Annotated in this window: 58 protein-coding genes and 1 tRNA gene (1 of these 59 only partly in view); 46 read left to right on the top strand and 13 right to left on the bottom strand. The window is 41.5% G+C overall.

Annotation, left to right across the window (positions count from 1 at the left end; all coding sequences use genetic code 11):
* Nucleotides 1–166: the end of an amino acid permease gene (locus AB1K80_RS07005; protein WP_412855897.1), read on the top strand. 1,187 nt of this gene lie to the left of the window's left edge; the window shows 166 of its 1,353 coding nt (coding positions 1,188–1,353); its start codon lies beyond the left edge, outside the window; its stop codon occupies nucleotides 164–166.
* A 67-nt stretch (nucleotides 167–233) separates the two neighbouring features.
* Here AB1K80_RS07005 and AB1K80_RS07000 read toward each other — a convergent pair whose 3' ends face one another.
* From AB1K80_RS07000 to AB1K80_RS06990, 3 genes are read right to left on the bottom strand one after another with little or no spacing between them, the layout of a single operon-like run.
* Complete coding sequence (locus tag AB1K80_RS07000) at nucleotides 234–1,649, bottom strand: ATP-binding protein (protein ID WP_412855896.1); 1,416 nt, start codon at nucleotides 1,647–1,649, stop codon at nucleotides 234–236.
* On the bottom strand, nucleotides 1,646–2,332 hold the full coding sequence (locus AB1K80_RS06995; protein ID WP_412855895.1) for a response regulator transcription factor: 687 nt from the start codon (nucleotides 2,330–2,332) through the stop codon (nucleotides 1,646–1,648). The genes AB1K80_RS07000 and AB1K80_RS06995 overlap by 4 nt, the downstream gene beginning before the upstream one ends.
* Complete coding sequence (locus AB1K80_RS06990) at nucleotides 2,329–3,312, bottom strand: YncE family protein (RefSeq protein ID WP_412855894.1); 984 nt, start codon at nucleotides 3,310–3,312, stop codon at nucleotides 2,329–2,331. Before AB1K80_RS06990 ends, AB1K80_RS06995 begins: the two co-directional genes overlap by 4 nt.
* A 273-nt stretch (nucleotides 3,313–3,585) precedes the next feature.
* On the opposite strand from AB1K80_RS06990, the gene AB1K80_RS06985 reads away from it, so the two are divergent.
* From AB1K80_RS06985 to uvrA, 3 genes are all read left to right on the top strand, one after another.
* On the top strand, nucleotides 3,586–3,831 hold the full coding sequence (locus tag AB1K80_RS06985) for a CsbA family protein (protein WP_412855893.1): 246 nt from the start codon (nucleotides 3,586–3,588) through the stop codon (nucleotides 3,829–3,831).
* Nucleotides 3,832–4,112: 281 nt separating this feature from the next.
* Entirely contained in the window at nucleotides 4,113–6,098 is a 1,986-nt protein-coding gene (gene uvrB, locus AB1K80_RS06980) for an excinuclease ABC subunit UvrB (protein WP_412855892.1), read from the top strand.
* Between the two features lie 7 nt (nucleotides 6,099–6,105).
* On the top strand, nucleotides 6,106–8,982 hold the full coding sequence (gene uvrA / locus AB1K80_RS06975) for an excinuclease ABC subunit UvrA (protein ID WP_412855891.1): 2,877 nt from the start codon (nucleotides 6,106–6,108) through the stop codon (nucleotides 8,980–8,982).
* Nucleotides 8,983–9,015: 33 nt separating this feature from the next.
* Here uvrA and AB1K80_RS06970 read toward each other — a convergent pair whose 3' ends face one another.
* The gene (locus AB1K80_RS06970) at nucleotides 9,016–9,246 is read right to left on the bottom strand and encodes a hypothetical protein (RefSeq protein ID WP_412855890.1); all 231 of its coding nucleotides are present in this window, start codon (nucleotides 9,244–9,246) and stop codon (nucleotides 9,016–9,018) included.
* A 198-nt stretch (nucleotides 9,247–9,444) separates the two neighbouring features.
* Here AB1K80_RS06970 and AB1K80_RS06965 point away from each other — a divergent pair, with 198 nt between their 5' ends.
* The 5 genes from AB1K80_RS06965 to AB1K80_RS06945 all read left to right on the top strand — a co-directional run bounded on the left by AB1K80_RS06965 (nucleotide 9,445) and on the right by AB1K80_RS06945 (nucleotide 15,406).
* Nucleotides 9,445–9,771, top strand: coding sequence for a hypothetical protein (locus AB1K80_RS06965; protein WP_412855889.1), 327 nt, complete (start codon nucleotides 9,445–9,447; stop codon nucleotides 9,769–9,771).
* Nucleotides 9,772–9,783: 12 nt separating this feature from the next.
* A complete protein-coding gene (locus AB1K80_RS06960; protein WP_412855888.1) occupies nucleotides 9,784–10,875 on the top strand; it encodes a DUF4097 family beta strand repeat-containing protein in 1,092 nt (363 codons plus the stop codon).
* A 6-nt stretch (nucleotides 10,876–10,881) separates the two neighbouring features.
* The gene (locus AB1K80_RS06955) at nucleotides 10,882–11,076 is read left to right on the top strand and encodes a PspC domain-containing protein (RefSeq protein ID WP_412855887.1); all 195 of its coding nucleotides are present in this window, start codon (nucleotides 10,882–10,884) and stop codon (nucleotides 11,074–11,076) included.
* A complete protein-coding gene (locus AB1K80_RS06950) occupies nucleotides 11,077–11,463 on the top strand; it encodes a phage holin family protein (protein ID WP_412855886.1) in 387 nt (128 codons plus the stop codon). It begins immediately after the preceding gene.
* An 88-nt stretch (nucleotides 11,464–11,551) separates the two neighbouring features.
* Nucleotides 11,552–15,406 (top strand): metallophosphoesterase, encoded by a 3,855-nt coding sequence (locus tag AB1K80_RS06945; protein WP_412855885.1) that lies wholly within the window; start codon nucleotides 11,552–11,554, stop codon nucleotides 15,404–15,406.
* 34 nt (nucleotides 15,407–15,440) lie between these two features.
* Here the strand turns inward: AB1K80_RS06945 and AB1K80_RS06940 are convergent, their stop codons facing one another.
* The 3 genes from AB1K80_RS06940 to nagA are packed head-to-tail and all read right to left on the bottom strand — an operon-like array spanning nucleotide 15,441 to nucleotide 18,096.
* Entirely contained in the window at nucleotides 15,441–16,166 is a 726-nt protein-coding gene (locus AB1K80_RS06940) for a GntR family transcriptional regulator (protein ID WP_412855884.1), read from the bottom strand.
* Between the two features lie 18 nt (nucleotides 16,167–16,184).
* Nucleotides 16,185–16,910, bottom strand: coding sequence for a glucosamine-6-phosphate deaminase (gene nagB / locus AB1K80_RS06935; RefSeq protein WP_412855883.1), 726 nt, complete (start codon nucleotides 16,908–16,910; stop codon nucleotides 16,185–16,187).
* Entirely contained in the window at nucleotides 16,897–18,096 is a 1,200-nt protein-coding gene (gene nagA / locus AB1K80_RS06930) for an N-acetylglucosamine-6-phosphate deacetylase (RefSeq protein ID WP_412855882.1), read from the bottom strand. The genes nagB and nagA overlap by 14 nt, the downstream gene beginning before the upstream one ends.
* A 176-nt stretch (nucleotides 18,097–18,272) precedes the next feature.
* On the opposite strand from nagA, the gene hprK reads away from it, so the two are divergent.
* The 7 genes from hprK to AB1K80_RS06895 all read left to right on the top strand — a co-directional run bounded on the left by hprK (nucleotide 18,273) and on the right by AB1K80_RS06895 (nucleotide 23,389).
* Nucleotides 18,273–19,205 carry an HPr(Ser) kinase/phosphatase gene (gene hprK / locus AB1K80_RS06925; RefSeq protein WP_412855881.1) on the top strand — a complete coding sequence of 311 codons (933 nt, stop codon included), beginning with the start codon at nucleotides 18,273–18,275 and terminating at the stop codon, nucleotides 19,203–19,205.
* An 11-nt stretch (nucleotides 19,206–19,216) separates the two neighbouring features.
* Nucleotides 19,217–20,041 carry a prolipoprotein diacylglyceryl transferase gene (gene lgt / locus AB1K80_RS06920; protein WP_412855880.1) on the top strand — a complete coding sequence of 275 codons (825 nt, stop codon included), beginning with the start codon at nucleotides 19,217–19,219 and terminating at the stop codon, nucleotides 20,039–20,041.
* 16 nt (nucleotides 20,042–20,057) lie between these two features.
* On the top strand, nucleotides 20,058–21,002 hold the full coding sequence (locus AB1K80_RS06915) for a nucleoside recognition domain-containing protein (protein WP_412855879.1): 945 nt from the start codon (nucleotides 20,058–20,060) through the stop codon (nucleotides 21,000–21,002).
* Nucleotides 20,999–21,649 (top strand): pyrophosphatase PpaX, encoded by a 651-nt coding sequence (gene ppaX / locus AB1K80_RS06910; RefSeq protein ID WP_412855878.1) that lies wholly within the window; start codon nucleotides 20,999–21,001, stop codon nucleotides 21,647–21,649. The genes AB1K80_RS06915 and ppaX overlap by 4 nt, the downstream gene beginning before the upstream one ends.
* Before the next feature lies 1 nt (nucleotide 21,650).
* Entirely contained in the window at nucleotides 21,651–22,169 is a 519-nt protein-coding gene (locus AB1K80_RS06905) for an acyltransferase (protein WP_412855877.1), read from the top strand.
* A gap of 72 nt (nucleotides 22,170–22,241) precedes the next feature.
* The gene (locus AB1K80_RS06900; protein ID WP_412855876.1) at nucleotides 22,242–22,670 is read left to right on the top strand and encodes an Rrf2 family transcriptional regulator; all 429 of its coding nucleotides are present in this window, start codon (nucleotides 22,242–22,244) and stop codon (nucleotides 22,668–22,670) included.
* A 77-nt stretch (nucleotides 22,671–22,747) separates the two neighbouring features.
* Nucleotides 22,748–23,389 (top strand): NAD(P)-dependent oxidoreductase, encoded by a 642-nt coding sequence (locus tag AB1K80_RS06895; RefSeq protein WP_412855875.1) that lies wholly within the window; start codon nucleotides 22,748–22,750, stop codon nucleotides 23,387–23,389.
* Between the two features lie 33 nt (nucleotides 23,390–23,422).
* On the opposite strand, the gene AB1K80_RS06890 is transcribed toward AB1K80_RS06895, so the two are convergent.
* Complete coding sequence (locus AB1K80_RS06890; protein WP_412855874.1) at nucleotides 23,423–24,211, bottom strand: C39 family peptidase; 789 nt, start codon at nucleotides 24,209–24,211, stop codon at nucleotides 23,423–23,425.
* Between the two features lie 233 nt (nucleotides 24,212–24,444).
* Here AB1K80_RS06890 and AB1K80_RS06885 point away from each other — a divergent pair, with 233 nt between their 5' ends.
* From AB1K80_RS06885 to AB1K80_RS06805, 17 genes are all read left to right on the top strand, one after another.
* Nucleotides 24,445–25,620, top strand: a complete 1,176-nt coding sequence (locus AB1K80_RS06885; protein WP_412855873.1) for an ATP phosphoribosyltransferase regulatory subunit — start codon at nucleotides 24,445–24,447, stop codon at nucleotides 25,618–25,620.
* Nucleotides 25,613–26,260, top strand: coding sequence for an ATP phosphoribosyltransferase (gene hisG / locus AB1K80_RS06880; protein WP_412855872.1), 648 nt, complete (start codon nucleotides 25,613–25,615; stop codon nucleotides 26,258–26,260). The genes AB1K80_RS06885 and hisG overlap by 8 nt, the downstream gene beginning before the upstream one ends.
* On the top strand, nucleotides 26,257–27,549 hold the full coding sequence (gene hisD, locus AB1K80_RS06875; RefSeq protein WP_412855871.1) for a histidinol dehydrogenase: 1,293 nt from the start codon (nucleotides 26,257–26,259) through the stop codon (nucleotides 27,547–27,549). The genes hisG and hisD overlap by 4 nt, the downstream gene beginning before the upstream one ends.
* The gene (gene hisB, locus AB1K80_RS06870) at nucleotides 27,546–28,130 is read left to right on the top strand and encodes an imidazoleglycerol-phosphate dehydratase HisB (RefSeq protein WP_412855870.1); all 585 of its coding nucleotides are present in this window, start codon (nucleotides 27,546–27,548) and stop codon (nucleotides 28,128–28,130) included. Before hisD ends, hisB begins: the two co-directional genes overlap by 4 nt.
* Nucleotides 28,130–28,768: an imidazole glycerol phosphate synthase subunit HisH gene (hisH, locus tag AB1K80_RS06865; RefSeq protein ID WP_412855869.1), complete on the top strand. Its 639-nt coding sequence runs from the start codon at nucleotides 28,130–28,132 to the stop codon at nucleotides 28,766–28,768. Before hisB ends, hisH begins: the two co-directional genes overlap by 1 nt.
* Nucleotides 28,765–29,502 carry a 1-(5-phosphoribosyl)-5-[(5-phosphoribosylamino)methylideneamino]imidazole-4-carboxamide isomerase gene (gene hisA / locus AB1K80_RS06860; protein WP_412855868.1) on the top strand — a complete coding sequence of 246 codons (738 nt, stop codon included), beginning with the start codon at nucleotides 28,765–28,767 and terminating at the stop codon, nucleotides 29,500–29,502. The genes hisH and hisA overlap by 4 nt, the downstream gene beginning before the upstream one ends.
* Entirely contained in the window at nucleotides 29,499–30,257 is a 759-nt protein-coding gene (gene hisF / locus AB1K80_RS06855) for an imidazole glycerol phosphate synthase subunit HisF (protein WP_412855867.1), read from the top strand. The genes hisA and hisF overlap by 4 nt, the downstream gene beginning before the upstream one ends.
* Nucleotides 30,254–30,883: a bifunctional phosphoribosyl-AMP cyclohydrolase/phosphoribosyl-ATP diphosphatase HisIE gene (hisIE, locus tag AB1K80_RS06850; protein WP_412855866.1), complete on the top strand. Its 630-nt coding sequence runs from the start codon at nucleotides 30,254–30,256 to the stop codon at nucleotides 30,881–30,883. The genes hisF and hisIE overlap by 4 nt, the downstream gene beginning before the upstream one ends.
* 130 nt (nucleotides 30,884–31,013) lie before the next feature.
* Complete coding sequence (locus AB1K80_RS06845) at nucleotides 31,014–32,486, top strand: tetratricopeptide repeat protein (RefSeq protein ID WP_412855865.1); 1,473 nt, start codon at nucleotides 31,014–31,016, stop codon at nucleotides 32,484–32,486.
* A 356-nt stretch (nucleotides 32,487–32,842) separates the two neighbouring features.
* Nucleotides 32,843–34,216: an NlpC/P60 family protein gene (locus AB1K80_RS06840; RefSeq protein WP_412855864.1), complete on the top strand. Its 1,374-nt coding sequence runs from the start codon at nucleotides 32,843–32,845 to the stop codon at nucleotides 34,214–34,216.
* A 232-nt stretch (nucleotides 34,217–34,448) separates the two neighbouring features.
* Nucleotides 34,449–35,399, top strand: a complete 951-nt coding sequence (trxB, locus tag AB1K80_RS06835; protein WP_412855863.1) for a thioredoxin-disulfide reductase — start codon at nucleotides 34,449–34,451, stop codon at nucleotides 35,397–35,399.
* Between the two features lie 356 nt (nucleotides 35,400–35,755).
* Nucleotides 35,756–36,220: an 8-oxo-dGTP diphosphatase gene (locus tag AB1K80_RS06830; RefSeq protein ID WP_412855862.1), complete on the top strand. Its 465-nt coding sequence runs from the start codon at nucleotides 35,756–35,758 to the stop codon at nucleotides 36,218–36,220.
* Between the two features lie 39 nt (nucleotides 36,221–36,259).
* Complete coding sequence (gene rapZ, locus AB1K80_RS06825; protein ID WP_412855909.1) at nucleotides 36,260–37,147, top strand: RNase adapter RapZ; 888 nt, start codon at nucleotides 36,260–36,262, stop codon at nucleotides 37,145–37,147.
* Nucleotides 37,148–38,107, top strand: coding sequence for a gluconeogenesis factor YvcK family protein (locus AB1K80_RS06820; RefSeq protein WP_412855861.1), 960 nt, complete (start codon nucleotides 37,148–37,150; stop codon nucleotides 38,105–38,107).
* Nucleotides 38,108–38,124: 17 nt separating this feature from the next.
* Nucleotides 38,125–39,075, top strand: coding sequence for a DNA-binding protein WhiA (gene whiA / locus AB1K80_RS06815; protein WP_412855860.1), 951 nt, complete (start codon nucleotides 38,125–38,127; stop codon nucleotides 39,073–39,075).
* A gap of 18 nt (nucleotides 39,076–39,093) precedes the next feature.
* Nucleotides 39,094–39,351, top strand: coding sequence for an HPr family phosphocarrier protein (locus tag AB1K80_RS06810; RefSeq protein ID WP_412855859.1), 258 nt, complete (start codon nucleotides 39,094–39,096; stop codon nucleotides 39,349–39,351).
* Between the two features lie 43 nt (nucleotides 39,352–39,394).
* Complete coding sequence (locus tag AB1K80_RS06805) at nucleotides 39,395–40,144, top strand: arylamine N-acetyltransferase family protein (protein WP_412855858.1); 750 nt, start codon at nucleotides 39,395–39,397, stop codon at nucleotides 40,142–40,144.
* Between the two features lie 38 nt (nucleotides 40,145–40,182).
* Here AB1K80_RS06805 and AB1K80_RS06800 read toward each other — a convergent pair whose 3' ends face one another.
* The 3 genes from AB1K80_RS06800 to AB1K80_RS06790 all read right to left on the bottom strand — a co-directional run bounded on the left by AB1K80_RS06800 (nucleotide 40,183) and on the right by AB1K80_RS06790 (nucleotide 42,337).
* On the bottom strand, nucleotides 40,183–40,668 hold the full coding sequence (locus AB1K80_RS06800) for a ribonuclease (protein WP_412855857.1): 486 nt from the start codon (nucleotides 40,666–40,668) through the stop codon (nucleotides 40,183–40,185).
* 176 nt (nucleotides 40,669–40,844) lie between these two features.
* Nucleotides 40,845–41,822: a 2-hydroxyacid dehydrogenase gene (locus AB1K80_RS06795; protein ID WP_412855856.1), complete on the bottom strand. Its 978-nt coding sequence runs from the start codon at nucleotides 41,820–41,822 to the stop codon at nucleotides 40,845–40,847.
* Between the two features lie 185 nt (nucleotides 41,823–42,007).
* Nucleotides 42,008–42,337, bottom strand: coding sequence for a MazG nucleotide pyrophosphohydrolase domain-containing protein (locus AB1K80_RS06790; RefSeq protein ID WP_144521840.1), 330 nt, complete (start codon nucleotides 42,335–42,337; stop codon nucleotides 42,008–42,010).
* A 136-nt stretch (nucleotides 42,338–42,473) separates the two neighbouring features.
* Between AB1K80_RS06790 and AB1K80_RS06785 the strand changes: the two genes are divergently transcribed.
* Entirely contained in the window at nucleotides 42,474–43,052 is a 579-nt protein-coding gene (locus AB1K80_RS06785; protein ID WP_412855855.1) for a TIGR00730 family Rossman fold protein, read from the top strand.
* Nucleotides 43,053–43,109: 57 nt separating this feature from the next.
* Here the strand turns inward: AB1K80_RS06785 and clpP are convergent, their stop codons facing one another.
* Complete coding sequence (gene clpP, locus AB1K80_RS06780) at nucleotides 43,110–43,706, bottom strand: ATP-dependent Clp endopeptidase proteolytic subunit ClpP (RefSeq protein ID WP_412855854.1); 597 nt, start codon at nucleotides 43,704–43,706, stop codon at nucleotides 43,110–43,112.
* Nucleotides 43,707–43,959: 253 nt separating this feature from the next.
* Here clpP and AB1K80_RS06775 point away from each other — a divergent pair.
* From AB1K80_RS06775 to abc-f, 9 genes are all read left to right on the top strand, one after another.
* Nucleotides 43,960–44,035 (top strand) — tRNA-Arg (locus tag AB1K80_RS06775).
* Nucleotides 44,036–44,217: 182 nt separating this feature from the next.
* Nucleotides 44,218–44,637: a hypothetical protein gene (locus AB1K80_RS06770; protein ID WP_412855853.1), complete on the top strand. Its 420-nt coding sequence runs from the start codon at nucleotides 44,218–44,220 to the stop codon at nucleotides 44,635–44,637.
* Between the two features lie 149 nt (nucleotides 44,638–44,786).
* Nucleotides 44,787–45,953, top strand: a complete 1,167-nt coding sequence (locus tag AB1K80_RS06765; protein ID WP_412855852.1) for a macrolide family glycosyltransferase — start codon at nucleotides 44,787–44,789, stop codon at nucleotides 45,951–45,953.
* Between the two features lie 125 nt (nucleotides 45,954–46,078).
* On the top strand, nucleotides 46,079–47,725 hold the full coding sequence (gene nikA, locus AB1K80_RS06760) for a nickel ABC transporter substrate-binding protein (RefSeq protein ID WP_412855851.1): 1,647 nt from the start codon (nucleotides 46,079–46,081) through the stop codon (nucleotides 47,723–47,725).
* A gap of 17 nt (nucleotides 47,726–47,742) precedes the next feature.
* Complete coding sequence (opp1B, locus tag AB1K80_RS06755; RefSeq protein WP_412855850.1) at nucleotides 47,743–48,675, top strand: nickel/cobalt ABC transporter permease; 933 nt, start codon at nucleotides 47,743–47,745, stop codon at nucleotides 48,673–48,675.
* A gap of 2 nt (nucleotides 48,676–48,677) precedes the next feature.
* Nucleotides 48,678–49,562 (top strand): nickel/cobalt ABC transporter permease, encoded by an 885-nt coding sequence (gene opp1C / locus AB1K80_RS06750; RefSeq protein ID WP_412855908.1) that lies wholly within the window; start codon nucleotides 48,678–48,680, stop codon nucleotides 49,560–49,562.
* Nucleotides 49,525–50,316 carry an ABC transporter ATP-binding protein gene (locus AB1K80_RS06745; protein ID WP_412855849.1) on the top strand — a complete coding sequence of 264 codons (792 nt, stop codon included), beginning with the start codon at nucleotides 49,525–49,527 and terminating at the stop codon, nucleotides 50,314–50,316. Before opp1C ends, AB1K80_RS06745 begins: the two co-directional genes overlap by 38 nt.
* 15 nt (nucleotides 50,317–50,331) lie before the next feature.
* Nucleotides 50,332–51,099, top strand: a complete 768-nt coding sequence (locus AB1K80_RS06740; protein ID WP_412855848.1) for an ABC transporter ATP-binding protein — start codon at nucleotides 50,332–50,334, stop codon at nucleotides 51,097–51,099.
* Nucleotides 51,100–51,423: 324 nt separating this feature from the next.
* Nucleotides 51,424–52,980, top strand: coding sequence for a ribosomal protection-like ABC-F family protein (gene abc-f / locus AB1K80_RS06735; RefSeq protein WP_412855847.1), 1,557 nt, complete (start codon nucleotides 51,424–51,426; stop codon nucleotides 52,978–52,980).
* A gap of 18 nt (nucleotides 52,981–52,998) precedes the next feature.
* On the opposite strand, the gene AB1K80_RS06730 is transcribed toward abc-f, so the two are convergent.
* Nucleotides 52,999–54,408, bottom strand: a complete 1,410-nt coding sequence (locus AB1K80_RS06730) for a polysaccharide deacetylase family protein (protein ID WP_412855846.1) — start codon at nucleotides 54,406–54,408, stop codon at nucleotides 52,999–53,001.
* A gap of 316 nt (nucleotides 54,409–54,724) precedes the next feature.
* On the opposite strand from AB1K80_RS06730, the gene AB1K80_RS06725 reads away from it, so the two are divergent.
* Genes AB1K80_RS06725 through AB1K80_RS06715 form a run of 3 tightly spaced genes read left to right on the top strand, consistent with a single transcriptional unit; the run spans nucleotide 54,725 to nucleotide 57,668 of the window.
* The gene (locus AB1K80_RS06725; RefSeq protein WP_412855845.1) at nucleotides 54,725–55,753 is read left to right on the top strand and encodes a FecCD family ABC transporter permease; all 1,029 of its coding nucleotides are present in this window, start codon (nucleotides 54,725–54,727) and stop codon (nucleotides 55,751–55,753) included.
* The gene (locus tag AB1K80_RS06720) at nucleotides 55,750–56,751 is read left to right on the top strand and encodes a FecCD family ABC transporter permease (RefSeq protein ID WP_412855844.1); all 1,002 of its coding nucleotides are present in this window, start codon (nucleotides 55,750–55,752) and stop codon (nucleotides 56,749–56,751) included. The genes AB1K80_RS06725 and AB1K80_RS06720 overlap by 4 nt, the downstream gene beginning before the upstream one ends.
* A gap of 20 nt (nucleotides 56,752–56,771) precedes the next feature.
* The gene (locus AB1K80_RS06715) at nucleotides 56,772–57,668 is read left to right on the top strand and encodes an iron-hydroxamate ABC transporter substrate-binding protein (protein WP_412855843.1); all 897 of its coding nucleotides are present in this window, start codon (nucleotides 56,772–56,774) and stop codon (nucleotides 57,666–57,668) included.
* The last annotated feature ends 3 nt before the right edge of the window (nucleotides 57,669–57,671 follow it).

The following is a 57,671-nucleotide window of genomic DNA, read 5'->3' as shown; positions in this document are numbered from 1 at the left end:
GTATCCTTTTACGACATGGTTCTCTGTCATAGCGATCATAGCTATTTTTATCGGCGTTGTATCATCAACACCGATCGTTCAAACCATGGTCACGATGGGAATTTACTTGTTGATTACTATTTCATTTTTCATCAACCGAAAGCGATTTGAAACAGGAATGGAATAGAGAAAAAGCGTGCTGACCTTCTCCGTGGTCTCGCACGCTTTTTTTATATGAAATGAACAAGTGGTGATCATTGAGCTGGAACATGTCCATTCTGGATGGCACTTGGTAATTGAATGATAGCTGTCGTCCCTTTCCCTGGCGCTGATTGAATGTCAAACGTGCCGTTGTGCTTTTGGATGATACGATAGACAATGGCTAATCCAAGTCCAGAACCGCCGTCTTTTCTTGTACGTGCTTTATTCACGCGATAAAATCGTTCCGATACATGCGGAAGATCTTCTACTGGGATGCCGTTCCCTTCGTCATCTACTTTTAATTCAGCAGTATGATGGTTGACGTGTAGTTCAATGAAGATTGATTTCCCAGGTGGTGTATAATAGATGGCATTGTCCAGCAGATTGCGAACGACTTGTTCAAGTCGATCACTATCACCATAGATAATACAATCCTCTTCAAGTGTTCGTTTGAGCGTAATGCCCTTTTGACTAGCAATAAATTCTACTTGGTCAAGCACATCGTGGATCAGCTGGGCAAAAGCAATAGGCTCCATCGTCAGTGGATAAGAATCTCCTTCTAGCTGTGCGAGATCTAAAAGATCGTGTACAAGTCGACTTAAACGGGTAGCCTCATCCTGAATGATTTGCATTCCTTTCTTTTGCTCAATGACCCCTTCCTCAATGCCTTCTGCATATCCTTTCATATAACTTAAAGGCGTTCTGAGTTCGTGAGAGACGTTGGCAAGAAACTCCCTCCGGTTCTGCTCCACCTTTTCAAGGGTAGAAGATAACTTATTAAAAGAACGACTTAATTGATTTAATTCATCTCCTTTTTTGGTGACAGCCATTCGTTTGGAAAAATCCCCTGATTCCATTTCCATGGCGATTTCTTTCATTTTATTCAAGGTGTGTACGACTTTATTGGTACTCTTATAGCCGATAAAAAAAATAAGGAGCATGATCAATAGGATAGACAACCCAAGTGTTAGCCTAATTTCGACAAAGGGTTCATAAACATCCGATAATGGCATAGACAGAAAAATCGATCCAGATAAATCATCTTTGTCTGAGAAAACAGGAATCGCAATCCCCAAGATATCCTGATGAAACTGGGGGTGTTCTCTAATCAACACAACCGTTTCCCCTTGAAGGAGCTGTTGGCGTTCTTTGAATGTGATCAGATTATCGTTTGTATTCGTATCAAAAGGAAGGCCACTAGAAAGCTGCATCGGATCATCTGTGAATATAATGTTCGCTTGACTCGTGTCTTTTGCCCAATTCATTCTTTCCATAAAATAAGGATCTTTCCCGTGTTTGTGGTACACCTCTGCAAGTTTTTCTCCTTGTAAACTTAAAGAATCAATTTGTTTATCAATATATAACTGCTGGTACAAGTAATAAGTCAGTCCAATAGCAGAGGCCGCGACAATGCCCATGACGGCAAGGATGAAGATGAGTACTTTCTTCTTAATGGATAATGGCTTCATTCGTCCTCCTCAAACTTATACCCAACGCCCCAAACAGTCTGAATATATCGTTCAGCTTCCTTTAGCTTCAATCGTAATGTTTTGATATGGGTATCGACCGTTCTAAAAGAGCTATTGGACGGGTGAGTCCCCCACACTTTTTGATACAGTTGTTCACGGGAGAAGACCTGTCCTTGATTCAATAGAAGAAAGTGGAGTAAATCAAATTCTCTTCTTGTTACATTAATGGGTTCTTGAGACAGGTATACTTGTCTTCCGTCTTGATCGATCTCTATTTCTCCGATTTGAATGCGGCTGCGTTTGAGGGAGAGTCCTCTAATTCTTCTTAACATGGTTTCTATTCTAGCTGCAAGCTCACGTAGGCTAAATGGTTTCATCATATAATCATCAGCTCCCATTTCCAGCCCGCGAATGCGATCCTCCTCATAGCTCCTAGCAGTTAAGAATAGAATGGGGATTTGCGATGTTTGGCGAATGTGGTGACAGACTTCAAAACCATCCATATCTGGCATCATAATATCTAATACAACTAGATCGATAGGCTCTTTTTCGAGCAGGCGTAAGGCTTCAACTCCACTCTGTGCCGTTAGGGTGTGAAAACCTTGCTTCTGCAAAAAGGAGCCAATTAATTCAAGCATGTCCGATTCATCATCTACTAGTAAAATACGCATCTGTTCCTTCATTTCGTTTCCTCCAAGATGATCGCATAAGGTCCTGATGGGACATTCAGACGATTTTTCATCATGAATGTCTGTTTGTCGATGACAGATACCGTATTGTCATCTAAATTACTCACATATATGGATGAGGTGCTGGCGGTGATATAATTCGGGTTTTGCCCAGTCTCCACAGATGCCAGCTGCTGTTTTGTTTCCATATTTATTTTGTAAAGCGTATGATCTCCGTGGCATAGGACATATAAAATAGGAGAGTCCTTCTCCGAATAGAAGGCAACAGGCATGACACCGAGTTTCATCTCATGTTGTTGTTTACCTGTCTTTGGGTCATAAGCGAAAATACTTTTATTTAACGTACCAGGCTTTCCGTGTCCCCCGACCCAAATGGACTGTCCATCAAAATGAATACCAGAAGGTCGTTCCAGCACTGGAATGGTGCGTATATTTTTTTTCTTTGCAATATCGATCACTGACACCGTATGGCTCTCTGCATTTAAGACAAACAAAGTTCCTGAAGATGAGAGTGTCATTGATGTGGGCAATTGACCGGTCTTGACAGTTGCTTTCACTTTTTTACGCTCTGTATCAATGAAATAAATGACGTTCTTCTCTGAATCTGCTACAAACAACGTGTGAGAAGAAGCATCATATGCCATGGAAGTGAGTCCTTTGTTCACATCCATGTAATCTGTGACGATTCCTTTTTTTAAGTTGATTTCAATTAGAGATGAACCATCCTTACTTGTTGCAATGATCGAATCGTTATTGATTTGAATGAGGTCAGTAAATGGGTGTTTGACATCAACAGAAGAAACCATTTGATTCTTTTGTAAATCAACAATTGAAAAGGATGCCTTTTTCAATTGTGAAATGACTGCGATCGATTGTGAGCTGCTCGGTGGTGTAAATTGCCGGTTTTGGCCGCAGCCTGTTAAGAAAATCAGCAGAGCTGACAAACAGATCCCAAAATATATCACACGATTCATTCTTCTGCTCCTTTATATCGTCTATTTTCAAAAAGCATACCACAAAAATTGTGAAAAAAAATTGAAGTTATTCGGCGTCGAGGAGTCTTACGAGTAGCGAGAAGACGAAACCATCGCTCGAAAGTGGATATCCTGTCATGCCTCTGTAAAAGTAATTGCTCAATCAAGAGGTGACGAGGAGGAAAAAAAGAAAAAATTGAAGACTGTGAATTGTCCATTTTCCTAAACTTTACTATAATCAAGACAGTAGACCATAGTAGAGGGAGGGTTTTTGTGATATCAAAAGCCATATTTGCACTTGTTTTTCCTTTTCTGCTCGTGATGTTATTTTCAAAGGTTACCTATAATCATTACGTAGGCATTGCTTTAACAGCTGCTCTATTATTTGCCTCGTATATGAAAGGTTATACAGAGACCTACTTTATCGTGGGGTTAGATATCATATCTTTAGTGGCTGGGGCGCTCTACATGGCTAAAAAAGAGATTGAGAAGAGGGAGAAAGCTGAGAAACCATATTAATTTGTTTGAGTCCTACAAGCCTTTGCAAACATGAGCTGTGCTTACGATCTGAGTGAGTGCGGCTTTTCTTTATGGGGAACTTATGACAAATCGAATATCTTCCTCCAAAATGTCCCATACTGAAAGGAAGATTTTGATAGAGGTTAAGGAGCAAGGAATAGAGGGTAAGGCTATATTGGAAATAAAAATCAAGTGAAACACGAACTTTAGTTCGTATTTTTTGGTTCTTTTATGATAATATATTCATTAGATAGATTTCGTTACGAAACGGAGGCTTTGATGTGAGTGACCGCTTTGAATTAGTTTCTAACTATCAACCCCAGGGTGATCAGCCAAAAGCGATTGAACAGCTTGTGGAGGGTATCCATCAGGGGAAACAGCATCAAACGCTGTTAGGTGCTACAGGTACGGGGAAGACGTTTACTGTATCGAACTTGATCAAAGAAGTAAACAAACCAACTCTAGTGATAGCACATAACAAGACACTCGCCGGTCAATTATACAGTGAGTTTAAGGAGTTCTTTCCGAATAATGCTGTAGAATACTTTGTTAGTTACTATGATTATTACCAGCCTGAGGCTTATGTTCCTCAAACGGATACATTTATTGAGAAGGACGCAAGTATTAATGATGAGATTGATAAACTGAGACACTCTGCGACATCTTCGTTATTTGAGCGGAACGATGTCATCATTATTGCCAGTGTGTCCTGTATTTACGGTTTAGGTTCGCCAGAAGAATATCGAGAGCTTGTGCTATCTTTACGCACTGAAATGGAAATTGAACGCAATCAGCTTCTTCGTAAGCTGGTGGACATTCAGTATTCTCGTAATGATATAGATTTTCAACGCGGAACCTTCCGAGTACGGGGTGACGTCGTTGAAATTTTTCCTGCTTCAAGAGATGAACATTGTATTAGAGTAGAATTTTTCGGTGATGAAATTGAACGGATTCGTGAAGTCGATGCACTAACTGGAGAAATACTTGGTGAACGAGACCATGTAGCCATTTTCCCAGCATCTCACTTCGTCACAAGAGAAGAAAAAATGGAGAAAGCCATTATTAACATTGAAAAAGAACTAGAGGAGCAGCTCGAAAAGCTTCGGGAAAATGGTAAATTACTTGAAGCACAGCGCCTTGAACAACGAACAAGATATGATCTTGAAATGATGAGAGAGATGGGTTTTTGTTCAGGAATCGAAAACTATTCAAGGCATTTAACCTTGCGCCCTTCTGGTTCAACACCTTACACATTGCTCGATTACTTCCCAGATGATTTTATGATTGTTGTCGATGAGTCACATGTGACCATCCCGCAAATTCGCGCCATGTACAATGGGGACCAAGCAAGAAAACAAGTGTTGGTTGACCACGGCTTCCGCCTGCCATCAGCACTTGATAATAGACCGCTCACCTTTGATGAGTTTGAAAAGCATATCAACCATATTGTGCATGTTTCTGCAACGCCAGGGCCGTACGAGCTTGAGAAGACGCCAGAGGTTGTGGAGCAAATCATTCGTCCAACAGGATTGCTTGATCCGATCATAGAAGTTCGTCCAATTGAAGGTCAGATTGATGACTTAATTGGCGAAATACATGCCAGAGTTGAGAAGAATGAGCGTGTGCTCGTGACCACATTGACGAAGAAAATGTCTGAAGATCTCACAGACTATCTGAAAGAAATCGGCATCAAGGTCAATTATTTACATTCAGAAATTAAGACCCTTGAGCGGATTGAGATTATCCGTGATTTACGTCTCGGTAAATATGATGTGCTCGTTGGGATCAACCTCCTTCGTGAAGGACTGGATATTCCAGAGGTGTCGCTCGTCACGATTTTAGATGCAGATAAAGAAGGCTTTTTACGCTCTGAAAGATCCCTCATTCAGACCATTGGACGTGCAGCGAGAAATGCAGAAGGCCGCGTCATTATGTATGCAGATAAGATGACCAAATCAATGGACATTGCGATTCAAGAAACGAAGCGAAGACGTGAGCAGCAAGAAGCGTATAACGAGAAATATGGAATTACCCCACAAACGATTCATAAGAAAATCCGAGATGTCATTAAGGCAACAAAGATCCATGAGGAATCGGAAGAATACGAAACAAATGCAGCACCAAAGCTGTCGAAAATGAGCAAAAAAGAACGAGAAAAAGTCATCGAAAAAGTCGAGATGGAAATGAAAGATGCAGCAAAAGCGCTTGATTTTGAAAAAGCAGCAGAATTAAGAGATCTATTGCTAGAGCTAAAAGCGGAAGGATGATTGCCTCATGGCTATGGAACGAATAGAGGTGAAAGGTGCTAGAGCCCACAACCTTAAAAATATTGATGTCAATATCCCGCGTGATGAGCTAGTGGTTATTACAGGTTTATCTGGTTCAGGAAAATCGTCGCTCGCCTTTGATACGATTTATGCCGAAGGCCAAAGACGATATGTTGAATCTCTTTCAGCATATGCACGCCAGTTTCTAGGGCAAATGGACAAACCAGATGTGGATGCCATTGAAGGGCTATCTCCGGCGATTAGTATCGACCAAAAAACGACGAGCCGTAACCCGAGATCCACTGTCGGAACCGTCACTGAAATCTATGATTACTTACGTTTATTGTATGCGAGAGTCGGGAAGCCGGTCTGTCCGATTCATGGGAATGAGATCACCTCACAAACGATTCAGCAAATGACGGATCGCATTTTAGAATATCCAGAAAGAACGAAACTGCAAGTGCTTGCGCCAGTCGTTTCTGGTCGTAAAGGATCACATGTGAAAGTGCTTGAGCAAATTCGAAAGCAGGGGTATGTTCGAGTAAGAGTCGATGGAGAGATGGAAGATCTGTCAGAAGACATCGAGCTTGAAAAGAATAAGAAGCATTCAATTGAAGTCGTGATTGACCGTATTGTGGTGAAGGAAGGCGTTGCTGCTCGATTGTCTGACTCCCTTGAAACAGCGCTTCGACTAGGTGAAGGTCGGGTGATGATTGATGTCATTGGACAAGAAGAGCTGTTATTCAGTGAACATCATGCTTGTCCGCACTGTGGTTTTTCTATCGGCGAGCTTGAGCCGAGAATGTTTTCATTTAACAGTCCCTTCGGTGCCTGTGCAAGCTGTGACGGGTTAGGTTCTAAGCTGGAAGTAGACCCTGAGCTGGTCATTCCTAATAAAGAGTTAACCTTACGACAGCACGCCATCGCACCATGGGAGCCGCAGAGCTCACAATATTATCCGCAGCTTCTAGAGGCGGTCTGTACACATTATGGGATTGACATGGACATTCCGGTAAAGGATATTCCGTCGCATTTATTTGATAAAATTTTATATGGTAGCGGATCTGAGCGGATTTATTTTAAATATGAAAATGATTTTGGACAGGTACGTGAGAATGAAATCGAGTTTGAAGGTGTTCTTCGAAATATTGAAAGACGCTACAAGGAGACAAGCTCTGATTATATCCGTGAGCAAATGGAGAAATATATGGCGAATCAGCCATGTCCAACATGTAAAGGGTATCGCCTGAAAAAAGAGACATTAGCGGTTCTTATCAATGGGAAGCACATTGGCGAGATCACAGATATGTCTGTTTCTGACGCATATGATTTCTATGAAAAAATTGAACTGTCCGAGAAAGATTTGCAGATTGCACAGCTCATATTACGCGAGATTAAAGAACGCTTATCATTCTTAAATAATGTGGGATTAGACTATCTGACATTGAGCCGATCTGCTGGAACGTTATCAGGCGGGGAAGCGCAACGGATTCGTCTCGCAACTCAAATCGGTTCAAGGCTGACAGGAGTTCTTTATATATTAGATGAACCGTCCATTGGTTTACACCAACGAGACAATGACCGGTTAATTGAGACATTGAAAAACATGCGTGACATCGGCAATACATTGATCGTCGTGGAGCATGATGAAGATACGATGCTTGCGGCTGATTACTTGATTGATATTGGACCTGGCGCGGGTGTTCATGGCGGTGAAGTGATTGCAGCAGGATCACCAGAAGAAGTCATGAAGGATCCAAACTCTTTGACAGGCCAATACTTGTCTGGAAAGAAATTCATCCCTCTGCCAATTGAAAGAAGAACACCTGATGGGCGTTTTATCGAGATAAAAGGCGCAAAAGAAAACAACCTGAAAAATGTGAATGCGAAGTTTCCTCTAGGCGTCTTTACAGCAGTGACCGGCGTATCTGGTTCAGGAAAAAGTACGCTTGTGAATGAAATATTATTGAAGTCACTCGCACAAAAACTGCATAGAGCGAAGGCGAAGCCGGGGCAACATAAAGAAATCAAAGGGATGGATCACCTAGATAAGGTCATTGATATTGATCAATCACCAATAGGTCGTACACCTCGATCCAACCCAGCAACGTATACTGGTGTATTTGATGATGTGCGGGATGTGTTTGCCCAAACAAACGAAGCAAAGGTACGTGGCTATAAAAAAGGTAGATTCAGCTTTAACGTCAAAGGCGGACGCTGTGAAGCCTGCCGAGGAGACGGCATTATTAAAATTGAAATGCACTTTTTACCTGATGTGTATGTCCCATGTGAAGTTTGTCATGGAAAACGGTATAACCGTGAGACGCTAGAAGTGACGTATAAAGGGAAAAACATTGCAGATGTTCTTGAAATGACAGTCGAGGATGCCCTGCAATTCTTCGAGAATATCCCGAAAATCAAGCGCAAACTTCAAACGATCTATGATGTCGGTCTTGGGTATATTACGCTTGGTCAGCCTGCGACCACACTTTCTGGTGGTGAGGCACAGCGTGTGAAATTGGCATCTGAGCTACATCGCCGGTCAAACGGAAGGTCACTTTACATTTTAGACGAGCCGACCACAGGTCTTCATGTAGATGACATTGCTCGTTTATTAAAAGTGCTACAACGCTTGGTCGAAAACGGAGATACCGTTCTTGTCATTGAACACAATCTTGATATTATTAAAGCGGCTGATTACTTGGTCGATTTAGGACCAGAAGGCGGCGCAGGTGGCGGAACGATTATTGCGTCTGGCACACCTGAGCATATTGCACAGCAAGAAGCCTCTTATACAGGTCAATACTTGAAGCCTATTTTAGAGCGTGACCGAAAACGAATGAAAGATTTACTCAAAGAAACGGAACACGTGACATCATCATAAGTAAAAAACCCCTCATTGTGAGGGGTTTTCCTTTTATCGTGCATCTTCCTTCGGAAATAAATTACTTAAATGAGTTAAATCCTTTAAGATATGGTTACTGCTGCTGTCGAGCAGTACTTTTAAGTAACGAATATCACCATATTTCGGGTGTGAAGGGTGAATCGCCTCAAGCTCCTTGATCATATCTCTGTTCATGTTTTTCTGTTTTTGGATGAGGTCTAAAAGCGTTTGTGCCGTGTGATTGGATGTATGATGATCTGTCAAAATAATTACCCCCTATTATTGATAATCACCATCTTTTCAACATATTTTAAAGGGTAATCTATGAAGAATCTAGACTTTGGAGGCAAAAGAATGAATTTGCGTCTAAGGTCATGTGTAAATTGATTGATGGTGAAACTTATTTTCCACCTCATACGTATCATGTAGAAAGGGATTTTCATCATGAAGGAGCGAATATATATGAATAGAGATCAGTCAATCATTGCGTCTATTTGTTATTTTAGTGTGTTTTTTATGCCCTTTATCGTACCCATTGTGTCGTATTTTGTTGTAGATCAACAGGAAACGAAACGTCACGCAAAGCGAGCATTTTGGTCACATTTACTGCCGGTAGCCGCATTCTTCATTCTCATTTTTGGTGCTGTTCCACTTTTGATTATTACGCAATCGCTCATTCCAGTGATGATCGTATTCATTTTGTCATTTTTAGTGGCGATTGGTTTTTTGATCTCTGTCATTTGGAACATCGTTCAAGGCATTAAAGTACTTCAATCGATGAAATCATAGGAGGGTTTTTGTATGAACGAAAAAGAACGCATTCTGAAATTAGTAGAAGATGGGACATTATCAGCAAAAGAGGCGATTACGCTTTTAGAAAAGTTAGAAGAGAATCCATCCGTTTCGTTAGAAAAGTCGACAGCGGAGCAAACCTTTCATGAAGAAAAGACGCAAGGAGATAGCAAAGGAAATAGTGCAGAAAATCTCGGAGCAAAGTTGTTTGGTTGGTTAGATTCTGCGGTGAAAAAAGTGAAAGATGTTGACCTTGATTTGAACTTTGGACAGTCAGTCGATGTTGAACATATTTTTCAATTCAAGGATGCTACAGCATCACACTTAGATATTCAACTAGCGAACGGTAGTCTCAATGTCATGCCTTGGGAAGATGAGGATATTCGAGCAGAATGCCATGCGAAAATCTACCGCACAGAGGACGTGGAGCAAGCGAGACAACAATTTCTCAACCAATTAGACTGCGGACTCGAAGGGGATAAATTTTTTATTCGAACAGAAAAGAAGACAATGAAGGTCAATGTCACCTTATACGTGCCACGAACTCAATACGAAAAGATCAAAGTCAAGCTGTTTAACGGACCAATTCGTGGGGAAAAGCTAAAGACAAGAGAACTTGCGGCAAGAACATCAAACGGTGTGGTCTCTTTTTCTTCCTTACAAGCCGAAAAAGTTGGGATTGAAACAGCTAACGGACAAATAAAGCTGGCTGATCACGACTGTGGTATGATTGAAGTAGAGACCATTAATGGTCTGATCGATCTGCGGGGACAAAGTGAAACGATCGATGCCCAAAGCTTTAACGGGAACATTTCTGTTCAGTTATCGGATGAGAAATGCCGTTCTATCTATGCCAAAACCACAACAGGCAGTGTCGACGTCCATATCCCAAGTGCATGTGCAGTAACTGCTGAGCTGAAAAGCAACTTAGGTTCGATCTCTCACGACTTGCTTGAGGCAGAGATGATCAAAGAGAAAAGTGAAACGTTACAAAAAGAAAAAATGATCAAGGCTAATCAACATGCCATGCACAATATCTCAATTTTTGCAGAAACAAAAACGGGTTCTATCCAAGTAAAGCACCAATCAGACAAGGAGTGATTCTACATGAAGAAGCTTTACCGTTCAGCAACGGATAAAAAAATTGCCGGTGTAGTGGGTGGACTTGCCGAATACTTAAGAGTTGATCCATCCCTACTACGAATTTTAACCGTCATCCTCGGTTTTATGACAGCATTTATGCCTATTTTCTTGGTCTACTTCATCTGGTATTTTGTTGTTCCGGAAGAGGGCACGAATTAAATGTTCAGATGGATGATCAGTATTTTAGTAAATGCTTTACTTTTAATTGCGATTGCTGGCTATTTTGATTCAGGTATTCTTCCTGGACTAGGGAAAGTATATGTTGAAGGAATAGGTGCAGCAATTGTAGCTAGTATCATTTTGTCTTTACTTAATATTTTGGTTAAGCCGTTTTTAATTATATTGACGCTGCCAGTGACAGTACTCTCACTGGGCTTGTTTCTATTTGTGATTAATGCCATTACACTGACAATGACATCTAGTTTAATGGGCGAAAGTTTTAACATTGATGGATTTGGAACGGCCATATGGGTGGCTGTCATTTTATCTATTTTCCATTTGCTGATCCAAAAAGGGATTATTGAGCCGTTAGCCAAAAAAAGCTAACGGCTTTTTTATGTTATGCTGTTTCACCTAACTGTGCTCATAAAAACGCCTATTCGGAGACACAATATCCGAAGGGAGGCGGTGCACGATGGTGTACGTGATCAGAATGATATGGATCTTATGTTTTTTGACCATTCTTTTTTGTTTGAATCAACCTGTTTCCGCAGGGTCCTTTTTATACACAAAAGTCAATATACCCGATCAGTCTTTTTCTCCTTTTCACTTTGACCCATTTCAAGTCGATGTTCGCCCTATCCAAGGGAAAGACCGGGATCTCCAGTTTCAAGCAAGTGTGAATCAGTCCCAGCATATTTTGTCAGCCAATTTGTACTATAAACAAAGTGATGAATTGGGATACCGAATGATTCCGATGGACCGTTTACCAGGAATGAAGCCAAAATTTACTGCGAAGATTTCAGCAGATCAATTATGGAATCCACATGTACATTATTATACGGAGTTACTGACACAAAAATCTGTGATCAAAACAGCTGAACAATCCGTTCATTTGAACGGGTACGATGAGGACCTTTCGCAAATTCCAGACTTATTCATCACCGAGATGGTGGTCAATTCAAAAAATCGAAAAGGCAAAGATGCGTTTGAATTTATTGAAGTATACAATACGACGCATGCCCCTATTTCACTTCAACATTATCAGTTACGCTATCGCAACCCTGCACAAGGTGTAGAGATGGATGAGGTCTATTCATTTCACGAACAACCCGTCACAATCGCATCTGGTAAACCATATGTTTTCTGGCTGAGACGAAAAGGACAGGAGCACTTAACTGTGGCCGACTTTAATGCGATGTACAAAAGCCATTTAAAAGAAGGGAAAGATGTATCGGTCATTCAGAGCAAAGGGCTGTCAAACTCTAAATCTCGACAAGTTTCCATCACGACAAATACAGGTGAGGAAATTTCATCTGCATCTTTTCGCTTAAAGCACTCTTTGTTTAGTGAGCATAAGTCTTTATTATTCAAGTATCCGATGGATGGCACGTCCCATATGAAACTCATCTCTAAAATAGAAGAAGAACCTACACCTGGGGATGTGTTAAAAGCACAAATTCCGAGTGAGAAAAAAGAATTATCACACGATATCCATCAACCTGTCATAGAAGATATGACCAATCGGAAACCAATTAAGCCAACGGAAGGCATTGAAATAAAAGCAGATGTACAGGATGACCAATTAGTGAAAACCGTTAAATTACGTTACCGGACAAGTCGGAAGAACAATTTTAAGGAAGTATTTCTTCAACGAGATCATAATGATCGATTGTTTCATCACATTGTTTATTCACCCGAGTTGATTGGGAAGGAACAAATCGAATATCAACTTGAAGCATCAGATGGTGAAAATCAAACCAAGACCATGAAAAAATTGATTGATGTGGAGCAAATGAGCAAATCTCACGGTCTCCGGTTCAATGTCGAACAAGGAGATACGATATCTGGAGTCTTCGCATTAAAGGCGACAACTGATCAAAACAAGCCAATTCAATTGACGATCAATGGAAAACGTCAAGAACACACATTTTCTGCTCTTGAAGCAGATCCATATATCGCTTTTGATGTCAAAGGGACAAATGTATATTTTAAAAACGGTGTCTCGGTTGGTAAGCACTTACTTTCTGTTTTTGATGATTCGACAAAAGTGTACCGTACTTATACAATGCCAATACCAGAAACAATGCTGAAAAAGTCGGGTGTACAAACGATTTCGTTTCATGCTGGAACGAAAACATCAACGCTTGATCGTCTGTCAGGTGAGAATCATGATGACTTTGATCTAAAGAATGTGAGGATGATTTTATCAAATGGAACACATATCTTCCCTCTTCATTCAGAACCACAAAAAGAATGGAAAATGGGTGATGGGACTTCTGCTAAAAAAGTGAGATTCTTTCAATTCCAAATTCCAAAGCAAGCGTATGTCTCAACGCAAATGGAGTGGGATACAAGAAAGCTAAAAGAGGGTTCACATCTCATCCAGGCGAAATCAGGCGACGAATCACTTTCTGTACGTGTTAAAGTCGATCATTCCGGCCCGAAAATCAAGACGAACATTCAGGAGAAGGAACATTACAAAGGAGCTTTTACGTTAAAGGCTCACATCACTGACCGATGGAGTGAGATAGAGGATATTCGCACATTTTTAGATGGAAAACCGATTGCCTTGCCATATCGGACGTCTTCAAGTGAATTGACGCCTGGGCGGCACACCTTGATCGTTAAAGCTAAGGATGCGGCAGGGAATAAGGCCACATTAAAAAAGGAATTTCACACAGTGCATGAACACCCGGAGACGCCAGAACGCTTAGTTGACAAGACAAAAGGAAAATCATCTAAACAAACGGTTTCAACAAAAGACCCAACAAATGATCAATTAGATTATTCGTTTTATCGTGCATATCGGTATACTTCTCTCCATCCATCAATGAACATCTTTCAATACGCAGCAGAAACTGAACCGCCGAAAGGACTCAGTCAGAAAGGAGAAGTGCCTTTTTCAGATCACGACAAACATCGTATTGCTTTCACAGATGGTAAGTCCGTTGAAACGAAGGATGTACAACGTTTTCCTTATCATCGTTTTCAAATAAAAGTGAACCATCATGTACGAGAGAAGGATGTCGTAGAAGCGGTTTGGAAAGGAAGTTCATTGCCTGGGAGAAAGGTAACCATGTACGCATGGAATCATCAGCATGAAAAGTGGGATAAAATCACTGCACACTTTGCCAAGGATCAAAAGGAATTTTATCTGAAGGGGATGCTGTCAGTCAGACAGTATATGAACAATCAAACATTTGATTTGCTCGTGCAAGATGAAATTAGTAAAACATCTATGCCTTACAAGATGGTCTGGATGTCTGACACGCAATATTATGCGAAAAGCTACCCTCATATTTTTAAACAAATGGTTGAATGGATTAGAGACCAAAGAGATAAGCTAAATATTCAATATGTGTTTCATACAGGTGATATTGTTGATGATTCAAAGGACAAGCAATGGCATCGGGCAGATGCATTTATGCGTGTATTAGATGAACACAATATTCCTTATGGTGTATTAGCGGGGAATCATGATGTGAGACACAGAGACGGTTCTTATACGGAATTTGGCAGATACTTCGGTGCAAAACGATTTGCAGAAAAACCGTACTACGGAGAATCTTATCAAAACAATCGGGGACACTACGACCTGATTTCCGCGGGTGGTAATGATTATATGATCGTGTATATGGGATGGGGAATTACGCAAAATGAAATTGATTGGTTAAATCGAGTGATTTCAGAGCATCCAGATCGTATCGTCATTTTAAATTTCCACGAGTATTTACTAGTGAGTGGAAACAGAAGTTCGATTGGCGATCTCATTTTTCACCAAGTAGTGAAGCGACATCCGAATATCGTCGCAGTTTTTAGCGGTCATTACCACGGGGCAAGCCGAAAAGTAGATGAATTAGATGATGATCATGATGGAAAAATTGACCGGAAAGTGTACCAAATCCTTGCCGATTATCAGGCAGGACCTGAAGGAGGCCAAGGGTTTATGAGATTGATTACGGCAGATCAAGAAAAAAATCAACTTCATTTTACAACATATTCACCGTACTTAAATCAGGAACATTTCTTTGATCCGAAAACATATGGAGATCAAGACGAATTTTCAATAGATGTGGATTTGACGCCAAAAATGAAGTCAGTCAAAACCAATTACTTTGAACTGAATGTGTATACAAACATCCTACTGGGGGAAGTAAAAGGTGTGAAAAGTGGTAAGAAAGCAAGTTTTGAGTGGAAGGGATTAAAGCCGAATCAAGATTATTATTGGTATACTGTCGCAAAAGATCGCTTTGAAGGAAAAGCCATTTCACCGATATGGAAAATTCATACAAAGGAAGACACCAAAACAAAGTATCTGTTTAAATAAAAACAACTGAGCTCCATATGAGGAGCTCAGTTGTTTATCTATCCATGGTATGAATGAGTTTGTAACGATCGCCCCTATAAACTGAAAGTACGTGTTCAAATGGAAGGTCGCTTTGAAGATAAGTTGTCCTTGCAATGGAAAGAACAGGCGCACCAGTAGATATTGTTAGTAGGTTTGCTTCTGTTTTAGTTGCTACATTGGCAACGATCTCCTGCTTTGCATGTGATATGACAAGACCTGTGATGCTTTCAATATATTCATATAAGGAACCGGACAAATGGTCTTTCGTTAGACCGCCTGCAACTGCTACCGGTATATAGCTAGTTTCAATTGCCATTGGTTCAGCATTTGCAAGACGTATCCGTTTGATTTCATAGACCACTTCGTTGTCCGATAGCTGTAGGATGGGTAACAAGTGTACAGGGCATATGATGCTTTTGAAATGCAACAGTTGGCTTGAAGCTTTCAAACCACGTTGGCTCATATCTTCTGTAAAACTTGTTAATCCTTGAAGCGGTTGTTCAATTTTTTTTCGGCTAACAAATGTACCTTTTCCTTTTTGGCGGTACAAATATCCCTCATTCACAAGGTTTGATAAGGCTTGTCTGACAGTCATTCGACTAATACCAAAATGTTCGGCATATTCTCTTTCAGAGGGAATGAGTGTATCTGGTGTTAATGTTCCATCCTCAATTTGTTTTTTCAGGTTCTCCATAATCTGATGGTACATCGGAATGGGTGATTGCTTATCTATAAACATGTGAAAATCCTCTCGTGTTTAGCGTAACGAACCAGCTTCCTTATCAATGAAAATCGTCACATCTGAATGAAGTTTCAGAGCCGACGCAGGAAAGTCTGGGTGAATTTCCGCTTGTTCTAAATATTTGATCACTTCAGCTTTAGATGTTCCTGATGCGAGAAGAAGTATTTTTTTGCTTGAAAGAATGCTTTGAATCCCCATTGTAATCGCTTCTTTTGGTACCTCATCAATAGAAGAAAAATATCTAGCATTCGCTTGACGAGTGTTTTCATCTAACTGGACAACGTGTGTTTTCGAGTCGAAAGGTGTACCCGGTTCATTAAAACCGATATGTCCATTCTGTCCAATTCCTAGAAGCTGAAGATCAATGCCTCCAAGTTCTTGAATGAGTTTCTCATAAGATAAACACTCTTCAGTTAAGTTTGACGCATTGCCGTTTGGGAGATGATACTGACCCTCAGGAATATCAATATGATCAAACAGTTGACGCTTCATATAAGTCATATAACTATTTTCATCCTCTGGCTCCAGACCAGCATACTCGTCTAAATTAACGGTTCTGACTTGTTTAAAAGAGAGCTGATTCGATTGATGAAGCTGAATTAATTCTTTGTAAGTATCCATTGGTGTACCGCCAGTAGCTAAACCGAGTACTGCATCGGGTTTTTCTTCAATTGTGCGCGCAATAAAAGCAGCGGCTTCTTTACCTAACTCATATTTGTCTTTAAATTCAATGATTTTCATTTGTATTTTCTCCTTTTGTCCAGGCGATTTGTCCTCGGCAGATCGTCATCATCAGTTCGCCAGAGTCATCCCAAATAACCAAATCTGCTAGCTTACCAACTTCGATGGAACCGAGTTGGTGATCCATCCCTAGCTGTATTGCTGCATTGGTTGAAGTCATCTTGGCAATCTCTGTCCAGTCACAATGTGTGAGCTGTCGCATCCGCCTTACGCCGTCTTTCATTTTTAATATAGATCCTGCAAGTGTTCCATCTGGCAATAATGCTTTCTCGCCGCTCACATGAACGGTTTGCCCACCTAATTCGTATGTTCCATCCCCTAAACCTTTTGCTCGCATTGAATCTGTGATCATCAAGAGACGATTACTACGTTTTGCCAGATAGGCGAGTTTAATGGATAGAGGATGTGAATGAATGCCGTCTGTAATCAGCTCAGCATGAAGACTCTCGTTGGTGAGAGCGGCACCTACTGCATGTGGTTCACGATGCTCGAATGAACTCATCGCATTATAAAGATGAGTGATGTGTCTTGCACCGTGGTTTGCTGCTAATTCAATTAGGTCATGTTGTGCATTTGTATGTCCGATCGAAGGAATGATGCCTTTTGTTTGAAGAAGAGATAGAAATGTAAAGTCAGGATCTTCTTCAGGTGCAAATGTGACAATTTTAATTAGCTGGTTAGCTGCATCTACCCATTTTTCAAATAGAGAGAGATCAGGTTGTATAATCCACTGAGCAGGTTGTGCACCAGCCTTTTGTTTAGAGATGAACGGACCTTCAAGATGTATCCCTAAACATTGTGCCTGACTTCCGGATTTCCCTTCATTCTGTTTTTTCCAATGGGCAATATTTTTAAGGGCAAGTTCGATTTCGTGATGGTTTTGAGTGATGGTTGTGGCTAAAAAACTTGTAGTCCCTTCTGAAGGTAAATGCACAGAAAGGATATCCATGGCTTCTGGTGTCGCATCCATCACATCTGCACCATAACCTCCGTGAATGTGAATGTCAATCATTCCAGGAAGCAAAAAAAAGTTTTCCCGGGAAATATATTCTTTTTCATAATTTCCTGTCGGAGGTGTTGTTGAAATATAGTCTATCTTGCCATCGCGTAACCCGACAAAGCCGTGTTCGATGACTGTTGAATTTGTCACAATATGGATGTTTGAGAGCAATAAAGATCGACTCATCATCCGCCCCCCTTGATCGTGTATGTTAGCTATAGTGTACTCTTTTTAAGTATAGATATCTATACCAGTAATGAGATGAGACAGGAACAGGAGAAAATACTGTTTTGGGTTCATCATTGAAAGTGATAAAATAGAGCTGTATTTCTGAAACGCCTGTGATAAAAGGAGGAAGAAACGTGCCGAAAGTTCGTACGAAGGACATAATGGAACAATTTCATCTTGAACTGGTCAGTGGGGAGGAAGGAATTAATCGTCCCATTACAATCAGTGATCTTTCCAGACCTGGTATTGAGATGGCTGGATATTTTACATATTACCCGAAAGAAAGAGTTCAGCTTTTAGGGAAAACAGAGCTTTCCTTTTTTGAACAGCTTCCCGAACGCGAAAGAAAGCAGCGGATGATGTCACTTTGTACAGATATTACGCCTGCCATTATTTTGTCGAGAGATCGTGAAGTGCCGAAAGAATTAATTGAAGCATCCAATGAGAATGGGGTACCGGTATTAAGATCTCATTTGAAAACAACAAGACTTTCAAGTCGCTTAACGAACTTTTTAGAAAGTAAGCTTGCACCAACGACGGCGATCCATGGCGTCCTCGTGGATGTATATGGTGTGGGAGTCTTATTAATTGGTAAAAGCGGTGTAGGGAAAAGTGAAACTGCACTAGAGCTTGTCAAAAGAGGACACAGATTGGTCGCTGACGATTGTGTGGAAATTCGCCAAGAGGATCAAGACACTCTAGTTGGGAGTGCACCGGAGCTTATTGAGCACCTTCTTGAAATCCGTGGGTTAGGCATTATTAATGTGATGACCTTATTTGGAGCAGGAGCTGTCAGAAGCTATAAAAGAATTACGATCGTTATGAATCTTGAACTTTGGGAACAAGGCAAGCAATATGATCGTTTAGGGCTTGAAGAGGAAAAAATGCGTATCATTGATACAGATGTACCGAAGCTGACCATCCCTGTTAGACCTGGACGTAACTTGGCAGTCATCATTGAAGTAGCGGCGATGAATTTCAGGTTAAAGCGAATGGGACATAATGCGGCGGAACAATTTACAAGTAAACTTGCCGATGTCATTGAAGATAACGGACATGACGAATAGGAGTTGTCAATATGAATGAAGCAATTAAACCAATTGACCCGATTGCTTTTCAGCTAGGGCCGATATCGGTTCATTGGTATGGTGTGATTATAGGTGTTGGCGCCTTGCTTGGTTTATGGCTTGCACTACGAGAGTGTGAAAAAAGAGGAATCAATAAAGATACATTCATTGACTTGATCTTATTTGCGATTCCAATTGCTATTATTTGTGCTCGAATTTATTATGTTGCATTCGAGTGGGACTATTATCAGCAGCATCCTAACGAGATCATCAAAATTTGGAATGGTGGAATTGCGATACATGGAGGGCTGATCGGTGCAGTCCTTACGGCGATTGTGTTTACACGATTGAAAAAGGTGTCCTTTTGGAAAATCGCGGATGTGGCTGCACCTAGTATTTTACTAGGGCAAGCGATTGGTCGCTGGGGGAACTTTATTAATCAGGAAGCACATGGTGAAGCTGTTTCAAGAACCTTTTTAGAGAATTTGCATCTACCTGAGTTTATCATCAATCAAATGTATATCGATGGAACATATTATCACCCAACATTCCTGTATGAATCCTTATGGAACTTTGCAGGTGTTGTGATTTTACTTTTATTACGCAGAACGTCACTTCGCAGAGGCGAAATCTTTTTGTCTTATTTAATCTGGTATTCCATTGGTCGTTTCTTCATAGAAGGAATGAGAACGGACAGTTTGATGCTGACAGAGAATCTTCGAATGGCACAAATGATCTCAATTACGATATTTGTCGTGTCCATTTTGCTCATTGTCATTAGAAGATTGAAAGGCTACGCAACGATTCCGTATAAGGAGAATAACTCGGCAAATTAATGTAGGAGGGACTAAGATGGGGGAAACATGGAAAAACGGCTTGAAAGCAGGATTAACGACAACTTGGACACTTGGGAAAGTCATTTTTCCAGTCACCATTCTCGTCAGCATTTTGCAACATACGCCTGTGATGGATTGGATTATACAATTCATTCGACCGTTTATGGGGTTGTTTGGACTATCTGGTGAAGCGGCGATTCCGCTTGTACTTGGGAATATGTTGAACTTGTACGCAGGCATCGCTGCGATTTTAACATTAGAATTGCCTGTGAAAGAGGTCTTTATTTTAGCGGTCATGCTATCGTTTTGTCATAATTTAATTATCGAATCGACAGTAGCGGCAAAGGTCGGGCTGAAGGTGCCAATTATATTATTAGTTCGCATCGGGCTTGCTGTTGTTTCAGCTGTCGTCATCAATCTCGTATGGCAAGGGGGTCAAGAAACCGCGCAGTATGGATTGCTTGCTGCAACTCAATCGGCTGATGTACCATCAAGCTGGCTCATGATTGTTTTTCTCGCTGTACAGAAAGCGGTTCTTGGTGTTCTTCAGCTAGCTTGTATTGTGATCCCACTAATGATCATCATTCAATTTATGAGGGATTTAGGTTGGCTTCATACCTTATCAAGATGGTTATCGCCCTTTACGAGAATGCTTGGGATGAAAGAAAATACGTCTATGACGATGGTGGCTGGATTAACAATTGGTTTAGCCTACGGGGCAGGTGTGATGATTAAAGCAGTAGAAGAGGACGGGGTGAGCAAAAAGGATTTAACTCTTGCCTTCATTTTCCTTGTCGCTTGTCACGCAGTTGTAGAAGATACGCTGATTTTTATCCCACTTGGCATACCGGTATGGCCGCTTCTTGTCATCCGCCTCGTGTCAGCTATTTTATTAACAGTTGCCGTTAGTTATATTTGGCGGAAGCGGGAACATGCAGCTGTTAGAAAGGAAGCAATATGAACGAATCAACGATCAACACCGTGCTATTTGATTTAGATGGCACGTTAATCAACACAAATGAATTAATCATTGCCTCATTTCAGCATACGCTGGATCATTATTATCCTGGGAAGTATCGTCGTGAGGATATCCTTCATTTTATTGGTCCATCGCTTTTTGATACTTTTTCAGCGATGGATCCAGACCTTACAAATGATATGATTCAGATGTATCGTGCGTTTAATCATAAACAGCATGATTTACTTGTCACAGAGTACGAGACTGTTTTGGATACATTAAAAGTGCTACAGGATCAAGGGTTTAAGCTTGGGATTGTGACGACAAAGATCAGAGATACAGTCCAAATGGGCTTGAAGCTGACAGGCTTAGAGCCATTCTTTGAAGTCATTGTCACACTTGATGATGTACAAAATGAAAAGCCGCATCCGGAGCCAGTCCAGCTTGCGTTATCCAAGCTAGGGAGTGACCCGCAGGAAGCGGTGATGGTCGGCGACAATTATCACGATATTTTGTCGGGGCAAGCGGCCGGAACAAAAACGGCAGGTGTCGCTTGGTCCATTAAGGGAGAAGAGGCCCTTTTAAAGCATCGCCCTGATTACATGCTGAAGAAAATGAGTGATCTGTTGGCGATTGTTGGAGCTGATTAATGTGAGGAAAACAGATCGTTACCCTGTAAAAGGGGTCAATTCGCTTAGACAAGTCTATCGGACGGTCTCATTTTTCAAGGTTGTGAAAAATTTTATCTTTATTCAATTAGCTCGGTATACACCGTTTATGGGGATGAAAAACTGGATGTATCGAACCTTCCTTCGGATGAAGGTAGGAGAGGATACGGCATTTGCCCTAATGGTCATGGTGGATCTGATGTTTCCTGAAAAAATCACTGTTGGTCGAAATAGTGTGATTGGCTATAACACGACCATATTGTCCCATGAGTATTTGATTAAAGAGTACAGGCTTGGGGAAGTATATATTGGAGATGAAGTGTTAATTGGTGCCAATTCAACTATTTTGCCAGGAGTGACGATTGGTGATGGTGCGATCGTGTCTGCTGGTACACTTGTTCATAAAGATGTACCCGCTGGCTCTTTTGTTGGCGGAAATCCCATGCGAATGATTTATACAAAAGAAGAAATGGATGCACGTCAATCGAAGTCTGCTGATTAGCTCGGCAGACTTTCTTATTGACAATTGACCGAGGTGTAACTATAATGATTACAACAACAGAGGTGAGAAAACATGAAAATCAGTAGCAGATTTACTGTCGCTGTCCATATTCTGGCCTTGCTATCACTTGAAAAAGGATCATTACAGACATCGGAGGATATTGCAGGAAGTGTCAATACGAATCCAGTGGTCATCCGCCGTATTATGAGTAAATTAAAAAAAGCAGGCCTAATCTCAACAAGTCTCGGTAAAGGTGGTTCACAGCTGAACCGCAGTGAAGATGACGTGACACTGCTTGATGTATATAAAGCGGTCGAAGTGGTAGAAGAGGGGGAATTGTTTCAAATCCATGAAAGCCCGAACCCAAACTGCCCGATCGGTGCAAATATTCAAGCTGTACTAGAATTAATTTTGTGTCGCGCTCAAAGTGCAATGGAGCAGGTACTTGCTGAGATTAAATTAAGTGAACTGACGCAGGTGTTAAGCGAAAAAATTGGATGACATATTCAATTTTTTTTACCTCTGTTGTAACTGATTTGGTTACATCTATTTTAACAAGCATATGAGGAGGAATAAAAATGAACATTGGGATTATTGGAGCAACTGGAAAAGCAGGACAACTCATTTTAAAAGAGGCACAATCAAGAGGTCATGAAGTGACTGCTATTGTCCGTAACGCACAAAAGGTGACAGATGCATCGGTAACAGTGATAGAAAAGGATATTTTTCAATTGCTTACGGAAGATATCAAAGGATTTGATGTCGTTGTGAATGCATTTGGTGCCCCTATTGGACAAGAGCACCTTCACGTGGAAGCGGGCAAAAAGCTGATCGACATCATGAAAGGCGCACCAGATACACGTTTAATTGTTGTGGGTGGCGCAGGTAGTCTTTTTGTAGATGAAGCCAAAACAATTAGACTTGTTGATACCCCAGAGTTTCCAAAGGAATACTTCCCTACTGCTTCAAAGCAAGGAGAAAACCTACATGATCTTCAAAAGACAGAAGGATTAAAGTGGACATTCTTAAGTCCGGCTGCATTCTTTGATCCAGAGGGGAAACGCACAGGTACTTATGTCAAAGGGAAAGATCACGTTATTGTGAACTCAAAAGGTGACAGCTATGTGAGCTATACCGATTTTGCCATTGCGCTTGTTGATGAAATTGAAAAAGGCGAGCATATCAGAGAACGATTTACAGTTGTATCTGAAGCTGAATAAAGATCAAAAAAACCCCGCTCCTACAGCGGGGTTTTATGCTTCAATGATGATGGCTTGGCTGCCCATCTGTTTCCATGAATCTTCAAAATGATCACGGTTTACTCGTCGGTTTTTTTGTCCATACGGATCATTTAAGTACACATATTCATCATCGTAACCGGTGACGACCACACTATGCACATTAAAGCTCACATCAATTTTTCCATTCGGTGTGTTCCATGTTTCGATATTGTTTGTCTTTTGAAAGGTAGAGGTTGTAATGACCCAAACAGGATAACCTTCTTCAAGTGGTTGATAGATTGCCTTTTTGACTGATTTTCCGGTTAAGTCAACCACATCGTCACCTGCATATGATTTCGCCAGTTCATAAATCGGTTCGTGGTAAACACTCAGACCCGGCCCGTTCTCCATATCGCCGACAAACCCATCACGAGGGTCTCCTTTTAATCCATTTCCGTAATCAAGTGGAACACGCTTGACCTCATTTGCCAATGTGTTTTTTGTCACATCCTGATAACCACTGTAATGTAGGAGCATCGCCAAGCTCGTGACTTCGCACCCGTTATAAAGCTTTGGGGCATCCATTTGATTGTAGAGGATGACATCCATGGCTTTTTTACTTCCTTTTAAACTTGTGGGCGTAGCATCCGCTTTTTTCGCTGAGCGTGATTCTTCTCCCGTTTGTTCGGTGTTTTTTTCTTTTGCTACTTCATGTGAAGGAGCTGCTTTTTTCACTTGATCGATTTGTGAAAAATAAATAAAGCCTAAATAAATCAGGCAGATGCACAACAAAGTTAAGGTAAATGTCTGGATGAACTTCACTTTAATCTCCCGTGTGATTCAATATTTTAAAGTATTATAGCATGTCAGTTCATTCAATACGTGTGAAAGGCTTTGATGTCACTTTAATGTAATATTTGAACAAAATTTTAATGAAATTTAGGAAGAAATAAAAAGGATTGATTTAATCACTTTATTTTGTTAGCATATTATCATATTAGCGAACTAAAGGATTCGGAATTTTTCGTTTTAATGTGTTGGAGGTGCGTCAGGATATGTTCATGTTTGAAAAGCCATATGGTATGAGGGATTCCCTACCAGGATTGTATGAAATCAAGAGAAAAGTACGGCGTTCATTAACAGAGGTGATCAATGGGTGGGGTTATCGTTTGATGGAGACACCCACACTAGAATTTTACGATACGGTCGGTGTTCAATCGGCAATTACGGATACACAGCTGTTTAAGCTACTTGATCAAAATGGTCAAACTCTTGTGCTACGACCTGATATGACAGGACCGATTGCGAGGGTGGCTGCTTCAAAACTTCACGAGCAAGCGTATCCGCTTCGTGTTGGGTATGCCGCCAATGTGTTCCGTGCACAGGAAAGAGAAGGTGGTAGACCATCTGAATTCGAGCAGGTTGGTATTGAATTGATTGGAGATGGCTCAATTAGTGCAGATGCCGAAGTCATAGCGCTTGTTGTGTTTGCTTTGAAAAATGCCGGACTCCATTCTTTTAAAATCGCCATCGGGCATGTTGCGTTATCGGAAACGTTATTTGTAGATGTTTTAGGAAACGAAGAACGAGCAAATGTGCTACGACGGTTTTTATATGAAAAGAATTATGTCGGATACAGGCAACATGTGAACCAATTACCGCTATCATCTATTGATCAAATGAGGTTATTGAAGCTATTGGATTTACGCGGAGGCAAGGAAGTCATACAACAGGCAGAGGACATTGTCGTCTCTGAAAAAGGGAAAGACGTACTCGGTGAATTACAAGCGCTATGGGAGACGCTTGAAGATTATGGATGTACGGAATATATTCGTTTGGATCTAAGTATGGTGAGTCATATGAGTTACTATACTGGCATTTTATTTGAAGTGTTCGCAGATCATGTTGGGTCGGTGATAGGCAGTGGAGGAAGATATGATCAATTGCTTGGACATTTTCATGCACCCGCACCAGCTACTGGATTTGGTCTCCGGTTAGACCGTCTATTAGAAGCATTAGATGCGAAAGAGATCGTTGAATCTCAAGAGGCTGTTATTTTTAGTAAAGAGCAAAGACTTGAAGCGTTTGCTTTTGCAGAAGAAGAACGGGCAAAAGGTAAAAAAATTGTCCTGCAAGATTTAGCAGGAATTGAAGATATTGATGCGATGACCAAATCATTTGATCAAGTCACTTATTTTATTGGGGCTAGAAAGGAAGAGCAAAATGGGTAATGTGTTGACGATGGCGATGCCAAAGGGACGGATATTCGAAGAAGCAGTCGGGCTGTTAAGACAGGCGGGGTATCAACTGCCAGAGGAATTTGAGGACTCAAGAAAGTTAATCATTGATGTGCCAGAAGAAAACCTTCGCTTTATTTTAGCCAAACCGATGGATGTGACGACATATGTCGAACACGGTGTTGCGGATGTTGGCATTGCAGGGAAGGATGTCATGCTTGAAGAAGCACGTGATGTGTATGAGGTACTCGATTTAAACATTAGCAAATGTCATTTAGCTGTTGCTGGCTTACCTGGTGCCGTCTGGGGCAGTGTGGCGCCTCGTGTGGCAACGAAGTACCCGAATGTAGCTTCCTCTTATTTTAGAGAGCAAGGTGAACAGGTCGAGATCATCAAGCTTAATGGCTCCATTGAATTAGCACCACTCATTGGTCTCGCTGACCGTATTGTAGACATTGTGTCCACTGGTCAAACTTTAAAAGAGAATGGACTTGTAGAAACAGAGCATATTTGTGACATTACGTCTCGTTTTATTGTCAATCCTGTTAGTTATCGAATGAAGGATGCTGTCATTGATGAAATGGCACAGCGCCTTGCTAGAATCATTGAAGGAGAAGGGGAGAAATTATCATGAACATGACCTATATTCAGGAACATGAGACAGACACTCTCTCACTCAAACGGTCTTTAGATACTGGGACTGACAAGCAGCGCCAAGCGGTTCAACACATAATTGACGAAGTCAGAAAAAACGGTGATGAAGCGGTTGGATCTTTTACACAGCAATTCGATGGCGTATTGATTGACCAACCGCTAGTCACGGAAGAAGAGATAGCCAAAGCTTATGAACGATTGGATCCGGTGATGATTGAGGTCATTCAAACAGCTATCCAGAATATACGGACATATCATGAGCGTCAGTTGACGACCTCTTGGTTTTATCATCAGCCAGATGGATCCATGCTTGGTCAAAAGGTGACGCCGCTAGATGCGGTCGGTGTTTACGTCCCAGGCGGAACTGCTGCCTATCCATCTTCTGTGCTCATGAATGTCATTCCTGCACTTGTAGCTGGCGTCGAGCGGATTGTTCTCGTGACACCTCCTGGAAAAGACGGATGTCTGAATGACGCTGTGCTCGTGGCTTCTCGTGAGTTGGGGATTTCAGAAATGTATAAAATGGGTGGTGCACAGGCGATTGCGGCACTCGCCTATGGAACGGAGAGCATTGAGCCTGTCGATAAAATCACAGGACCGGGAAATATTTATGTGGCTCTTGCAAAGCGGGAAGTATTTGGGCAAGTGGATATCGATATGATCGCTGGTCCAAGTGAAATTGCAATCCTTGCTGATGAAACGGCGCTTGCCCATGAGGTGGCAGCCGATTTACTCTCACAAGCAGAGCATGACACCCTCGCCTCCAGTGTGTTGGTGACACCATCAAGGGCACTTGCTGAAGAAGTACAGGCTGAAGTGCAAGCACAACTAGACACGTTGCCTAGAAAGTCGATCGCGGCAACATCTATTCAAGATCATGGTCGTATATATGTAACGGAATCAATGGATTTGGCAGTAAAGATCGTCAACCAATTAGCACCAGAGCATTTAGAAGTCCTTACAGCGTATCCGGAATCATTTCTTGGGCGAATTAAACATGCAGGAGCGATTTTCTTAGGGCGCTACAGTCCTGAACCAGTTGGCGATTATTTCGCTGGACCGAATCATGTGCTGCCAACCAATGGGACAGCTAGATTTTCAAGTCCACTTGGTGTCACAGATTTCCAAAAGAAAACGAGTATCATTTCATATAGCAAAGAAGCCTTTGACACGCACAGGGAAAGTATCGCTGCTTTTGCGAGACTAGAAGGTCTAGAGGCACATGCAAGATCCATTGAATCGAGAAAGCGGGAGGAATCATCAAAATGAGACAAGCACAAACGGCGAGACAAACAAATGAAACGAATATCTCATTAGCGATAGAGATTGATGGAGAAGGAAAAGCGGATATACAAACAGACGTCCCTTTTATGACACACATGCTTGATTTGTTTACAAAGCATGGTCAGTTTAATTTAACGGTCGATGCCAAAGGAGATACAGATATTGATGATCACCACACGACAGAAGACATCGGTATTGTACTTGGTCAAATGTTTAAAGAAGCACTTGGTGATAAAAAGGGAATCAAGCGCTATGGATCGAGCTTTGTTCCAATGGATGAAACCCTCGCGCAGGTTGTAGTCGATTTAAGCAATCGCCCTCATCTGGAAATGAGAGCGACGTTTCCAAGTCAAAAGGTCGGTACCTTTGATACAGAACTGGTTCATGAATTCCTTTGGAAATTTGCACTTGAAGCGCGTATCAATCTCCATGTGATCGTACACTATGGCACGAACACACACCATATGATTGAAGCTATTTTCAAAGCGATGGCACGTGCCCTTGATGAAGCAACGACCATTGATCCACGTGTGAAAGGGATACCTTCAACAAAGGGGATGCTCTAATGATCGGAGTCATTGATTATGGTATGGGCAATTTGTTTAGCGTATCAAAAGCACTCGAGCGAGCAGGCGCATCTTACTTGGTGTCGTCTGACGTGAATGAACTCAAACAGGCTGATGCTTATGTTTTGCCGGGTGTGGGATCGTTTCGAGATGCGATGCAACTATTAAAGCAGACAGGACTTGAGACATTTATTCATCAAATCGTCCAAGAGGGAAAACTATTATTCGGGATTTGCCTTGGGATGCAGCTATTGTTTGAAGAAAGTGAAGAGGCAGGAATGACAAAAGGATTGGGTCTGCTAAAGGGACGTGTCGTTCGATTACAAGATCATGATCAAAATGGGCAAAGGGTCAAGGTGCCTCATATGGGCTGGAATGAGTTGACATTTCATCAGCCCTCTCCATTGTTTGATGGTGTATCGGAAGGGTATGCGTACTTTGTCCATTCGTATTATGTCAGTGACATGGAACAAGAGGAGAAACTGGCAAGTGCTACATACGGTGTGCAAGTACCGGCTATTGTCGGAAAAGGCAATGTGTTTGGGGCGCAGTTTCACCCTGAAAAGAGCAGTACAACGGGAATGGCACTTCTAAAACAGTTTATTCAATTAGCAAATGAACAGAGGGTGAACAAATGAGTGAATTGACTTTATATCCAGCGATTGATATGAGAAATGGCAAATGTGTACGACTTGTTCAAGGAGACTATGACCAAGAAACCATTTATGGTGATTCACCGCTAGACATGGCCAGACGTTTTGTAAATGAAGGAGCTAAGTGGATTCATCTTGTCGATTTAGATGGTGCAAAAGCGGGAAAACGTATCAACCATGAACACGTGCTTGCGATTGCCTCAACGTTAGATGTGCGCGTACAAATTGGTGGAGGCATTCGTTCAGAAGAAGATGTGGCATTTTATTTAAACAATGGGGTTTCAAGGGTTATCCTAGGCAGCTCGGCGGTATCCAACCCGACATTTGTGAAAAAAATGCTATCACAATATGGTGAGAAAATTGCGATTGGCATCGATGCACGAGATGGTTTTGTATCCACTGAAGGGTGGCTTGAAACGTCAGAAGTGAAGGCAGAAGATTTAGGCAAAGAGCTAGCAAAAGAAGGGGCAGAGGTCTTTATTTTTACAGATATCCAAATGGACGGTATGTTGTCAGGTCCTAATGTGGAAAGCACCGTTCGCCTAGCCGAAGCGACTGGCAAGCAAGTGATCGCTTCGGGTGGTGTCAGTTCAATCGCTGATCTTCAAAAACTATCCGAGCAAAGCCGTTTCGGTGTCTCGGGTGCTATTATTGGCAAGGCGCTTTACACGAAGCAATTTACGTTAACAGAAGCGTTTGAAAGGCTGGATAGCAAATGATGACTAAACGAATTATTCCATGTCTCGATGTGAAAGAAGGGCGAGTGGTTAAAGGGGTACAATTTTTAGGCTTAAAAGATGCTGGAGATCCAGTGGAATTGGCGAAGCGATATGATGAAGAAGGGGCAGATGAGTTGGTCTTCCTCGACATATCAGCTTCACATGAGGGACGGAAAACGATGGTGGATGTCGTCAAACAAGTGGCGTCCACACTCGCCATTCCTTTTACAGTGGGCGGTGGCATTAACCATCTTGATGACATGAAGCGTATCTTAAGAGCCGGTGCAGACAAAGTTTCTGTGAATACAGCAGCTGTTTTACGACCGGAGCTGATTTCAGAAGGAGCGGACTTCTTCGGTTCTCAATGTATTGTCGTAGCCATTGATGCGAAATACGATGAAGAGCAACAAGCTTACATGGTGTATACCCACGGCGGACGTCAAAAAACGGAGATAGAAGTTCGTGACTGGGCCAAAGAGGCAGTATTAAGAGGTGCAGGAGAGATCTTACTGACAAGTATGGATGCTGATGGTGAGAAAAGAGGCTTTGACCATCGCTTGACGAAGCTTGTTTCTGAAGCCGTGACGGTTCCGGTGATTGCATCAGGAGGTGCTGGCAATGCACAGCATATGCTTGAGGCATTTACAAAAGGGGAAGCGGATGCGGCATTAGCAGCGTCTATTTTCCATTACAAAGAAACATCGATTCAAGAAGTCAAAACATACTTGAAAGAACACGGGGTGAAGGTGAGATGAAACCGGCGGATGAATGGACATATAACGAAGCAGGGCTAATCCCTGCCATTGTACAGGATGCACAGAGCAAGGAAGTGTTGACACTTGCGTATATGAACAAGCAGTCATATGAGAAAACATTAGAAACAGGAGAAACATGGTTCTTTAGCCGTTCGAGAAACGAGCTTTGGCACAAGGGAGAGACATCTGGACACACCCAAAAGGTGACATCCATTCGGTATGATTGTGACAAAGACGCGCTCCTTGTGCTCGTTGAGCCAAGCGGTCCAGCTTGCCATACTGGGAGCTATAGCTGCTTCTCAGAAGAAGCCGTGAAGCCACAAAATGTAGGGCAGGATCGTTTTGCAATTCTTAATGAACTTGAACAGGTTATTGCAAAGCGTCAGGCAGAAATGCCAGAAGGGGCTTATACCACCTATCTATTTGAAAAAGGCGTAGATAAGATATTGAAAAAGGTGGGGGAAGAGGCTTCAGAAGTCATTATTGCAGCGAAAAACCGTGATCAGGAAGAACTAAAATGGGAAACAGCTGATCTACTTTATCATCTTCTTGTTTTATTACGTGAACAGCAATTGCCGCTTGATGATGTGTTAAAGGTACTAAAAAAGCGTCATCAAGGAGAGTGAAAAGCCGGGGATTTACCTGGCTTTTTCACTTTTTATGAAAAACAAATCCTTCCTTTTCTTTTGTTCTATGTGAAGGCTGGTGAAGTATGGTATACTACACACGGTACACTGTTTGAAATGGAGGGTATCAGTGAGTAAATACACTTCTCAAAATCATCACACACAAGTCGTCCAACTATTCCAAGATGGGCATTACTTTTTTCATAAAGGATTAAAAGCATATAGAGAAAGAAATCTACCTAGAGCAAGTAAGTTGATTCAGCGAGCGATTGTTCTTGAACCTGAAAATGTAGAAATGCTATCACAGCTAGCGATGATCTATACTGAAATGGGTCATTATCAGCAATCAAATGAACTGCTTCAATTCATCCTAGAGCATGTGGATGAGAACATGACAGAATGTCATTATTTTCAAGCGAACAATTATGCAAACCTCGGTTTATTTCAAGAGGCATATAAGTCAGCGACGACATATGCCGCGTTGGAAGAGGATGGAGAATTTGCGGAAGAAAATGACGAGCTTCTTGATCTGCTCGATATGAGTGACGAAGATGATGAAGATTTTCCTTATGATCAGGATGACCTGATTGTGAAGCAAGATCATGCCAATCATTTATTAGAAAGCGGCAGGCTTGAAGAAGCCATTGACATGCTGGAACAAATGATTGTAGAGTACCCAGAATTTTGGTCAGCATATAATAATCTGGCATTGGCATATTTTTATTCTGGTCGAATTCATCAAGCGAAAGAAATGTTGAACCGGGTTCTTCATGAAAATCCCGGTAATCTGCATGCCCTTTGCAACCAACTTGTCTTCTATCATTCTGAAAAAGAAGTAGAAAAAGTGAACGTATTGGCAAAGCAATTAACACACGTGTATCCAATGTTAAGTGAACAGCGTTATAAGCTTGGTGCTACATTTGCTTTAGTTGGAGAATTTGAATGGGCGTTTAAATGGCTCTATTCGTTGTATAAAACTGGTTTCAGTGGTGATAGTACGTTCTTGTACTGGCTCGCAAGTGCAGCCTACCATACAGGTCACAAATCGTTGGCACAAACGGTTTGGGATAAGATGGTGGAAGAAGATATCGATGCGGATGAAATCAAGCCGTGGCAGGAAAAGCCAGAGGAACCTGAGACAATGGTTTCAATGGAAGAACGGCTGACTGCCTACTATGTCAGTAAACAAAAAGGAGAACATGACGTTCTTCAAGCTGTGCTCGATTCTCGTGCAGCGAAAACGACATTTGAACAGCAATTTATTGAACTTCTTCTTTTTGAAGATCAAATGGAGGAGCGATCCTTTTCTGAAGATGCAGTCTTTGCAAAACAGGCAGCATCGGCATTAGAGGAAGCGATACACCCTGACAATCACATGCCGTATTTCTGGTTGTTTCATATTATCCAGCAGGTACGAGCATCTGGCTCAGACAAGCGCAATGCACCTGCATGGGCAGCAGCCTCTTATTATTTATGGGTGAACGGGCAAGAAGAATCAAAGATGACGAAAAAAGAAGTGGCAACCTTATTTCAGATGAGCGTACAAACGCTGTCTAAGTATGAGCGTGTCATTTGTTCGTTAATAGATGAACTAGGTAGATAGATTCATATGTCGAAAGCATGACCAAAAAGGTCATGCTTTTTTTCTTTGGATCAATAGGTGGAATGTACAACATTTTGCCGAAGTATGACAATCGTGACATGCATTTGAAATATAATTGTAATAAAATTATTAGCTCTTTTTGTCGATGTCTCATGTATAATGAAACTCGTGGATTAATATAAAGAAATATATATTAGATAGATTACGATACATATTGTAACACTGATTGATAGAAATCATCCGTCAATAATGACATAGGATTTAGGAATAAAGACATAGGAACAGAGAATGATCGAACGCAGAAGATTTGCTGCTTTCTCATGTCGCTACGGAATTTGTCAAAGGAGGAACAATTCGTGAAAAAGTTTATCACTATCAGTTTGGCTTCGGTCATCGGAGCGAGCGGCTTATTTATCCCATTTACGAATGAAGCACATGCACAAGACCTTGAACAAAAGAAGGTAGAACTGGACAGCAAGCAATCAGAGGTCAATCAAAACCTCCAAAAGAAAAAAGAAGAGCTTTCAAAGCTTGAAGCAAAACAAGAAGAGCTTGCGCTTAAGCTGAAGGAAATTGACGAGAAAGCTTTAAAAACAAGTAAACAAATGGAAGACAAGCAAGCAGAAAATGAAAAAACAAAAAAAGAAATTCAAGCATTAAAAAAAGAAATTGCTGATACAGAAAAACGGATTGAAGACAGAAGCGAATTCCTGAAAAAGCGTGTACGTGCGCTACAGGAAAACGGCGGATCTATGCAATACATAGATGTATTACTAGGAGCTACAAGCTTTAGTGATTTTATTAGCAGAGCAGGAGCGGTATCAACACTGATCAATGCAGACAGTAAAATCATCGAAGAACAAGAAAAAGACAAAGCGAAACTCCAAAAGTCTGAAAATGATTTAAATACGAAACTTGTTAATGTTCAAAACACATTGGCAAAGCTAGAAACATTACAAGTTGACTTGAATAAGCAGCTCGATGAAAAAGACAAGCTATTCAAGCAAGTGAAAGAGCAAAAAGGCAGCGCAACTTCTGAAATTAGCGAGTTAAACAGTCAGTCCAACAGTATTGCTGCTGAAAAAGAGGCAACAATCGCTGCACAAAAACAAGCTGAAAAAGAAGCTGAAGAAGCGACTCAAAAAGCGACTCAAAAAGCAGAAAGTCGTCAATCAAATAGCCAATACGAAGACAACAGCAGCTCAAATAACGAGAGTAGCCCGTCTGTATCAAATAACAGTGGTTCTTCAAAGAAAAAAAACAACAGCGTTCGTAAACCTAGCAAAAAGGCATCATCTGGTGGTGGATCAGCAGTTAGCAATAACGTAGGCGGAATTGAAGGTGCTATCAGCACAGGTTCTTCTATCGTTGGTCAATCTCCATACAAATGGGGTGGCGGTAGATCACAAGCTGATATTAACGCCCGCCGTTTTGACTGTTCATCATTTGTTCGCTGGGCATTTGCATCAGCAGGCATTAACCTTGGACCAGTTGGTGGGACAACGACAGATACGCTTGTTGGAAAAGGAAGAGCAGTAAGTGCATCTGCGATGAAACGTGGAGACCTTGTATTCTTTGATACGTACAAAGTAAATGGTCATGTTGGTATTTACTTAGGAAACGGTACGTTCTTAAACGATAACAGCTCGCACGGTGTGTCAATTGATTCAATGAATAACGTTTACTGGAAAAAAGCATTCAAAGGCGTTGTTAGAAGAGTCGTTGAATAAGTCGTACGCCCATATCGAGGTAAACAGTAGGCTTCCTTAGACAACAGTTTAAGGAAGCTTTTTCTTTTTTCGAAGTTTTGAGCAGATGATTCGCTTATTCGCTGCATATTTTATAGGATATGAGTAAGGAACAAAAGCCAAGAAGGAAATGATGCGTGATCATGCATGGAAGCATCATCCAAGGGCATTCTAATAGGAAATGTTAGCAGCAATTGAAGAGGGAGTGACAGTTGTGTCAGAAGAAAAAATCTACGATACGATCATCATTGGAGCAGGTCCTGCCGGAATGACAGCCGCTGTTTATACATCACGCGGAAATCTTTCAACACTCATGATTGAAAGAGGGATTCCAGGTGGACAAATGGCAAATACAGAGGACGTCGAGAACTATCCTGGCTTTGAACGGATTTTAGGGCCGGAACTTTCAAATAAAATGTTTGAGCACGCGAAGAAATTTGGTGCTGAATATGCGTATGGCGATATTAAAGAAATTGTAGACGGTGAAGAATATAAGATCGTCAAAGCAGGTTCAAAAGAATATAAAGGTCGCTCTGTCATTATCGCAGCAGGCGCTGAATACAAAAAAATCGGTGCACCAGGTGAAAAAGAACTTGGAGGCCGTGGCGTCTCTTACTGTGCAGTATGTGACGGTGCATTCTTTAAAAACAAAGAACTTGTTGTTGTTGGTGGTGGAGACTCTGCCGTTGAAGAAAGTGTCTACTTGACTCGCTTTGCTTCAAAGGTGACCCTCGTCCATAGACGTGACAAACTGCGTGCACAAAGCATTTTACAAGCACGTGCTTTCGATAATGAAAAAATCGACTTCATCTGGAATAAAACGGTGAAACAAATCAATGAAGAAAATGGAAAAGTGGGCAGTGTGACATTAGTTGATACGGTGACTGGTGAAGAAGAAGACTTTAAAACAGACGGTGTCTTTATCTATATCGGAATGCTACCACTATCCAAACCATTTGAAAATCTAGGGATTACAAATGAAGAAGGATACATTGAAACAAACGAAAGAATGGAAACAAAAGTAGATGGTATTTTCGCAGCAGGTGACATTCGTGAAAAAACACTTCGCCAAATTGTAACAGCAACAGGTGACGGAAGTATTGCAGCACAGAGTGCACAGCATTACGTAGAAGAGCTTGCTGAAAAGTTAAAGGCGATGAAATAAAGGCTGTTTTCAATCCTTAATATAGCGTCATGTGGTTTTAATTGGAATGTAACACGGGTGAAACAATTATTCGGTATGATAAAGCTAGTAATTGACCCCCTTTTATAAGGAATACATGTTTGGCACGGATGTGAATCCGTGTCCTTTTTTTTGCGAAAAATGAGAAATTCACGAGATGTTCACAAATGACGCATGGAGAACCGTTAGATGTTGTAAAATAGAAAGAAACAAAACAATACGACCCATGAAACAGGCAAAAACCTGTCTGTTTTCGGTGGACATCGGGCATGTTCATTGTGGGAGTTAGAATGAACCTGTATAATAAGAAAAAGACATAAAAGAGTAGGTGACAGCTGGTGCAACGAGTAACGAATTGTGTGCTGCATCACGATGATCAAGTCCTCTTGCTGCAAAAGCCAAGACGGGGCTGGTGGGTAGCGCCAGGTGGCAAAATGGAAAGCGGAGAATCGGTCAAGGATTCAGTGATTCGAGAATATAGAGAAGAAACAGGAATTTATATTTTAAATCCACAGCTAAAAGGCGTTTTTACCTTTATTATAAAAGAAGGAGACCAAGTCGTCCAAGAATGGATGATGTTCACTTTTATGGCAGATTCCTTTACAGGGAAAAATGTGTCAGAGTCGGAGGAAGGAATTTTAAAATGGCATGACATCAATGATGTGCCTGATTTACCGATGGCTCCTGGTGATCGTCACATTCTTGACTTTATGCTAAAGGGAAAGGGACTTCTCCATGGCACGTTTACGTATACACCAGATTTTGAGCTCATTGCTTATCGTTTAGATCCTCAAGGAGACTAAAAAATGAACCGTTTTCATAAAGAAGGAGAGGAAGCAGGCATGAATACACATATTCAAGATGATATTCAGCTTGTCATTATCACAGGAATGTCAGGAGCGGGGAAAACCGTTGCCATTCAAAGCTTTGAAGATTTAGGGTATTTCTGTGTAGATAACTTACCACCATCGCTTTTACCGAAGTTTCTGGAGCTCATGAAAGAATCGAATTCGAAAATGAGCAAGGTGGCACTTGTGATGGATCTACGCGGCCGTGAATTTTTCGATAGCTTAGTTGCTGCTTTAGATGAAATGAGTGATATCGGATGGATTACACCACGGATTTTATTTTTAGATGCAAATGATCAGGTGCTTGTCTCTCGATATAAAGAAACGAGACGCTCACATCCACTTGCTACAACTGGTCTACCGCTTGAAGGAATTGCCATTGAGCGTCAGCTGTTAGAGGAGCTAAAAGGTCGTTCTCAGATGATTTTTGATACCTCTGAGCTAAAACCAAAACAGCTGCGAGAAAAAATTGTGGCACACTTTGCAACGAATCAAGGACAAGTGTTTACTGTCAATGTCATGTCATTTGGCTTTAAATATGGTCTGCCGATTGATGCTGATCTTGTATTTGATGTCAGATTCTTACCGAATCCATACTACATTGAAAGCATGCGTCCACAGACTGGAAATGACGAAGAAGTGCGATCTTATGTGATGAAATGGAGTGAAACTCAAAGATTCACTGAGAAATTAATTGATCTTCTTAGCTTCATGCTTCCTTCTTATAAACGAGAAGGGAAAAGTCAGCTCGTCATTGCGATTGGTTGCACTGGTGGCCAGCATCGTTCAGTCACGTTAGCGAACTATCTAGCTGATTATTTTAAAAACGATTACTATACACATGTCACTCACCGGGACATTGAAAAGAGAAGTAGAAAATAGATGGCACACCTTCCGAAGGTTGTTATCCTAGGCGGAGGCACAGGCTTATCAGTTTTGCTTAGAGGGCTTAAAACGAAGCCTGTGGACATTACCGCGATTGTAACGGTTGCTGATGATGGCGGCAGCTCAGGCAGATTGCGTCATGATTTGAATATTCCCCCGCCGGGCGATATTCGAAACGTACTGGCGGCACTTTCTGATGTTGAGCCACTTGTAGAAGATTTATTTCAGCACCGGTTTAACAAAGGGAATGACTTAACAGGTCATTCACTAGGCAATCTCATTCTTGCGGCGATGACAAATATTACCGGTGACTTTTTTCATGCCGTCACAGAAATGAGTAAGGTCTTAAATGTAAGAGGAAAAGTATTACCGGCAGCGAATTCAAGTGTTGTTCTCCATGCTGAATTAGAAAGTGGGCAAGTGGTCACAGGCGAATCAAAAATACCGACCTACGGTGAAAGAATTAAACGCGTGTTCCTGACACCAGATACGATTGAACCGCTCTCCGAATCCATTCAGGTCATTCGCGAGGCGGATTTAATTGTCATTGGTCCGGGCAGCTTGTATACGAGTATCTTACCCAATTTACTCGTCCCACATATTGGAGAAGAAATCATTCGCTCAAAGGCGAAAAAAGTGTATATATGCAATGTCATGACGCAACCAGGGGAAACGCTTTCCTATAGTGCAGCGGATCATGTACAGGCGTTAAATGATCATATGGATCGACCATTCATTGACACGATCTTTGTGAATAATAAAGATATTCCAGAAGAAATCAAAGCAAAATATGCAGAAGAACAAGCGCAGCCTGTGCAGTTTGACACAGAGACACTGAAAGCAATGGGACTGGAGGTCATCCCTGGAGAAATCATTACATATGACCAACATGTGATTCGTCACGACACGCTAAAAGTCGCTTCAATGCTTGTCGATCTGCTACAACAGAAAAATTAGGAGTGGGGGTGGCAAGGATGTCATTTGCATCCGAAACAAAAAAAGAGCTGACTAATTTGGACGTGAAGGACTGCTGCACAAAAGCAGAGCTTTCTGCCCTCATCCGTATGAACGGTTCATTATCTTTCTCTAATCGAAAACTGATTTTGGATATCCAGACAGAGAACGCAGCCATTGCGAGGCGTATTTATACCCTTTTGAAAAAGAAATATGATGTGACAGTCGAGCTGCTCGTTCGTAAAAAAATGAGATTAAAAAAGAATAATGTGTATATTGTCAGACTCGTAGAACGAGCAAAATCCATCCTAGAGGATTTAAAAATATTAGGTGAACACTTTATGTTTGAACGCAACATATCAGAAGAACTGGTGAAGAAAAGATGCTGCAAACGTTCATACATGCGAGGTGCTTTTTTAGCAGGAGGCTCTGTCAATAATCCAGAAACGTCTTCCTATCACCTTGAAATTTTCTCACTATATAAAGAACACAATGATGCTCTTTGTGAGCTGATGAATCTATTCCACCTCAACAGTAAAACACTTGAGCGTAAAAAAGGCTACATTACCTATATGAAGGAAGCCGAAAAAATTACGGAATTTTTAAGTGTTGTTGGTGCCCATAACTCATTGCTTCGCTTTGAAGACGTGCGGATCGTTCGTGATATGAGAAACTCTGTGAACCGACTCGTCAATTGTGAAACAGCAAACTTGAATAAAACCATCGGTGCCTCGTTGCGTCAGGTGGAAAACATTCAATTCATTGATGAAAAAATAGGGCTAGATGCATTGCCCGATAAACTGCGTGAAATTGCAAAACTTCGCATCGAATACCAAGAAGTCACATTGAAGGAACTTGGGGAAATGGTGGAAAGCGGCAAGATCAGCAAATCAGGCATTAACCACCGCTTGAGAAAGCTAGATCAAATAGCAGAACAATTGCGAAATGGACAAGCCGTTACACTCAAATAGAAAAAGGAGGCAGATCAAATGGTGGAAGAAACGGTCACAATCCAGTTGAAAACAGGTTTACAGGCACGACCGGCTGCATTGTTTGTTCAAGAAGCGAACCGCTTCGGATCTGATGTTTTCTTAGAGAAAGATGGGAAAAGAGTCAATGCAAAAAGCATTATGGGTCTGATGAGTCTTGCCATTAGTACAGGAGTTACCATCAAGCTGATTGCTGATGGAGCTGATGAACAGGAAGCCATTGATGCTTTAACGGATTTTATCAATCAAGAAAACTGAGTCCTTTGCCAGGCTCAGTTTTTTTAAAGGGGGAGAATGATGGATGATACAATCAGCCTTTTTGCAGAAAATTGGATATGAAGGCGAGCAGGTGACCTTTGAACAATTGCCTGAATTATTAAGGAAAATGGCGTATACCTTTCCGTTTGAGAACAGATCAGTGCTGAACAAACAGTCCTATCCCCTAGATCAAGTAGGGTTGAAACAGCACCTGCTCGAAGAAAGCAGAGGAGGTCTTTGCTATGACCTCAACCCATTATTGTATTATGTGTTAAAAGAGCTTGGTTTCGTTGTACAGCTCGTCCAGGGGACAGTGTATAACAAAGAAGCTGGCAAGTGGTCGATCGATGGAACACACGTAGCCATTACTCTCTTATATGAGGATGAGCGTTATCTCATAGACGCAGGATTTGGGGCCAATTTACCTCTACAGCCGGTCCCCTTCACTGAAGAGTGGGTAAAATCACCGTTTATGCGCTTCCGCGTCAAAGAAGAGAAAACGGAAAAAGGGACACACTTGCTTCGGTTAGATCGTGGAGCAGGGGCGGAAACTGGCTATGCATTTACGTTGAACGAAGTGAATGAACAAACATTGCTACAATTAAGGCATCACATCTACGAAAATGAAGCATCACCTTTTAACAAAAAACCGCTTGCGTCTAAGCTGACACAAACAGGTCGTCTGATCGTGACAGAAGATCATCTCACTGTTCATGAAAATGGAGAAGTCTCAAAACAGCCACTCTCTGAACCTTTCGATGACTATGTACAAAGCTTGATTCCGAAAAGATGATAAAAAAAACAGCCCTTTTAGTAGGCTGTTTTTTTGATTTAACGAATACGTGTAAAGGAAGCATAGTGGTCAGTTGTTTTGTAAATGAGCCAGTCACTTGAATAGACGAGACGGTCCGCATTGCGGAAGCCAGAGACGTAATTGATGTCGGCCTCACGCCATGTACGTCCGCTTGCTGAAGGAAGTCTGCCTTCACGGTTAGAGAAGACGTCTCCACCGATGCTTTTACCAGGTGCTACTTCAGCTAGATTTCCCTTCGATGCCACCCACCCAAGCGCTGTTGCTTGTGATTTCGTGATGTAATTATCGGGTAGTCGTTTGTTGCGAATTAAATAATCTGCCACCCCATCAAAGGTATTAATGACAGCAAGTGTACGAAGGTCTGGCGCTAGTTGAGTGGAAGTATTCTCAGTAGCTGTTGGTGTGAATGCCGTTTCTGCATGGGCTTGCTGCGGGATAAATCCAGAAAACAAAATCGCAGTGATCAAAGCCATCATTGTGAATAACGAACTGAATTTTTTCATCTTCATCCTCCTAAAGGAAATGGGGTGCCGTCCTCTTGTTGCTTGTCTACATCATATTATAGCACCCGAAAATAAAGGGGATGTAAAGAATCAGAATATTTGTAAAAACCGTCCTATTCTCCTAAGGATCTTTTGTTGGGATGAAGAAAAAGACGCAGAGAGTTGCGTCTTTTCCCTCAAGATGAGGCAAGTTCTTTCACAATATCGACAGGAGCTTTCCCATCAATGGCGTGAATGACGTTATGAATGGCTCTTTTGAGCATGGCATCTCTTGTTAGTTCAGTAGAGGAACCAATATGAGGCGCAAGAGTCACTTGATTCATTGTTTTAAACGGATGATCTTCTTGCAGTGGTTCTTGCACAAAGACATCAAGACCTGCTCCCCTGATCCATCCATCCTTTAGCGCTTGAATGAGACTTTGTTCATCGACAGTCTCTCCCCGGGATATATTCACAAACAGAGCTGTCTTCTTCATAAGCCTAAATTCTCTCTCTCCGATCATGTGATAGGTTTCATCTGTCAGCGGTGTAATTAAGACAATGATATCGGCTTCGGTCAGCAGGTCATCTAATGTACAGTACACAGCGTCATATGCCGATTCAGCTTTTTCATTTCGGCTCCGATTATGATAAAGCACATTCATATCAAAACCATGTGCAGCTCGTTTGGCTACCTGTTCACCGATACGTCCCATCCCAATAATTCCGATTGTTTTGTGATGAACATCAATGCCGAATAGCTCTTCCTCCTGCACAGTTGTCGTCCAATTTCCTTCGCGAATAAACCGATCAAGCTCAGCAATTCTTCTGGCTGATGAGAGAATGAGTGCAAAAGCAAGATCAGCGACGGTATGATCAAGCGTAAAAGGTGTATGTGTACCAATCACACCCTTTCGTCTCATAGCATCTAGATCAAAGTTGTCATAGCCGACGGAATGGTTGCTGACCACCTTTAGTTTTGGCGCATGGTCTAAAAGCTCTTGATCGATTTTCGTTCCAGACGTTAACAGACCATCAGCATGTTGCAGTTTTTCAAACAGGACTTCTTTTGGAATCGGCTCCTTCGATTGCCACACCTCGTATGTACAATGGTCCTTTAGTATTTCCTCAAATGAGGCTGGTAATGGTTTGGCGACAAAAATGTGTGGTTTCACAGTCAACTCGCTCCTTTCACATGATCATCTTGCTCCTTTTATTATAAAGCAACCATTTCGGCTGAACACGTTTGAAGTCCGACAATCATCAGCTTACCATTATGATGCTTTAACCGATTGCAGATATACAGATGATATCTCACCAAAGCATCTATAAAGGTGGGAAAAAGCACGTGACGATGTGGTCACGTGCTTTTCAGTTCTGAAAAACGCTTTGTGAGTTTCTGTTGATGAGAGGAGAAGATCTCTTCTACTGTGACATCATAAAGATCGGCTAAAATAAGTAGATTCCCTAATACATCTCCCATTTCTTCAACGAGTTCTCTCTTCAACTCAGATGACTTTTGTTTTTGCTCATCAGGCCGGTCACGTCCGATCTCGATGGCTCTAACAGCGCGCGCTAGTTCGCCTGTTTCTTCCATCAGGAACCCTAACCGGATAAACGGTCCGTATTCTGTCCAATTTCTCTTTTTGTAAAAATCCTTGATCCATTTCTCCATCTCATTTGTTTGCATTCTCTTGATACAGCTCCTTATATGGTATGTACCTTTTGATTTTACACTATATATAGATGAAGCGGCTGTTTTTTAAAAAACAATTATAGTAGAATGAGTGGGTGAAGAAATCATAGAGAGAGATGGAGCTGTTTTGATGAAAACGATTTGTGTGTTTGCTGGTTCGAATCCAGGCGTGAAGGACGTCTACAAAGAAAAGGCTGTAGAGCTAGGGGCTTATATGGCAGAGCAAGACATCCGACTTGTATACGGCGGTTCACGAATTGGATTAATGGGCGCCATTGCAGATGAGGTCTTAAGACATGGCGGGCAAGTCATTGGGGTTATGCCTAAAGGGCTTTTTAGAGGAGAAGTTGTGCATCAAGAGCTGACAGAATTAATCGAAGTAACAGGAATGCACGAACGAAAAGCGAAAATGAGTGAGCTGCCTGACGGATTTATTGCGATGCCAGGCGGCTTTGGTACATATGAAGAATTATTTGAGGTGCTATGCTGGGCCCAAATCGGCATTCACCAAAAGCCAATCGGCTTATATCAAGTGAATGACTATTTCAATCCGCTCATTGACATGGTGAAGTTTAGTATACAAGAAGGTTTTTCGAATGAATCACACCTCCAATTGCTACATGCTTCCAGCGAACCGAAGGAATTAATCACGCAGATGGCTTCTTATCAAACACCATCTCTTCAGCAGAAATGGACGGAGCTGTCTTAGCGTGTTTTCAACACAAAAAACCGTCTGTTCAAGGAGCAGACGGTTTATTTTGTCATATTATTTTTGTTCTTCTGTATTACGAGTCAACACTTTGTCGATTAGTCCGTACTCTAGTGCTTCTTCCGCAGTTTTGAAGTTGTCACGATCTGTATCGCGCTCAATCACTTCAATTGGCTGACCAGTACGCTCAGCAAGGACGTGATTCAGTTTATCACGTAAAGAAAGAATGCGTTTCGCCGCAATTTCAATTTCTGTCGCTTGACCTTGCGCGCCGCCTAATGGTTGGTGAATCATCACTTCACTATTTGGCAGGGCATAACGTTTCCCTTTTTCTCCAGCAGCAAGCAAGAATGCACCCATTGAAGCAGCCATACCGATACAGATTGTTGAAACCTTTGGTTTGATAAACTGCATCGTATCGTAGATGGCCATACCAGCCGTAATTGAACCACCAGGACTGTTAATGTAAATAGAGATATCTTTTTCTGGATCTTCGGCCTCTAAGAACAGAAGCTGTGACACGATGGAGTTGGCAACATTGTCATCGATCGCAGAACCAAGCATGATAATACGGTCTTTTAAAAGACGTGAATAAATGTCGTAAGCTCTTTCCCCACGGTTTGTTTGCTCAATGACTGTAGGTATTAAATTCATAATGTTCCTCCTTCACCTTTTAGGTAAGTATGTAATTTCATGATACATTTTTGGTCAATAAAGGTCAAACAAAACGCTGACCCAAAATCACTTCACTTTCATCATTTTCCCCAAAATGGTTTTCATTCAAACCACCATGTTAATGTATGTGTGAAAAAGAAGAAAATACATCAACGCATGCGGATGATTAATGATTGCTTTCTCACTTCATTTCCCTTATAATGTGATATGCTGACGTTCAAAAACATATCGTGCGCTCGTAGCTCAGTTGGATAGAGCGGTGGTTTCCGGTACCACGTCTGCCGGGGGTTCGAATCCCTCCGAGCGCGTTATTAGTATGTGATAAAGAGAAAAACCCTTTTGAAAAAGGGTTTTTTTGTTTTTATAGAATGGAGTCATAAATACAAACAGCGAGATTCCTAAGTTAAAATAACACCACTATTTGTAAAAAAATAACTAAACTACAAATCCCAAAATATCAGTGTAGAATGATTCAGAAAGGATGATTTTCATGTCTAAGAAAAAAATATTAATGATTATAACGATAGCAGTAGTAATACTTTCCGTCACATTATTTTTCTTATTCAATCAAAATAAAAACAATTTAACAATAAAAACATCAGAAACGATAAACACACCAATATCTATTGTTATGAAAGAACTTGGAACAGACCATACACTTTTTTCTAGTGATAAAATTGAAAATTCAACACACAACATAGAACTGATTAAAGATCATGGAGAATTTAGTCTGGTTTTAGTCATTCATAATCAAGAACAAGAAATACTCGGGTACGGTGATTCTTCAGAAAGGTCAACCCCTATTGAATTATCTATTAACAAAGAAAACAATACGATTCTCGTTAACTCTAAAGTAACAACAACTTTAAACAAAGAAGAAACCATTCTTAAATATCCAATAAAAAATTAATAAAAGTTGTCCTACCGTAGAAGTCGCATCCATTAACTCTTTTCTCTTATACCTTAAGACTCATTTTCTCTCTTTTCAGGCGGATTTGTTGAGCTCGTTGTCTGCATATGGTTAAGATGGAAATGAATTGACAATAGGAGGGAAGTAGCGTGGCGAAGATTTTATTGATTAATTTCCCGGCTGAAGGGCATGTGAACCCGGTATTAGGGATGATCAAAGCGTGGACTGATCGAGGAGATGAGGTTCATGCGGTGACAACCGTACATTATGAAGAGCGTATGAAACGTTTAGGCGCTCACGTACATATACATCCAGATTATATTCGCACTTTAAGTGTGAATGAGGGAGACCTAGATTCGATGCAGCCTTTTTTTCATGCAATGCTGCAAACGTCTATAGATATTTTGGAACTGGTGGAAACATTATCTCATCAGCATTCGTTTGATGTCGTGTACTTCGATATGTTTGGAGCGGGAGAGCTTGTATGCGAATTCTTGAAGATTCCAGGCGTCGGTTCCAATCCATCCTTTGTGTTGCAGGAGGCGCATTTTGATACACCACTCTATCGAAAAGATGAGAAAGCGGCCCATCTGTTAGAAGAAATAAAGGATCGATTTGGGGTAGAGCCCAAGCATTTGATGCAATTCATGAAAAATCGAGGAGAGCTGAATATCGTTTATACGAGTGAATATTTTCAGCCGTCGGTGGATGCATTAAATGATTCGTTTGTCTTTGTTGGACCTAGTTTTCCAAAACGAGCCGATCAGCATCATTTCCCGCTAGAAGCACTTGAACAAGAACGGGTGGTTTTTATTTCAATGGGAACAGTTCTAGGGGATACTGAAGCGTTTTTTAATATGTGTATTGATGCTTTTGCTGATTTTGAGGGGAAAGTGGTCATGGCAACAGGCGATAAAATTGATATGTCCCTCGTCAAAGAGGCGCCTGCACATTTTATCATTGCGCCTTATGTGCCCCAGCTTGAAGTATTAGAACATACAGATGTGTTTGTGACACATGGTGGGATGAACAGTGTCAATGAAGCCATTCATTTCCACGTCCCAATGGTTGTCATTCCGCATGACAAAGATCAGCCAATGGTGGCGCAAAGGTTAACGGACTTATCAGCTGCACGCGCACTCGATAAAGACCAGCTGACAGCCGAACAATTGAGAGATACGGTGAAGTCCGTACTGACCACCAACACATATAAAGCAGGGATTGAAAAAATTCAAGAAAGCTTTGAAACAGCAGGCGGTACAGAAAAAGCATTACGCATGATCGATCAATATATACAGACGAAGCAGACTCAATAAGAGTCTGTTTTTTTAATGAAAAAAAGAGATTGTATTTCCCAAGTCTGTATGCTAATATTCAATTCGTAATCATTACGATTAATAAAACGTAATGATTACGATAAAATGAATAGGGGGAAATGCGTATGAGTGATGATCCTGTTTACATAAAAGTGAGAGATAAGAGAAAGAAGCCCGTCGGTCAGTTTGCCATGATGATTGTTTCCATCTTGGCTTGCATTCTATTGGCTTCATGCACTGATAACAACACATCAACTGACGTAAATGGTAGAGAAGATGACGACGAATTGGTTTTTGCCAGTACAAAAGATATTAGGGACCTCAATCCACATCTTTATGGCGGAGAAATGGCTGCACAAAATATGGTGTTTGAATCGCTTGTCGTCAATACAGAAAAAGGAATTCAACCTGCACTAGCGAAAAGCTGGGACATCTCAGAAGATGGGAAAACCTATACCTTTCACTTGCGAAAAGGTGTGACTTTTTCAGACGGCGAGCCTTTTCATGCAAAAGCAGTAAAGCTCAATATCGATGCAGTCCTCGAAAACATGGAGAAAAACGCTTGGCTGAATCTTGTAACTGAAATTCAATCAACAAAGGCTGTAGATGAATACACGTTTGTTCTCACTTTAAAAAATCCTTACTATCCTACCTTAGAAGAGCTTGGTTTAACACGTCCGTTCCGTTTTATTTCACCGAAAAGTTTCATTGATGGCACCACAGCGAACGGAGTCGAAGGATATGCTGGCACAGGGCCTTATGTATTAAAAGAGCATAAAAAAAATCAATACGCCATTTTTGAAAAGAATGATCAGTATTGGGGGAAAAAGCCTAAGATTTCAAGAGTGAAGTGGAATGTGATGCCTGATCACCAAACCATTTTACTCGCACTGCAAAAAGGCGAAATAGATTTGTTATATGGAGCAGATGGTGACATGGTCGATGGCGATTCGTTTCAAGCATTAAAGAAAGATGGACAATACGGAGTATCCGTTAGTCCTCCTACAGGTTCTAGATCAATTGTGATCAACTCCAATCAACCGATCACAAAAGATCCAAAAGTCAGAGAAGCGTTTCAGTATGCTGTGCAAAAAGAGATGATTACAGAAGGAATTTTAAATGGAACCGAACAGGTGGCACATACGTTACTTGCGCCTACTATCCCCTACGCAGATATTCGACTGACAAAGAAAACCTATCAAAAGACCAAAGCAGAAACATTATTGGATGCCGCAGGTTGGAAGCTGAAAGAGGATGGTTACCGGTATAAACATGACAAGTTATTGAGTGTGACCATTTACTATAATTCCGATAATGCTGGAGAGAGAACGATTAGTGAGTCGATTCAACATGATTTCAAACAGGTTGGAATCAAACTACATATTAGGGGAGAGGAAAAACAAGCGTATTTGGATCGTCAAAAAACAGGAAAGTTCGATCTGATGTACTCTTTATCGTGGGGACTCCCATATGATCCACAAACGTACGTCTCCTCCTTCCGTGTCGCATCCCATGCGGACTATCAAGCACAATTAGGGTTGGAAAAGAAGAAATGGCTGGACGAGACGATTACGAATGTCTTGATAGAGCCAGATGTGCAAAAGCGGAAACAAATGTATCGTGATATTTTCACGTATATCCATGATGAGAATGTATATATTCCGCTTTCTTATTCTGTGACAAAGGCTGTGTATCAACAACGCTTAAAAGGTGTAGGCTTTCATGTGTCTCAATATGAAATCCCTTTTGACACCATGTATTTCTCGTCATAAATCGAGGGGATGAAGACATGAAACGGTATATGTTGAATAGATTGTTGATGTTTTTCCCACTCGTTATATTCATGACCTTCTTTGCGTTTATTCTCCTTACCATGCGTACAAGTGACCCAGCCGAAGTCGCTTTACGCGTGAATCAAGTAACCCCAACGGAAGAAATGATTGCATCCATGCGACAAGAGTTAGGATTAGATCAGCCTTTTTTCATCCGTTATGTCACATGGTTAAAAGATGGCTTAACAGGTCAGTTTGGCACTAGCTATGTCACGCAGGAGCCTGTATTTGATCTTATAATGGAGGCGCTGCCTGCGACATTACAGCTTGCAGGAGCAGCGCTTCTCTTCATCATGGTGTTAAGTTTGTTATTCGGAATCATCTGCGCCTATGCTGCCAACACGTGGATCGATCGAATCTTAAGAGCCTGTATTTTTATTGCAGCCTCAATGCCGAGTTTTTGGTTGGGTATTTTGTTGATTTGGTTGTTTTCGGTGAAGCTTCATTGGGTGAATACGAGTGGAATGGAAGACTTCAAATCTCTGATCCTCCCAGCGGTAACACTATCATTTGGCTACTTGTCAACATATGTCAGGTTGATTCGGAACCAAATCCTGAAGTTTCAGCACGAACCATTTGTTTTTTATGCAAGAGCTCGTGGTTTAAGGGAACGCACCATCCAATTGAAGGTGATGAGACATGCCCTGCAATTAACGGTGACAGCACTTGGTATGTCTATACCAAAACTCATTGCAGGTACTGTGATCATTGAAAATGTATTTGCTTGGCCAGGTGTTGGTCGCTTGTGTGTGGCGGCTATATTCCACGCTGATTTCCCGATCATTCAAGCCTATTTATTTTTGATGGGGTTCATGTTTGTCGTGTGTAACTTCATCGCGGATGTCATCCAAATGATCATGAATCCACAGCTACGGAAGGAAGGCGAATGACAATGGTGATCTGGAATCAATTAAAGCAAGATCGCATGGCGATGCTTTCAATTTGCCTATTAGTGTTTGTTGCATTCGCTGGGGTGTTTGCACCGGTGCTTGCACCACATGATCCGACTGAAACACATATTCTTCAAAAATATGCAGGGGCGAGCCTCACCTTTCCGCTTGGAACGGATCATTTGGGGAGGTGCGTCATGTCTCGTCTTTTATATGGCATACGTACAACGATGCTTGTAGCACTTCTGACAATGTGTCTTACCATGCTGATTGGGATCGTCCTTGGACTCATAGCTGGCTTTTTTAAAGGGAAGGTTGATAATGCATTGATGCGGCTATGTGATGTCATGCTTTCTTTTCCAGCAGAAGTGATGATTTTAGCGGTCGTTGGAATTCTTGGACCAGGGCTTTTCAATATCATCTTGGCAAATGTTTTGGCGAAATGGGCTTGGTATACAAGGATGATCCGTTCGTCCGTTTTGCAATATGCAAATGAACCGTCCGTCCAGTTTGCCAAAGTGTCTGGTGGTTCTTCTTTTTACCTGTTAAGAAAGCACCTGTTACCTAGAATTTCAGGGGAAGTAGCGATGCTTGCAACTCTTGACGCAGGCTGGGTGATTTTAAATATTTCTGCTTTGTCATTCCTTGGTTTAGGTGTGAGCGCACCCACACCTGAATGGGGGATGATGTTAAATGAAGCGAAGAATGTCATGGTGACACATCCAACCCACATGCTTGCTCCTGGACTTGCCATCTTATGTGTCGTTATGGCGTTGAACTTTTTAGGGGATAGTTTACAGCAGGCGATGAGCCCTTATAGGCATGACATCAACAAAGGGGGAGGACGATTTGGCTTTCGTCGACGTCAAAAATCTATCCGTACATGACCCTTTTCAACAAAAGAACTTGGTGACCAACATGACGTTTTCCTTACATAAACAACGCTGTTTAGCCATTATTGGTGAAAGTGGAAGCGGAAAATCAACTGTCGCAAAAGCGTTCATTGATCTTTTAGCCCCTTCGCTGGAGGTAAGTGGAGCGATCTGGATGGATGGTGTGGAATTGACAAGTGATGTGGTGAAACAGTGGCGCGGGAAACGCCTCGGCTTCATCGCACAAGATGCCATGAATGCATTTCATCCAATTGAAACCATTGGTCATCAAATGATTGAAACGTTTCAGCTTCATTTAGGACTACGTCGCAAAGAAGCGAAAGCACATGCGATTGCTGGACTGGAACGTGTCCGTTTAAAAAATGCACTTGACGTAATGAGGAAATATCCACATGAGCTATCTGGCGGGATGCTTCAGCGTGTCATGATTGCGATCACAGTGATGCTTTCTCCTGACGTGATGATTGCAGACGAGCCAACAGCATCACTAGATGCATACAACCGTCGTGAAGTGATGAACGAATTAAAAAGGCTGAAAGATGAAATGGGAATGGCAATTGTCATCATTTCACATGATTTAGGGATCGTTCAGGCGATTGCTGATGAGTTGCTGGTGATGCATCAAGGCGAAATGATCGAGTATCACAGCGCTAAAAACATATTCAATTCACCTGTTCATCCTAAAACACAGCAATTACTAAATGCAAGACTTCGTTTGTCCTCACCGATTGAAGCCCTGAAAAAATGAGAGTGAGGAGATCTTATGTTTATCACAGCAAATCAATTGTTGAAACATGCAGATAAGAGAAGGAGCGTTCATCAAAAGAACCCCAAACATCGAATCTCACACGTATCGTTTCAGATTCAAAAAGGTGAGTGTGTAGGGTTAGTAGGTGAGAGTGGTAGTGGCAAAAGTACACTAGCACGTATCTTGCTCGGCTTAGAAACATTAGACGGTGGGGAGGTTCAGATCGATGGCCGGCCAGCGAAAACATGGCATCAAATGAATCGCGGAAAAATGAGCTTTGTTTTTCAAGATTACACGGCTTCTGTCCACCCTTCCTTTACGGTGAAAGAGATCATTGCAGAGCCAATGCATCTATTGAAATACAGGCAAAATATCAACCAAAAAGTGTTGTCACTACTTGACCAAGTAAGGCTGCCCCATTCTGTGCTCAATCAATCCCCTCATCAGTTAAGTGGTGGTCAGCTTCAACGTGTTTGTATCGCTAGAGCGGTGTCAACAAATCCAGAAATTCTTATCTTAGATGAGGCTCTTAGCTCACTTGACGTTTCTGTACAAGTTCAAATATTAGACCTGCTAGCAACATTCAAACGGGATATGAATATGACCACTCTCATGATTACCCATGATGTAGAAGCAGCTGTATATCTGTGTGATCGCCTTCTTTTTTTACATGAAGGTATGCTTGTTGAAGAATGTACAACGCAGGAGCTGTTTCAAGCGAATCACCCCTATACATGGCAACTGATTGACTCACTGATGCCATTTCAACTTGACAAATCATAACCCTTCTTTTATTGTTGACGTAACAAATGACGGAAGGGTGACCCAATGCAATGAAGTACTAATCCTATGACCTGTAAGCAAAATGAAAAAAGCAGTGTATCAACGTAAAGTTGAGCTTATTTGCTGCGTTTTCATGTTTGAGCTTCGGAATAGGATGGTACAGTTTGGGAACCGAACAATAAGGACATTGAATACAGGGATGTGTTTCGGTTTGACCGTTGACACACGACTCTGTTTTGATGCGCTTATTTTGAATACCCATTTGCCTCCTATTCTGAGAATAGGGGGCTTTTTCATGTCTCCTACATGAAAGGAGAGGGTTGGATGTTGGTGAAAATCAATCAATTAAAAGTATTTCGGAAGGATCGGGTGTTATTTGACATCGAGGACCTGACCATCCATCACGGAGATCGGATTGGTCTCATTGGCAAAAACGGCAGTGGAAAAACCACTTTATTGGAAGTGTTGGCTGGTCAAGAAAAAGCAGATAGTGGAACGTTTGGTGCAACGACTACTTGTGTGCTACTCCCACAACTGAAAAATATAGACGGGACACAAAGTGGAGGAGAGGTGACACAAACATATATAGAAAGAGCTTTAAACGATCCATCTGCTTTGTTATTAGCAGATGAACCGACGACACACCTAGACCAAGAGCATATTGAGTGGTTAGAGCAAAAGTTACGAGACTATCAAGGCGCTTTGATCGTTGTTTCGCATGATCGTGCCTTTTTAGATGCGTTATGTACAGAGATATGGGAGCTGGAAAACGGGGCGCTCACATCATATAAGGGGAATTACACCCACTTTGCACAGCAGAAAGAACTGGCACATCGTCAGCAAATAGAAGCATATGAAGCATATACACAAAAGAAAAAACAGTTAGAACAGGCACTACAAAAGAAATTGAAAAAAGCGGACAGAGCCACAAAACCAACACAAAAGGTGAAATCGTCTGGACCTAAAATTGCAAAGCCATACTATGCAAACAAACAAAAAAAGCTGCAAAAAACAGCGAAATCCATTGAAACGAGAATGGAGAAATTAGAACAGGTTGAGAAAGTAAGGGATATCGTACCGATCAAAATGACCCAACACACCATGAGGGAAGTGACGAGCCGAACCATCTTACGTGTCAATCATGTAGATGGAACAGCAGGTGATAAGACTCTATGGCAAAAAGCCAGTTTTGACGTGAGAGGTGGAGACAAAGTCGCCATCATCGGGAAAAATGGGAGCGGTAAAACGACATTACTTCAAATGCTGGTGAAAGGGCACCCTGATATTTCACGTTCAGAAGCGATGAAGATAGGGTATTTTAGTCAGGATCTGTCTGGATTGGCGTTGGATCAATCGATTTTAAAGAATACATTAGATGATGCACTTCAAGATGAGACGGTTGTTCGAACTGTTTTAGCCAGACTAGGATTTCGGGGTGAGGATGTTCATAAACCTGTTGGGGTGTTAAGCGGAGGCGAACGGGTCAAGACGATGCTTGCGAAGTTACTCGTAAGTGATGCCAATGTCCTGATGCTTGATGAACCGACGAACTTTTTAGATCTTGCCGCAGTAGAAGCGCTTGAAGAGCTATTGAAGCATTACCCGGGAACCGTTATTTTCGTTTCGCATGACCGCAGACTTATCGAGCAAGTGGCCACACGCATTCTCCATGTTCACAAAGGAAGCATCGAAGCATTTGATGGCTCCTATGAAGAGTATATGAAAAAGGAAGAAAAACTTGTGGTTACACAGAAAGAGGAAGAGCTTCTTTTGATTGACATGCAACTATCTGAGGTGATCAGCCGTTTAAGTATAGCTCCTTCGCAAGAGTTGGAGGATACATTTCAAGATTTATTGAAAAGGAAAAAATCTTTAGAGTAAGCAAACAAACCCCTGTGATTATTTCACTGGGGTTTGTTCATTTCGTTCTTGTTTTAATTGTTCAAGCTCACTGACTGTGACAAGCTGATAGCCTTGTTTTGTTAACTCTTGGATAATCGTCACTGCTGCAAGAGCGGAGCTGTTATAAATATCGTGCATTAACACGATTTTTCCGTCGGCTGCGTGTGCCAGTACATGGTTTGTGATCTGCTGACTGTCGCGCACTTTCCAATCTTCCGGATCAATATCCCAAAGGGACACTTTCATCCCTATTGCTTCATTGATTTCTTGATTGGTTCCGCCATATGGCGGTCTAAAGTACGTCGGTTTGTAGCCACTGGCTTTTTCAATCATATGCTGTGTATCCTTCACCTGTTGAACGACTTGTTTTAAAGGAAGTCTTGTGAGTAAAGGATGGTTGTATGAATGATTCCCGATCTCATGTCCAGCTTTTAACATGTCGCCAAGCATTTCCGGGTAATATTGAACCCTGTTCCCCAGTACGAAGAACGTCGCATGACCTTTGTTCTTTTTCAAGGCATCTAAAATCTGTGAGGTCGTCTCTGGATTTGGTCCATCATCAAATGTAAGTGCAATGGCTTTTTTATTTGGATCAAGCTTTGGTTTCTTCGGAAGCTTAACAGCCTTCCTTTTTGGGTTTGGTTCTTTGATTTTGTTTTTATTTTTGGTTGTATTCATATATTCTGACTTCAGAATGTCTTTCAGTAACGTCTTTTTAATGGCCAGCGGTTGCGGACCAAGATCCTCTTCTGCGATCTGAGAAGCTTGGAAGTAGAACTCGACATACTTCTCTTTTAAGGCGAATTGACTGAAGTTTTGTTCAGTAGGAGCCGTTCCTTTTTGAAGGAGGGGTTGATCCTTAGATAAAGTTTTATCCTTTAGTAGCTCTGAATATGTGATATCAGATAATGTCTTCAAATAATCAGTTTTTGGTTGAAATAAATCTTTTGTTTGAAGAAAAGCTTTTTTCTGAAAATCATAGTTAATCGTTTCAATATGTGTGTTTCCTTTATTGTGACCTGTATAAGTATAAGTCGTAAAGTGAATCGCGACAGATTGCTTCGCATAATGCACCAAATCATAATCAATATTCAGTTCAAATCGTCTATTTTCATCGATGTCCTTTGCTTCACTGAATGTGGTTTTGAAGCGTTCTAATGTGGTGTTTGCATATCGCCTAATCTCTTGATCTAGTTCTTTTTGATGGAAAAGAGGATAGTTGATTGCATATCTCATAAATTTCCCGTCATTTACAAGGGTGACGATCTCTACATTTTTATAGTTTGTATCTTGTTTTACATTTTTCTTTTCTGTTCCACTTGCTTGTTGATTCTGATAAAAAGCAACCGCTCCAATAACGATCGCCAGCACAACTAAAATGGTCACCCATTTTCCTTTTACTGACACAATTTTCAGTTCTCCTCTCATGACGGGGCATATTTCAATCATTTATCGTTTGTAATATATTTTTCATAATTGACTTACTTTTGTAATTTTAGGTGAATAACATGAGGAATGTCAACTATTTTCCTATTATTCTATGATAAAAAATGGTAGAAAATTTAAATGAAGAAAAATAGGACAAAAGAATGAGGTTTTTCCGAATTAAATAATTTAAAAAATAGGCGTTACATTGATTTTTCAATGGATGATGACTATAATCTTTATTGATTATGATTCTCATTTTCAATGACTTCGAATGAAGAAAAGGATGACACAGATTTTGCAGGATAAGCGAACACATCAACAAAAACGACTTTCATCTATATTGTTCTTTTTGCTCTTTTTTTTCGCCATCATTGGTTTGCTGATCTCCATGTTTTTTGCCATTTCCTATGGGGCAAAGGCATTATCTCTGCAAACAGTCTGGAGTGCTGTGTTCGATTACCAGTCAGACGTGACAGAACAGCAGATTATTCATGAATTAAGGTTGCCTCGTGTGATTGGTGCAGCACTTGTTGGCGCGGCTTTTGCTGTCGCAGGTGCACTCATGCAAGCTATCACAAGAAACCCACTTGCGGATGCGGGGATTCTAGGCATCAATGGCGGTGCGATGTTTGTAGTCGCTCTTTGCTTTGCTTTCTTCCCTCACATCCCTTATTCAGCCTTAATGTTTTTTTCCTTTATTGGTGCGGTATTGAGTACGCTGCTCATCTTTGCAATTGGGACGGCAGGTGGTATGCTCACACCGCTTCGATTAACGGTTGCGGGCGCAGTTGTTGCAGCCTTTCTCCATGCGCTCAGTTCTGGAATTGCCATCTATTTTGACTTGAGTCAGGACCTTGCTTTTTGGTATGCAGGCGGAGTAGCTGGTGTCAAATGGCCACATTTGATGGTACTCGCACCGGTCATTCTCATTGCCTTCACATGGGCGATGTTATTAGGGCGATCACTATCGCTACTCTCTCTTGGTGAAGATGTGGCGGCGAATTTAGGTGTGCGGACAAGAAAAGTGCGAATTCTTGGCATGGCAGCAGCAGTCATTTTAGCAGGTGTTTCTGTGTCTGCCGTTGGATCGATTGGGTTTGTTGGTCTTGTCATTCCGCATATCGCCCGCAAATTGGTTGGGGTGGATACTCGTTTGATCATTCCCATGTCAGCGATTTTAGGTGCTGTGCTGCTTGTGTTGGCTGATCTCGCCAGTCGAACGGTCAATCCACCAAGAGAGCTTGCCATCGGTGTAATGGTGGCCCTTGTCGGTGTTCCTTTCTTCTTATACATTGCCAGAAAAGAAGGGAGGAGCCTGTCATGAAGGAGAGGCAACGTGCTCTTGTTGTGACAGTCGTTTTACTTAGCTTAAGTGCAGCTGTGGTGCTCTATAGTTTGAATACCGGCACACTGAAACTTAGTCCAATGATTGTCGTCAAAACCTTATTTGGCTTTGGAGATTTTCGAAGTGAGACTGTGCTATTTGACTACCGCCTGCCACGAATTGTCGTAACCATGCTAGCAGGAATTGGTCTTGGCGTAGCAGGAGGCATTTTGCAAAGTTTAACGCGCAATTCGTTGGCTGATCCAGGGATTATCGGATTGAATGCAGGCGCAGCATTTGGCTTAATCATATTTGTCTCGTTCTTTCAATCACTTGAAGGGAATCCATCTCTTCTCATTCCGCTCTTTACCTTTGCGGGTGGACTGTTAGCGGCGGCGATGATTGTGCTCCTTGCATATGACCGGCATCGCGGTCTTGTCCCTATCCGTCTGATCTTAGTGGGGATTGCTGTCGCTGCGGGTTTTAGTGCACTGACCTTGTTTTTATCACTGAAGCTAGACGAAGATACATACACATTTGCTTCGAGGTGGCTGGTTGGAAACGTGTGGGGAAGAGACTGGATACATGTGTTGGCGCTGTTACCGTGGATTGTGTGCCTTGTGCCATTGACGTTCATCCAGTCGAGGGCGCTCAATGCTTTGACGTTAGGCGATGCCGTCGCTTCAAGTGTAGGTGTGCGCGTCCAGCGTAAACGGCTCTATTTGCTCACTTTAGCTGTCGGTTTAGCGAGTGCGAGTGTGTCAATGACAGGCGGTATTGGCTTTATTGGCCTTGTTGCCCCTCATTTGGCAAGGCGGCTTGTCGGTTCTTTGCATCAATATTTTTTACCTGTTAGTGCACTTCTAGGTCTGTTGATTTTGGTAAGTGCTGATACCATTGGACGCTCTTTATTTGCACCAAATGCCATCCCAGCGGGTGTTGTAGTTGCCTTTATTGGTGCACCATATTTTCTCTATTTACTGACCAAAACGAAATAAAAATGAAAGAGGAATCTCATATGAAAAAATTACTTATTTTTGTTCTTACGATCAGTTTCTTGATTCTGGCTGCTTGTGGTCAACAAGAAACAAAGAAAAAGGCAAACGAAAATGATCCAGAAACACCTAAGATTGCTTCCTTATCTATTCATTTAACGAATAACCTATTAGCACTTGGGATAAAGCCAACTGGCTCAGTTGTTGGAGGGGAACTAAAAGACTTTCTCCCACATGCAAAAGAACAGTTGAAGAACACGAAAAAGCTGGGCATTGCAGCTGATCCAGATATGGAGTCACTACTTGCTTTGGAACCAGATGTGATCTATGTAGATCAAGATCTAGCAGGACAAGACCTGTCGAAATACAAGAAAATTGCTAAAACAGAAGTGTTCAATTTGAATGAAGGTACGTGGCGTGATCACTTGAAAAAAATCGCAAAACACGTCAATAAAGAAAAGGAAGCGGATCAATTTATTCAGCATTATGATCAGGAAGCAAAAGAAGTAAAATCACTTATTCAAAACAAGATTGGGAATGGAAAAGTAATGGCCATTCGTGTGACAGCAAAGGAACTTCGTGTATTTAGTATGAAGCGTCCGATGGGGCCTATTTTATTCAAGGATCTAGGGCTTACACCTGTCGATGGGGTGAAGAAACTTGACAGTCAACGTCCATTTGAAGTGATTTCTCAAGAGGTTCTTCCTGACTTTGATGCGGATGCCATCTTTGTTGTCGTCAACCGTGATGACAAAGCGCAGCAAGCATTCAAGCAGTTAGAGCAGACACCTATTTGGAAAGGCTTAAAGGCTGTGAAGAAGAATCAAGTTTATCCAATCGCTGATCAGCCATGGCTCGATTACTCAGCATTAGGTAATCAAATGGCAATGGATGAAGCAAAAGAGATGTTTTCTAAATAACAT

The sequence above is a fragment of the Bacillus sp. 179-C3.3 HS genome (assembly GCF_047229225.1).
Lineage (GTDB): Bacteria > Bacillota > Bacilli > Bacillales > Bacillaceae > Bacillus.
The sequence above is the reverse complement of the archived record's forward strand: the minus strand, read 5'-3'. Positions and strand labels throughout refer to the sequence as shown.

Excerpts from the sequence above, each read along its gene's own strand:
- AB1K80_RS07000 (WP_412855896.1), bottom strand. The coding sequence starts at position 1,649 with ATGAAGCCATTATCCATTAAGAAGAAAGTACTCATCTTCATCCTTGCC.
- AB1K80_RS06995 (WP_412855895.1), bottom strand. The coding sequence starts at position 2,332 with ATGAAGGAACAGATGCGTATTTTACTAGTAGATGATGAATCGGACATG.
- AB1K80_RS06990 (WP_412855894.1), bottom strand. The coding sequence starts at position 3,312 with ATGAATCGTGTGATATATTTTGGGATCTGTTTGTCAGCTCTGCTGATT.
- uvrA (WP_412855891.1), top strand. The coding sequence starts at position 6,106 with ATGGCTATGGAACGAATAGAGGTGAAAGGTGCTAGAGCCCACAACCTT.
- AB1K80_RS06965 (WP_412855889.1), top strand. The coding sequence starts at position 9,445 with ATGAATAGAGATCAGTCAATCATTGCGTCTATTTGTTATTTTAGTGTG.
- AB1K80_RS06960 (WP_412855888.1), top strand. The coding sequence starts at position 9,784 with ATGAACGAAAAAGAACGCATTCTGAAATTAGTAGAAGATGGGACATTA.
- AB1K80_RS06955 (WP_412855887.1), top strand. The coding sequence starts at position 10,882 with ATGAAGAAGCTTTACCGTTCAGCAACGGATAAAAAAATTGCCGGTGTA.
- AB1K80_RS06950 (WP_412855886.1), top strand. The coding sequence starts at position 11,077 with ATGTTCAGATGGATGATCAGTATTTTAGTAAATGCTTTACTTTTAATT.
- AB1K80_RS06945 (WP_412855885.1), top strand. The coding sequence starts at position 11,552 with ATGGTGTACGTGATCAGAATGATATGGATCTTATGTTTTTTGACCATT.
- AB1K80_RS06940 (WP_412855884.1), bottom strand. The coding sequence starts at position 16,166 with ATGTTTATAGATAAGCAATCACCCATTCCGATGTACCATCAGATTATG.
- nagB (WP_412855883.1), bottom strand. The coding sequence starts at position 16,910 with ATGAAAATCATTGAATTTAAAGACAAATATGAGTTAGGTAAAGAAGCC.
- nagA (WP_412855882.1), bottom strand. The coding sequence starts at position 18,096 with ATGAGTCGATCTTTATTGCTCTCAAACATCCATATTGTGACAAATTCA.
- lgt (WP_412855880.1), top strand. The coding sequence starts at position 19,217 with ATGAATGAAGCAATTAAACCAATTGACCCGATTGCTTTTCAGCTAGGG.
- AB1K80_RS06915 (WP_412855879.1), top strand. The coding sequence starts at position 20,058 with ATGGGGGAAACATGGAAAAACGGCTTGAAAGCAGGATTAACGACAACT.
- ppaX (WP_412855878.1), top strand. The coding sequence starts at position 20,999 with ATGAACGAATCAACGATCAACACCGTGCTATTTGATTTAGATGGCACG.
- AB1K80_RS06900 (WP_412855876.1), top strand. The coding sequence starts at position 22,242 with ATGAAAATCAGTAGCAGATTTACTGTCGCTGTCCATATTCTGGCCTTG.
- AB1K80_RS06895 (WP_412855875.1), top strand. The coding sequence starts at position 22,748 with ATGAACATTGGGATTATTGGAGCAACTGGAAAAGCAGGACAACTCATT.
- AB1K80_RS06885 (WP_412855873.1), top strand. The coding sequence starts at position 24,445 with ATGTTCATGTTTGAAAAGCCATATGGTATGAGGGATTCCCTACCAGGA.
- hisG (WP_412855872.1), top strand. The coding sequence starts at position 25,613 with ATGGGTAATGTGTTGACGATGGCGATGCCAAAGGGACGGATATTCGAA.
- hisD (WP_412855871.1), top strand. The coding sequence starts at position 26,257 with ATGAACATGACCTATATTCAGGAACATGAGACAGACACTCTCTCACTC.
- hisB (WP_412855870.1), top strand. The coding sequence starts at position 27,546 with ATGAGACAAGCACAAACGGCGAGACAAACAAATGAAACGAATATCTCA.
- hisH (WP_412855869.1), top strand. The coding sequence starts at position 28,130 with ATGATCGGAGTCATTGATTATGGTATGGGCAATTTGTTTAGCGTATCA.
- hisA (WP_412855868.1), top strand. The coding sequence starts at position 28,765 with ATGAGTGAATTGACTTTATATCCAGCGATTGATATGAGAAATGGCAAA.
- hisF (WP_412855867.1), top strand. The coding sequence starts at position 29,499 with ATGATGACTAAACGAATTATTCCATGTCTCGATGTGAAAGAAGGGCGA.
- hisIE (WP_412855866.1), top strand. The coding sequence starts at position 30,254 with ATGAAACCGGCGGATGAATGGACATATAACGAAGCAGGGCTAATCCCT.
- rapZ (WP_412855909.1), top strand. The coding sequence starts at position 36,260 with ATGAATACACATATTCAAGATGATATTCAGCTTGTCATTATCACAGGA.
- AB1K80_RS06820 (WP_412855861.1), top strand. The coding sequence starts at position 37,148 with ATGGCACACCTTCCGAAGGTTGTTATCCTAGGCGGAGGCACAGGCTTA.
- whiA (WP_412855860.1), top strand. The coding sequence starts at position 38,125 with ATGTCATTTGCATCCGAAACAAAAAAAGAGCTGACTAATTTGGACGTG.
- AB1K80_RS06810 (WP_412855859.1), top strand. The coding sequence starts at position 39,094 with ATGGTGGAAGAAACGGTCACAATCCAGTTGAAAACAGGTTTACAGGCA.
- AB1K80_RS06805 (WP_412855858.1), top strand. The coding sequence starts at position 39,395 with ATGATACAATCAGCCTTTTTGCAGAAAATTGGATATGAAGGCGAGCAG.
- AB1K80_RS06800 (WP_412855857.1), bottom strand. The coding sequence starts at position 40,668 with ATGAAAAAATTCAGTTCGTTATTCACAATGATGGCTTTGATCACTGCG.
- AB1K80_RS06790 (WP_144521840.1), bottom strand. The coding sequence starts at position 42,337 with ATGCAAACAAATGAGATGGAGAAATGGATCAAGGATTTTTACAAAAAG.
- AB1K80_RS06785 (WP_412855855.1), top strand. The coding sequence starts at position 42,474 with ATGAAAACGATTTGTGTGTTTGCTGGTTCGAATCCAGGCGTGAAGGAC.
- clpP (WP_412855854.1), bottom strand. The coding sequence starts at position 43,706 with ATGAATTTAATACCTACAGTCATTGAGCAAACAAACCGTGGGGAAAGA.
- AB1K80_RS06770 (WP_412855853.1), top strand. The coding sequence starts at position 44,218 with ATGTCTAAGAAAAAAATATTAATGATTATAACGATAGCAGTAGTAATA.
- nikA (WP_412855851.1), top strand. The coding sequence starts at position 46,079 with ATGAGTGATGATCCTGTTTACATAAAAGTGAGAGATAAGAGAAAGAAG.
- opp1B (WP_412855850.1), top strand. The coding sequence starts at position 47,743 with ATGAAACGGTATATGTTGAATAGATTGTTGATGTTTTTCCCACTCGTT.
- opp1C (WP_412855908.1), top strand. The coding sequence starts at position 48,678 with ATGGTGATCTGGAATCAATTAAAGCAAGATCGCATGGCGATGCTTTCA.
- AB1K80_RS06740 (WP_412855848.1), top strand. The coding sequence starts at position 50,332 with ATGTTTATCACAGCAAATCAATTGTTGAAACATGCAGATAAGAGAAGG.
- abc-f (WP_412855847.1), top strand. The coding sequence starts at position 51,424 with ATGTTGGTGAAAATCAATCAATTAAAAGTATTTCGGAAGGATCGGGTG.
- AB1K80_RS06720 (WP_412855844.1), top strand. The coding sequence starts at position 55,750 with ATGAAGGAGAGGCAACGTGCTCTTGTTGTGACAGTCGTTTTACTTAGC.
- AB1K80_RS06715 (WP_412855843.1), top strand. The coding sequence starts at position 56,772 with ATGAAAAAATTACTTATTTTTGTTCTTACGATCAGTTTCTTGATTCTG.